This is a genomic window from Campylobacter sp. 2018MI34 (genome assembly GCF_016598975.1).
Taxonomy (GTDB): Bacteria; Campylobacterota; Campylobacteria; order Campylobacterales; family Campylobacteraceae; genus Campylobacter_D.
Genome location: NZ_JAENKS010000002.1, coordinates 1 through 57164 on the forward strand (window position 1 = coordinate 1; position 57164 = coordinate 57164).

The window sequence follows — 57164 nt, forward strand, 5'->3', positions numbered from 1 at the left end:
ATTTTAGCTTAAACTATAATGGAATGTTTGATAAAGATGGTAAAACTCATACAGGATATGCTCAATTTAATTATGTGTGGTAAAAGAATATAAATAATTCTAAATAGTTATTTAGAATAAATATAAAGAACTAGTTTAATCTCCTAAACCCTAAATGACTTTAAGTTGTTTGGGGTTTATTGATTTTATCTTTTTTAAGACGTATAATTATCTTTTTATCAAATTTATATCATAATATAAGGTTAAAATAAAATATTTTATAGGAAAACTATGTTTGATAAAATTTATTATTATTATTTTAATGCTAATTATGAAAAATGTTTAGAATTAAGTGAGAAATTTTTAAAAGAAAATTCAAAATTTGCTTTAGAATTTGCTATGCTCTCATCTTATAAACTTTCGCTTTTTAAAAAAGCTTTATACTATGCTCAAGAGCTTTTTTCTATCAATCCTACAAGTTTTAATGGTCTTATGCTTTCTAAAAGCTATATTGAAAATTTAAGATTTGATGAGGCGTTAAATCTATTGCAAAAACTTTTAGATCGTAAAGATGATTTGCAAAATGAAATTAATCTACAATTAGCTTTTCTTTATAAATTTATAAATAAATTTGACGAATCTGAAAGAATTTTTAAAGAACTTCTTTCAAAAGATTTGTATAATCTGGACCTATGGAAAGATTATGCAGAAATTTATTTTAAGAATGACTTTATCAAAGCATTAAATGCACATGAAGAATTATATAATTTTATGCAAAATTTAATAGATAAATTACAAAATGGAACCCTTATGGGACGCTATAGTCCTAATTTAAATAATCTTCAAGATAGACTCCATAGCAAAACCAAAGAAAATCTTACTATCTCTAAGATACAAGATTTTTTAACTCATCAAATTTTGCCACAAAAAGCATATTTGCTTTTTAAACTTTTTAGGGTGAGTGATTCTTTAAAACTTTTTCAATCCTTAGAAGAAGCAAATCAGCATCATGCACAATTTTGGCAAAATTATGCTAAAGTATTGGAATTTAGTGCTAATTATCAAGGAGCTTATAATGCGTATCAAAAGTGTTTAAGTTTAAATACTCACGCAACTTATCAATTTGATCTTGCATATCTTTTAATGCGTATGGGAGTGGATGATAATTTTGAAGAAGGTAAAAAATACTATGAGAGTAGATTATTTTATGCACATAATGAAACTTTTTCTACTTATCATTATAATGAAAGTATAAAAGCTTTTAATAAATTTGGTGTCAATGCTTTTAAAGATAAAGAAGTTTTAGTATTTTGCGAGCAAGGTTTTGGGGATACTATAATGTATGCAAGATGTTTAGAAAAGCTTTGTAAGATCGCATCAAAAGTTTTATTTGCTCCTCAAAGTGCAATGTATGAAATGTTTAAAAATCAAATAAAAATTTTAAATTCAAATGATGATATTTTTAATAATTTAAAAGTTTTAAAAAATTTACCTAAAAAATTTGATTATGCTATCCCTATTTGCTCTTTGCCTTTTTTAATTGATATTAAATTAAGCGAAATTAAACAATTAAAAACACCAATATTAGTACAAAAAAAGCCACAAAATAAAAAGAAAAAATTAGGTATTTTTTATTTTACTCCTAATGCAGAGGGTTCTGATTTGTTAAGAAATTTTAAATTTGAATTATTATTTGATGTTTTAGAAGATTTAGATTATGAAATTGTTTCTTTTCAAATGCAATCAAACGAAAATTTACCTAAAAATATAGAGGATAGAACTAAAAAAATAAAAAATTGGAATGATACTTTAAATAATCTATCTGATATTGATTGTATGATCAGTATTGATAGTGCGATTGCTCATTTAACTTTGGCTATGGATATTCCAACGATAGTTCTTTTGCATCCTAGATTTGATTGGCGTTGGGGGAAATTTGAAGATCCTAAAAGTTTCTTTTGGCCAAAAGCAAGATGTTTTATTTTAAAAGATGAAGAAAAAATAAAAAGAAATTTACAAAAATTAATTAAAGATATTTTACATTAAAGCTTGTTTTTTATAAGCTTTAATTTTATATTTCTTTATAACTTAATAGATGTTATAAAATGTGATTTTATAAATTAAAAATAAAAATTTAATTTTTATGAAATTAAAAGTTGTAATTAATAGTGAAGATAAATATTTTTATTTAAGATTGGTGGAAGCGAGGGGAATCGAACCCCTGTCCAAAAATAATTCCACAAAGACCTCTACATACTTAGTAAAGATGAAGAATTCACCAAATCAAGCTCATCTTCCAAAACTTTAAGATTTGGCTAAGACTTTTATTTCATCTTTGATGCGTCAAATCAAAGACTACACTATCTTGTAATGACCAAATTTTAAACTAGATAGTATCGTTTAAAATTCGGGCTCAACTGAACTTACGCAGCTTTAGCGTAAGCAGGAGCAAATTTTACGTTGTTTGCGTTTAATTTTATTTAGGCTTTTAACGCTTTGCCCAAAGCGGTATGCCATCTTTGCAAACTTACTCCTGTCGAAGCCAAGTCGCTCCCATTATTTAGAAATGATATTTGGAACATTAACAATTAAAGGATTAAAAATAGCTAAAACAGAATCATCATTTTCATAAGATCTGCAATATTTTTCAAATTGATCACTCATTAAAAGCATCCAATCTGTAAATTCTTCACTTGCAGGTCCTTCAAAACGACTTGCTTGAACCATCATTTCTTCGCAAAATACACAAAAATCTGTAACTTCTTGAAGTTCTAAACGCCTTGCTGCCCAAGCAGTATTATGTGCTAAAGTTTCAAGTTCTTTTATGGCTTCTTTATATTTTTGTTTATCTGTGCCTAATTTTATAATTAATGGTTCAAAGCGATCGCACATGGTTCTAAAAAATTGCAAAAATTTCTCTATATCATCAATTTCATAATCTAATTCTAATTTTGTTAAAATTCCCATTTTTAAACCATTATTCTAAAAATTCACTTTAAATTTTATCGAATTTTAGCTAAAAACTAAATTTTAAAGTTAATAGATATTTTTAAATTTTTGGCAAAAAGTTTTAATTTATTTTTGATAAATTTCTTATAAAATATAAATAATCTTTTTATAAAAATTAAAACTATACTTTGTTAAAATTCTTCATTTAATTTTTCAAAGCAGTTTAAAATGGATAGAATAGTAGAAATAGAAAAATTTTCTTTAGATGAAACTTATGAAACCTCTCTAAGACCCTCAAATTTTGATGGATATATCGGTCAAGAAAAGATTAAAAAAAATCTTCATATTTTTATTAGTGCTGCTAAGAAGCGTAAAGAATGTTTAGATCATATTCTTTTTAGTGGACCTGCAGGACTTGGAAAAACAACTTTGGCTAATATCATTTCTTATGAAATGAATACAAATATCAAAACAACAGCAGCACCTATGATAGAAAAAAGTGGAGATTTGGCTGCTATTTTGACAAATCTTAGTGAAGGTGATATTCTTTTTATCGATGAAATTCATCGTTTAAGCCCTGCCATAGAAGAAGTGCTTTATCCAGCTATGGAAGATTATAGGCTTGATATTATTATAGGAAGTGGCCCTGCCGCACAAACAATAAAAATTGATTTGCCTAAATTTACTTTAATCGGTGCTACAACAAGAGCAGGAATGCTTAGCAATCCTTTAAGAGATCGTTTTGGAATGCAATTTCGTTTAGAATTTTATAAAAATGAAGAATTAGCTCTTATTTTGCAAAAAGCCGCAAATAAACTTGGCAAAAATTGCGATAAAAAAGCTGCACTCGAGATTGCTAAAAGATCACGTTCTACGCCAAGAATTGCTTTAAGGCTTTTAAAAAGGGTCAGAGATTTTGCTGATGTAAATGATGAAGAAAATATTAGTGAAGAAAGGGCTAAAGAGGCTTTAAATTCTTTAGGTGTTAATGAGCTTGGTTTTGATGCTATGGATTTAAGATATTTAGAACTTTTAACTTCTGCAAAGCAAAAACCTATAGGACTTGCTAGTATTGCTGCTGCATTAAGTGAAGATGAAAATACTATTGAAGATGTGATTGAACCTTATTTACTTGCTAATGGTTATATAGAAAGAACAGCCAAAGGAAGAATTGCAAGTGCAAAGAGTTTTAAAATTCTAAAACTAAATTATCAAAAAAATTTATTTGAGGAATAAAATTATATGAAAAATGGCAAAATATTTTTAATATGTTTTATCTTGGTTGTTTTAGTGCTTTTGCTTTATCTTTTTAAAAATTTTTTACTTGTTATAATAATTGCTATTTTAATGGCCGTAGCTACTTCTAATTTGCATTTAAAATTTTTAAATTTAGCTAAGGGTCATAAATTTTTAGCTACTTGTATGACTACTGCTTGTATTGTTATCCTTTTCTTTGCTCCTTTTGTTTATGCTATGATAGAATTTGTTAGAGTTTTGAAAAATTTTGATATAAATACTATTACTTATACCTTAGATTATATCAAGAATTATGAGTTTTCTCTTCCTGAATCTTTTAGTTTTTTAGAGCCAAAAATAAAAGAGTTTTTAAGTAATATTGATCTTAATACTTTTTCAAAGCAATTTTTAGCTTATGCTTCAATTTTTACCAAAAGTGGTGCTAAGTTTTTAATTGATATGGTGTTAATTTGTGTATTTTATTTTTTTGCAAATCTTTATGGAACAGAGCTCGTAATTTATATAAAATCTATTGTACCTATTGAAAAAAAAGAACTAGAAGATGTTTTAAGTGAAGTAAGTAATGTTATGGCGGTAGTACTTTATTCTATGGTTATTGTTGCTATTTTTCAAGGAGCATTGTTTGCCATTATTACTACTATTTTTGGTTATAATGGATTTTTAATGGGTGCTATTTTTTCGATAAGTTCTTTGATCCCAGCTATTGGAGGTGCTTTAATCTATGTACCTATTAGTCTTTATGAATTTGCTATGAACAATCAAAAAGCTGCCTTTTGGATTTTTGGATATTCTGTTTTAGTAATATCTTTTTTGGCGGATACTTTAATTAAACCTTTAATTATAAAATGGATCAATAAAAAGCTTGTTAAAACTCCTACTAACATCAATGAATTTTTAATCTTTTTAGCAATGATAGCTGGAATTTCTAGTTTTGGATTTTGGGGTATTATTTTAGGCCCAGCTATTTTAACTTTTTTTATTTCAACTATAAGACTTTATGTAATCTTAAAAGATAAAAATTTAATTTGAAAAAATAAATTAAAAAGTTTAAATTATTAATTTTTTAAACTTTTTAATTATTTAATTGTTTGATTTCTTTTTTAAATATTTCTCCACGTTCTTTATAAGAGCTAAATTGATCTAAACTTGCACAAGCAGGGCTTAATAAAGCAATTTCATCTTTTTTTAGTTTTTTAGAAATTTCTTTTATAGCTTCTTTTAGAAAATGACATTGATAAGCTTTTATATTATAATCCTGAGCGTAAGAATTAAGTTTTTGTATATTTGCTCCTATGATATATAGTGATATATCTAGTTTTTTCATAAAATTAAATAAGTTCTTAAATTCCATTCCTTTGTCATCGCCACCTATAATAAGATAAATTTTTTTATCCTTATAACGTTTAAGAGCTTCTAAAGTAGCGCTTTCATTAGTTGCTTTTGTATCATTTATCCAAATTCTTCCTAGATGATCTTTTAATTCTTCTAATTTATTTTCTTCCATTTTAAAAGTAGATAAAAGTCTATAGTTAATGTCTTTAAGGATTATTTTTTCTATACTACAAGCTATAAGAGCATCGATTAAAAAAGGCTTTTTAAAATTAATTTTTTTTAAGTCAATATCCATTTTTTCTGCTAAATCTTCTTCGTTCTTGTAAGTGATTTTATCTGCTTTTGTAGGAATATCAGCATAAATTTGAGGAAGTACAACTTTATCACTTTTTTGCATTCTACTTAAAACGCTAAGCTTTGCTTCCTCATAGGCTTTAAAACTTCCGTGCCAAGAGATATGATCTGTGCTTATAGGTAAAAGAGCATAGATTTCAGGTTTTGCTATTTTTGTATAATGAAGAGTAAAAGATGAAGTTTCAAGTATCCATAATTTTGCATAAGGGTTTAAATCGGCTAGGGGTATTCCTATATTTGCACCCATAACAGCACCTACAGACTTTAAGAGATGTTGGGTTATTTGCGTTGTTGTTGTTTTTCCATTTGTTCCACTTATCCAGATACTTCTTGGCATAATATCGTAAAAAAAATCATATTCACTGATTAAATTTCTAGCTTGTTTAACAAGGATATGATCTTTGGGAAAACCAGGGCTTGCAATTTCAAGAGAGCTTAAAGATGGATTAAAATAATTTATAGGCAATAAATTATTATTAAATTCATCTTTTAAAGGTTTTTTAAAATTATCATCATAAATATCAAAACCACCTAGTTTTTGGGCTATAGCTTTAGTAGTTTTTCCGTAGCCAAATAAAGATTTTTTCATCTTAATTTTATTGAAGCAAGAGCGATTAAGTTAGTAAGTAAAGCTATCATCCAAAAACGCACAATAATTTTATTTTCTACCCAGCCAACTTTTTCAAAATGATGATGAATAGGAGCCATTTTAAATACTCTTTTATGAAATATTTTAAAACTTCCAACCTGTAAGATAACAGATATAGTTTCAAGAACAAAAACAAACCCTACAAGTAAAAGTAAAATTTCATTCTTGCTAATAATTGCTAAAAATCCTATAAAAGCTCCTATGCTTAAGCTACCGCTATCTCCCATAAAAATTTGTGCTGGATAGCAGTTATACCATAAAAATCCCATTAAAGCCCCAATTAAAGCTGCACAAACAATTGAAACTTCTCCAAGTCCTTGAATTTTAGGTAAAAGTAGATACTCGCTATAATTAAGATTTCCACTTAAATAAATAAAAATTGCTAAAGTTGCAAGAGAAAATATGGAAGGAACCGTTGCCAATCCATCAAGCCCATCTGTTAAATTTACTGCATTAGAACTTGAAATTAGAACTAAAATCCAAAAAACTATAGCAAAAAGAGATAAATCAAAAAGAGGATGTTTGTAAAAAGGGATATATAAATCTGTATTAAATCCATAAAAATAAAGCGGTACACAACAAAGTAAAGATACAATGATTTGAGCCATAAGTTTAGCTCTCGCGCTAAGACCACTATGATTATTTTGATAAAGAATTTTACCTAAATCATCAATAAAACCTATAAGAGAAAATAAAATAAGGCATAAAAGCGCTAAAATAGCAAAAAGATTATCAAATTTAATACATGCTAAACTAGCAATGACAGCACAAGATATAAAGATAATTCCGCCCATTGTTGGGGTTTTTGACTTTATTTGATGACTTTGTGGAGCGTGTTCATATATAGGCTGGTTAGCATTTTTTGTTTTTGCCCATCTTATAAATTTTGGAATAATAAATAAAGTAAGGCAAAGAGCAATGAAAAATGCAAATCCTGCACGCACACTAATATAAGTAAAAAAAGCATAATCACTAAAATAAGATAAATAATACAAATTTAAAGCCTTTTTTTGTTTTTAAAGTTTAATTTTAGTAAAATTAAGCAAAAAATAATCTTATAAAGAGTTTAGAAAAATGAAGCAAAAATGTATTTTAGTTATAACAGATGGTATAGGACACAATCAAGATCGCGAATTTAATGCTTTTTTTCATGCTAAAAAGCCAAATTATGAAAAACTTTTTAAAGAGGTACCTCATACTCTTATTAAAACAAGTGGTTTAGCAGTAGGTTTGCCAGAAGGCCAAATGGGTAATAGCGAAGTAGGGCATATGTGTATAGGAAGTGGGCGTATTATTTATCAAAATTTAGTAAGAATCAATAAAGCCATAGAAGATAATACTTTAAAAGATAACTCTAATCTTCAAAATCTTTTAAAAAAATGTAAAAAAATTCATATTATAGGTTTATATAGTGATGGAGGAGTACATTCAAGTCATACGCATTTTAAAGCTTTACTTAAAATTTGCAAAGAGGTAGGGAATGAAGTTTGTGCTCATATAATAAGCGATGGTAGAGATACAAATCCTAAAAGTGGTCTAAATTTTATTAAAGATATAACAAATTTTTGTCAAGAAAAAGATATACAATTTGCAAGCTTATGTGGAAGATTTTATGCTATGGATAGGGATAAAAGATGGGAAAGAACGCAAAAGTATTATGATTGTTTATTAGCTAAAGTATTAAAAAATAATGATTTTGTTGATTATATTAAAAATTCTTATGAAAAAAATATTACTGATGAGTTTTTAGAACCTACGATTGATCCTAAATTTAATGGAATTGATGAAGAAGATGGGCTTATTTTTATTAATTTTAGAAATGATAGAATGAAACAGATTATTGAAGTTTTAAATGATGAAAATTTTAAAGAATTTAAGCGTGAAAAAATTTTTAAAAATTTACTTACAATGACTATTTATGATGATAAGTATAATATTCCAGTATTATTTAAAAAAGAAAAGATTGATAATACTTTAGCCGAAATTATTTCTTTAGCTGGTTTGAGACAACTTCATACTGCAGAAACTGAAAAATACGCTCATGTAACTTTCTTTTTTAATGGAGGTAAAGAAGAGCTACTTGAAAATGAAACGAGGGTTTTAATTCCAAGTCCTAAAGTAAAAACTTATGATTTAATGCCTCAAATGAGTGCCTATGAGGTGCTTGAAGTGGTATTAAAAGGTATAAAAAATCAAGAGGATTTTATAGTTGTTAATTTTGCTAATGGTGATATGGTAGGACATACTGGAGATTTTGAAGCAGCTGTTAAGGCAGTAGAAGCTGTAGATGATTGTTTGGGAGAAATTATAAAAAAAGCTAGAGAGCATGATTATGCTTTTGTTATTACAAGCGATCATGGTAATTGTGAAGCTATGCAAAATAATAAAGGAGAATTACTTACTAATCATACAACTTTTGATGTTTTTGCTTTTATTGAGGCAAAAAATGTTACAAAACTTAAAGAAAATAAAGGACTTAGCAATATAGCTGCAAGTATTTTAAAGATTATGGGGCTTAGTATTCCAGAAGAAATGAATGAAGCTTTATTTTAATTTAGGTATAAATTAATTTAATTATAAAAAAGCATTGTATAATTTTAAAATTAAAAGGAGTAAAAATGAAATTTAGTGGAAAAAATGTTTTAATTACAGGATCAAGTAAAGGTATAGGATCTTATATTGCAAGAGTTTTGGCAGAATTTAATCTTAAGGTTTGGATTAATTATAGAGGAGATCATAAACTTGCAGATGCTTTAAAAGAGGAAATTGAATCAAAAGGTGGTAAAGCAGCTGTAATTAAATTTGATGCAAGCAAGGAAGATGAATTTGAAGCTGCTATTAAGACCATTGTAGAAAGCGATGGAGAGCTTAGTTATTTAGTAAATAATGCAGGAATTACAAATGATAAACTAGCTTTAAGAATGAAATTAGAAGACTTTACTGAAGTGATTAATGCAAATTTAAATTCAGCATTTTTAGGCTGTAAAGAAGCATTAAAAATAATGAGTAAAAAACGTTTTGGAGCCGTTGTAAATATAGCTTCTATAGTAGGTGAAATGGGCAATATTGGACAAGTAAATTATTCTGCTAGTAAAGGTGGAATGATTGCTATGACTAAATCTTTTGCAAAAGAAGGAGCAAGTCGTAATATTCGTTTTAATGTTGTAACGCCTGGATTTATCAAAAGTGATATGACAGAGGTTTTAAGCGAAGAGATTAAAAAATCTTATGAAGATAATATACCTTTAAAACGTTTTGCTGAGCCTTACGAGGTTGCTTATTGTGTGGCATTTTTACTTAGTGATTATGCTTCTTATGTAACAGGAGATTCTCTTAAAATTAACGGCGGGCTTTATATGTAATGATAAATCAAAAAACTTATGAAATCACTTCTTGTGATGATGTTGAGCTTAATATAAAAAGGGAATCAAAGCTTGAATTTAAGCTTTGGTTTGATGATATCAAAGAAGTAAAGGCCTTAGTTTTTATTAATCAAGGCCTTGGGACTGATTGTAATGATCCTTATTTAGATTTTATTGCTAGAGATTTGATTAAAAATTTAGATATTGCCATTGTGGGGGTTAATTATCATTGTATAGGAAATCGTCCTCAAACAGGTTCTAGTTTTTATTTAGATGATATTGATAAGCTTATTTTAAATGAAAGTTGTAAAGCTATTAATTTGCCACTTCCTTTAAGAGTTCAAGAAATTGATACTTATGAAAAAATGAGCGAAGTATTTCATTTTATCAATCAAAGTTTATCTAAAAGAAAAATTGAAGGAAAATTAAATCCTAGCTATTTTTTAAATCTTCATGTAAGCTTACAACCTAGTAAAAATGAATATCAGAATTTTGGTATTATGCAAGCACAAGATTTAATCAATGCTTTGCTTTTTATCAAAACAAATCCTCCATTTAAAATTTCTGGGGGGGGGGGATTTGCCTGTTATAATGACAGGAACTTCTCACGGAGGATATTTATCACACCTTGCAGCTAAAATTGCTCCTTGGCTTATAGATGGAGTCATTGATAATTCTAGCGGAGCTAAATTTCCTTGGAGGGTTGTTGGTTTTGGCAAAGAGATTGATTTTATGCAATATGCCGAATTTTCGACTTTTGATTTTTTTCATCATATTAATACTCATTGTTCTACAAAAACATTTTGGACTAGTAATAAAGAATCAAAAAACTTTTTTTCTCCAGCAAGAAGAAAAATAAGAAACATTTTAGAAAAAGATCATTTAGTAATACAGGGTGAATATCCTCATACAAAATATATTAGTTATTTTTCTGTAAAAGATGAATACCTTTCTTTGGAAGAAAAAAGAATTTTATATAAAGAATTTAAAGATTTAAATTTTGATACTCAACTTTATGAAATTGATCAAAAAGATATAGATCATAAATTCATAAAAAATTTAACTCACGGAATGGGAATACCTACAAAACTTTTAATAAAAAAAGAACTTCCGCCTCTATTGGAAAAAATTTTTTTAGAAAATAAGAAAGATTTTAAAGATAAAAGTATTTCTTATCCGAGTGAAGATTTAATTTATACTTTTAGTGAAAATGATAATAAAATAAGTTTAAGAATTATGAAAAAGTAATATTGTATTTTTAAGCTTTTTAGGATAAAATACGCTTTATTTTAAATTCAAGGAGATAAATAATGGCAACTTTTGATGATGTAAAATCAGTTGTAGTAGAACAATTAAGTATTGATGCAGATGCAGTAAAAATGGATTCTAAGATAATTGAAGATTTAGGTGCAGATTCCTTAGATGTTGTTGAACTTATTATGGCTTTAGAAGAAAAATTTGGTATAGAAATCCCTGATAGTGATGCTGAAAAGCTTATTAAAATCGAGGATGTTGTAAATTATATCGATAATCTTAAGAAATAATTTTAAATTCTTACAATAAGGAAGTTATTCTTGAAAAGGGTTGTGGTTACAGGTATTGGAATGATCAATGCTCTTGGTCTAAATAAAAATGACTCTTTTGGGGCAATTTGTGAAGGTAAAAGTGGTGTTGGAAATATTACTCTTTTTGATAGTAGTAATTTTCCTGTAAAAATAGCTGCTGAAGTAAAAAATTTTGATCCACTAGAAGTTGTTGATGCTAAAGAAGTAAAGAAAATTGATCGTTTTATACAACTTGGAATAAAAGCTGCAAAAGAGGCAATGCAAGATGCTAATTTTAATGAAAAATTCCAAGAGGAGGAATTTGGCGTTGTTTCAGCAGCTGGAATAGGTGGTTTGCCTAATATAGAGAAAAATTCAATTATTTGTTTTGAAAAGGGCGCGCGTAAAATTTCTCCATTTTTTATCCCATCAGCACTTGTTAATATGTTAGGTGGTTTAATTTCTATAGAGTATTCTTTAAAAGGACCAAATATTTCTTGCGTAACAGCTTGTGCAGCAGGAACTCACGCTATAGCTGAAGCTTATAAAAGTATAGTTTTAGGAACGGCTAATAAAATGCTTGTTGTAGGTGCAGAGGCAGCTATTTGCCCTGTAGGAATAGGTGGTTTTGCTTCAATGAAAGCTTTATCAACAAGAAATGATGATCCATTAAGAGCTTCAAGACCTTTTGATAAAGAAAGAGATGGTTTTGTTATGGGAGAAGGAGCTGGAGCTTTGGTTTTTGAAGACTATGAAGAGGCTAAAAAAAGAGGTGCTCATATATATGCTGAACTTATAGGATTTGGAGAAAGTGCTGATGCGCATCATATTACTTCACCTACATTAGATGGTCCATTAAGAGCTATGCAAAAAGCTTTAAAAATGGCTGGCGATATTAAAATTGATTATATTAATGCACATGGGACTTCAACTCCAGTTAATGATAAAAATGAAACAGCAGCTATTAAAGCGCTTTTTGGAAATGATATTCCTTTAATAAGCTCTACTAAAGGTCAAACAGGACATTGCTTAGGAGCTGCTGGAGCTATTGAAGCTGTTATTAGTATTATGGCATTAGAACAAAATATTATTCCACCAACTATTAATCAAATTGTTAAAGACGAAGAATGCGATCTTGATTATGTGCCTAATAAAGCTAGAAAGACAGATTTAAAGGTTGCTATGAGTAATTCATTTGGTTTTGGTGGCACGAATGGTTGTGTAATTTTTAAAAAAGTAGATAATTAATAATGGCTTCATATTTAGATTTTGAAAAAAATATTGAACAAATTGATCAAGACATTATTAATGCAAAAAATAAAGGTGATTTTGAAGCTGTTGCTATTTTGCAAAAAAATCTTGAAAAAGAGATACAAAAAACTTATAAAAATTTAAGCGATTTTGGACGTTTGCAACTTGCTAGACATCCAGATCGCCCTTATGCTTTAGATTATATTCATCTTATTTTAAATGATGCTCATGAGATTCATGGTGATAGGTCTTTTAAAGATGATCCTTCTATTGTTTGTTTTATGGGCTACTTGGGACAAAAAAGACTCATTGTTATTGGAGAACAAAAAGGAAGAGGGACTAAGGATAAAATTTTAAGAAATTTCGGTATGCCTCATCCTGAAGGATATCGTAAGGCTTTAAGGGTTGCAAAGCTTGCTGAAAAATTTGAAATTCCTATACTTTTTTTAATTGACACTCCAGGAGCATATCCAGGAATTGAAGCTGAAGAAAGAGGTCAAAGTGAAGCTATAGCACGTAATTTATATGAATTAAGCGATCTTAAGACTATTACTATTGCTATTGTTATTGGAGAAGGTGGCAGCGGGGGAGCTTTGGCTATAGGAGTTGCAGATAAACTTGCTATGATGAAAAATTCAGTTTTTTCTGTTATTTCTCCAGAAGGGTGTGCGGCAATACTTTGGAATGATCCTTTGAAAAATGAAGTAGCGGCTAAGGCTATGAAGATAACAGCAGATGATCTTAAATCTCAATCTTTAATAGATGATGTTATAGAAGAACCAATAAATGGAGCACATCGTAATAAAGAAGCAGCAGCTGTTGCTATAGCAAATTATGTTAAAAAGTCTTTAGAAGAACTTGAAAAAATTGATAAAAGAGAACTTGCTTCTAATCGTATGCAAAAAATTCTTAAACGTGGTTCTTATACTGAATGTTCTAAAATATAGAATTAAATTATTTTATATTGCCAATATATAAAATAATTTATACTTGTTTTTAATCTATTTTTAAAAATAAAAATTTCTATACAGCAAATTTTTATTAACGCCCATTTGTAGAATTTGAAGAAATAAGTTTTTTTTACTTTTCTCTTTGTAGTGTGGGAGTCAAGTTAGTTTGCTAAGCTAAGTAAACTATGGACTTCACACTTTATATTGTTAAATCTAATAGGTATTGCTATCATAACATCAAAAAGAAGTTATTTAGTTTGAAAAAATAAATTTCTTAAAAATAATTTTATTAAAATGAGTAGTTTTTCTCGCTGCTGAGAAATCAAAAATCTCTATTATTTTACCAATTATAAAAATAACTTCATAAATCTATTTTTATCTAATTTTATTTGAATTTTTATTTTATTTATTAAATAAATTAAATATTTATTTATTATTAAAATAATTTTAAGTTAGTTCTCCTATAATTCAAAATTGATATTTAATATCAATTTTATTTTAAAGGAAATATTTTGAACAGGAAATTAAAATATCAAAAATTTACAAAAAAGAAATTATTATATTTTTCTTTATTTTTAAATTCTTTTGTATTTGCACAAGAAGGATATAGACTTGATGAAGCTGTTATAAGTGCAAGTGGATTTGAACAGAGTATAGTAGATGCACCTGCATCTATATCTGTAATTACAAAAGAAGAATTAAATCAAAAACCTGTCAAAGATATAGGTGAAGCCATTGCTGATATTCCAGGTGTTGATGTAACTATGAATAAAACAGGAACTTATGATTTTAGTATACGTGGTTTTGGTTCCACATATACCCTTATACTAATTGATGGAAAAAGGCAAAGTGTTGCAAATGGTTTTTATGATAATGGTTTTGGAGGGAGTGAATCAGGATATTTACCCCCTTTATCAATGATTGAGCGCATAGAAGTTATAAGAGGTCCTGCATCAACGCTTTATGGAAGTGATGCTGTTGGAGGTGTTATAAATATTATCACTAAAAAAAATCCTGATAAAACAGAAGCATCTATTGAATTTAATACGCTTTTACAAAATCATCCTAAAAAATACGGCAACGCAGGAGGATTAAATCTTTATGTAGCAACGCCAATTATTGATAATAAATTTTCAGTTTCTGCTAGATTAAAGTATTATGATAAGAAGGATTCTGATTTAAAATGGCCTACTCCAGTATATCAAGGATCATCTGAAAAACCATCTAACTATCAAATTGCTAGTCATTCTCCAGGAGCTTTTTCTACCTTAGGTTTTGGAACTAGATTTAATTTAAATATTAATGATAATAATGATGTATATTTAGATTTAGAGCGTTATATTAATGAAATAGGTGTAAATTCAACAAGTGGTAGAGCAATAAAAAGTGAAAGAAGATTATTTAAAGATAATATAGTTTTAAATCATGATGGAACATATGATTCGTTTTCAACTAATTCTTATTTTCAATATGGAAGTACTAAAGATATAGATTTGCATAGTCAAATTTTTGTAGGAGAAAGTAAAGCGGTTGCACCATTTAATTTTGACAAATATGGGAATTTTGTTACAAGTTTTGGGGCAAGATTAGATTATGAAATGCTTAAAAATGATTCTTCATCTGCTGGAAGTGAAATTAAGGGAAAAAATTTAGATCAAACATTAGCTGCTTTATATGCAGAAAATGAATATTTTATTACTAATAATCTTATATTTACAACAGGATTAAGATATATTTATAGTGATTTATTTGATTCGCAATTTACCCCAAGAATTTATTTAGTTTATAACTTAAATGACAATACAACTTTAAAAGGTGGAGTGGCAAAAGGTTATAAAACTCCTGCAGCAAAACAACTTACAAATGGATATTATAATTATAGCAATGGAACTGCTTCTTTTGGAAATCCTAATTTAAAACCAGAAGAAAGCATAAACTATGAATTAGGTATAGATTTTAGAGTGTTTAATTTTGCGCATTATTCTATAACTGCTTTTATAACAGACTTTGAAAATCAAATTTCTAATGAATATTTAGATGGAATTTTAGATGGTATAGATTGTAGCAACGGCACATGTATAAGACCTATAAATTTAGGAAAAACTAGAACAAAAGGTATAGAATTTGCTTTTAATACCAAATCTTATAATGGCTTTAGTGTTAATTCTACTTATACTTTTATGGATAATCGTTATAAAGATGGTAAAAAAAATATTTATGGCGGTGATAGGATAGAGAATTTACCAAGACATATAGCTATGATAAAATTAAATTATAAAAAAGATAAATTTAATACTTATATAAAAACTAGAGCAAGACTTGATACTATTAGCAAACCAAAAGGAGGAAATACTACGCCTTTACCTTGGAAAAAATACAAACCTTTTTATATAGTTGATATTGGATTAAATTATAAAGTTAATAAAAATAGTACCCTTAATTTTTCTATACAAAATCTCTTTGATAAAAACTTTTTTGATCCAGGTATTACAAGTTATACAACAAGTGGATTGCCAGGAGGATATGCAAATCGATATCAAGATTACACCGAAGGTAGGAGTTTTTGGGTAAGCTATAAATATGATTTTTAAATTTATAAAAAATTAAATAATTTGAATTTATAATGATTTATTATAAATTCATAGCTTAATAAAAGTTTTTAAAGGAATATTATGAATTTAAAAACACTTAAAGAAGAAAAATTTATTTCTTCACCTTATATAAAACCTAAAAGATACACTTATGAACATAAAGGCAAAAAGTATTCTTGGGATTTTATTTGTGCTAAGGATAGCGTGTCTATTTTATTGTATCATATAGATTTGCAAAGTTTTATTTTTGTTAAACAATTTAGAATTCCGCTTTGGTATTATCAAATGAATTCAAAAGAATATAAAGAAAATAAAAATTTAGGATATACCATAGAACTTTGCTCTGGATTAGTTGATAAAGATTTAAGCTTAGAAGATATTGCTAAAGAAGAATGTATAGAAGAGCTTGGTTTTTGCCCTAAAAAATTAGAAAAGATTAATGAGTTTTATTCAGGCTTTGGATCTGGGGTTAGTAAGCAAAATCTTTATTTTGCAGAAGTGAGTCAAAAAGATAAATTAGGTCAAGGTGGAGGCATAGATGCAGAGGAGATTGAAGCTGTTTATGTAAAAGTTTTAGATTTTGATGATTTTTTGAAAGATACCATTCGTAATTCTTTGCTTGATTATTCTTATTTTTGGTTTATGAAGAAAAAAGCTAAAATATATAATTTAGCTTAAAAATTTAAGCTAAATTAATTTTTTTGATAAGATAAGCTTGTTTCTTTGAGCATTTCTTCGAAAATATCGAAAAGTTCTAAAGAAGCATTTTCTGCATTTTGACATTTTTCTGTAATTCTATTTTGTACTATCTGTGCTGATGAGTCTTCAGAGTGAGCTATATTGATTGCAGAATTCATATTTTCATGAACTTTTTGATGAGGTTCATTAATTTTTGAGAATATTTTACTATGACCAAATCTTTCTTTTCCTGTACTTGCCAACCATTTTCCTAAGCGACATGAGGTGTGATCTGCAAGTTGATTTCCTGTTTTTTCAAAAATTTCTTTATAACCATTAAGTTTAAAAGCAACATGATCTAGTTTGGCTAAAGAAATAAAAGCTTCAGAAGTTATGTCTTTTGCATTAGCATTTGTTAAATTAGATTCTTGAATTAATTCGCTAAATTTACTTGAAAAATTTTGTATATAAGAATTAGAATCAGTGGAAACTTTTTCTACTTGTTCACTTTGTGAATACATTTCATTTGCGTTTTGTTTTAATAAATTTATATTCATTTCAACTTCAGCAGTAGCTTTTTGTGTTTTTTCGGCAAGTTTTCTAACTTCATCTGCCACAACAGCAAAACCACGTCCATATTCTCCAGCACGTGCAGCTTCTATTGCTGCATTTAATGCCAAAAGGTTTGTTTGATCTGAAACATCTTTAATTAAATTGATAACATTAGTAATTTCATCAACACTTCTATGAAGAGTTCCAGCAGTATTGCGAGATTTATTTGCTGATTCTATAATTTCTTCTAAAGAAGAGGTTATAGAATGAGTAATATGATCAAGTTCATCCATTTTGCTAAGTGAGTTTTGAGAATATTGTGAAATAATTTCAGCTTTATTAACATTATCTAGCATATTATTTTGAACAATACTAATATTTTTAAGAACTCCTTCTAATAAAATTTTCAAAAGATCTGTTTTAAGTTTTGATTCTAAACTTTCTTGTTCAAGAGAGCTAACTTTTGTCTTAAGATTTAAATTCTCATTTTCTAGATGTTTTATTTTTTCTTTATAGATTTTAACTTCTTCTTCAAGAAATTTGAGATCATTTTGATTATTTTTTGAACTAAACATTATAACTCCTTTTGGTAATTTGAAAGATATTCGTTGAGCTGATCTTTAAGTATTAATTTTTCTTTTTTAAGTTTTGAAATTTCCATATCATTTAAAAAAATAGTTCCATTCTCAGCATTTTTAATTTTTTCATCTAATTGATTGTGTTGATCGAAAAGTTTATCAAAGTGAGCATCTTTACCTTTTAATGATGATATTAAGTCCCTGAATTCATGTAGCATGGTTTTCCTTTATTTTTCTAAAATAAGCTTAATTAATATTATATCTTATAAAAAGGAGACTTAGACTTAAAAAAATATAAAATTTATTTATAATAAAAATGAAGATATTAAGGAATTTGTTTCCTTAATATTATTTAGAGTTTTGTTTTTTAAGAGTTCTTAAAGTAGAAGCTGCAATTCTTATTCTTTTTGTTGTACCATCTTCTAGAGTTATACGAACTGTTCTAAGATTTGGTAAAAATCTTCTTTTTGTTTTATTATTAGCGTGACTAACATTATTACCGACCATAGGTCTTTTACCCGTAACTTGACAAATTCTTGACATTAGTTTTTCCTTAAGCTTGAGATTTATTTTAGCTGTATTTTTCTAGTAAAAATGAAATTGTATCTAAATAAACTTAAAAATTCAAATTATTTATATTTTTTTAATTTATAAAAGATAAAATTTTTCTAAATTAAATTATTTATATTAATGTAAAAATGAGGTTAGAAATGTATGTAGCCCCTAGTATATTATCTGCTAACTTTTTAAAACTTGAAGAAGAGATTAAGGCAATAGAAAAAGCAGGAGCTGATCTTTTGCATATTGATGTAATGGATGGACATTTTGTTCCAAATTTAACATTCGGCCCTTGTGTAATAGAAAGGATTTCAAGTATTACGAAAATTCCTTTAGATATCCATTTAATGGTAAATGATGTAAGTAAATTTGTAAATCTTTTTATCCCTTTAAAGCCTAAATTTCTTACTTTTCACCTTGAAGCAGAAAATCATCCTATAAGACTTTGTGAATATATAAGATCTCAAGGAATTCATCCTGGTATTGTTTTAAATCCACATACACCCGTAGATTCTATCAAACACATATTAGAATTTGTTGATATAGTACTTTTAATGAGTGTTAATCCAGGATTTGGAGGACAACAATTTTTGCCATTAATATATGAAAAAATTAAAGAATTAAGAGAAATGATTGATAAAAAAAATGCAAAAGTTTTTATAGAGGTAGATGGAGGTATAAATGGTTTAAATGCTAGTGATTTAGAAGCTTGTGGGGCTGATATATTGGTTGCAGGAAATCATATTTTTTCTTCTAATGATTATGCAAGTGCTATTAAATCATTAAAGCTTGAATTTTGAATTTACAACAAATCGATTTAATTATTAATAAACTTATTAAACAAAGTAAATCTTATGAGTGGGTTATTAATGAATTTTCTATGATTGATGAGTTAAAGCATTTAAATTTAGATTTAAAACTTTTAGAGTTTATGGGTATTTCATTTAACCTAAATAAAGATAATACGCTTACTTTAAATTCAAGAATTAGAAATTTTAAAGAAGAAATATTTTGCATTGTTGATATAGAAAGTACAGGCGGTATTAAAAATGGGGAGATTTTAGAAATTGGTGCTGTTAAGATTCAAAATTTTAAAGAAATTGATCGTTTTTGTTCTTTGATAAAAGTTGATGAAATTCCTGATAAAATCACTGAATTAACTGGTATTGATTTGGATATGGTAAGAAGTGCCCCTAATCTTGATATTGTTTTAAAACAATTTAGATCTTTTTTAAAAGATAGTATTTTTGTAGCACATAATGTTCGTTTCGATTATAGTTTTATTTCTAAAGCTTTAAATAATCATAATCTTGGAATTTTGCTTAATCGACGAATTTGCACTATAGAATTTGCACAATGTTGTATTGAAAGTCCAAAATATAAACTTGAAGCTCTTAAAGAGATTTTAGGTATACAAAATATTCATCATAGAGCCTTAAATGATGCTTTAGCTGCAGCTGAAATTTTTAAATATTGCCTTAGTAAACTTCCTTATCATATTAAAACTACAGAAGATCTTATAAATTTTATTAGAACTTCTCGTTTAAAAAACAAAAATTTACTAATAAAAAATAAAAACCTATAAGAATTAAAATAATTAAATTTTGGAATTTCAAAGTTTGAATTTGCGTTTGTTGCGAACAATTAAAAAATTTTACTAATAAAGATATTAAAAAGTTCTAAAATTTATTTTGAAGTTAAAATATAATAAAAAATCTAAATTTTATTATAAATTTAAAAATAAAGATTATTTTTATCTTGAGTTTAAATTTTAAACTATTTTGAAATAATTATAGTAGATTAAGAATTTACAAATTAGAATTTAACTTTTATATAAAAATTATTTAATCAATTTATTTTTTAGAATCAATATAATAAATTTTAATAGGAAAACTTACTGCTATATCTTTATCTTCTGCTTTTAATATAAGAGGATAATCAATTTGAATTAAATTTTTATATTGTTTTAAATTATCAATGAAGTTATATAAAACTCTGGGATTTTTAATATTTGCTTGTATTAATAAATGATTTTTTAGGTAAGGAGTTGATTGATTGATGTCTAAAGATTTTATTTCCACATTTTGAAAATAATTTTTTACAAAATTTGTAAAGTTTTGGATATCAAATTGATGTTTAAATTGTTCTAAGCTTGTATGATTTTCTTTGCGCAAAAGATTTAATTTATCTTCGCTTGCTTTAAGTTCTTTATTGGTTGAGAGAAGTTGTGAATTTTGAATACTTTCTTTTATAATAATTTCTTTATATTCTTTAAGTATGGGCAAAAGTAAAAATAAAATTAATCCAGTGCATATTGTTATAAAACTAAGAGAATAGACAAGAAGTTTTAAAATATTTATTTCTTCAAAACTTTTATCTTTCATTATTATTTCCTATTTTTGTATTAATACTAATAAAACGATACCAACCATTATTAAGTTTATAATAATTTGTATGACTTTCATCAAAAACACTTTTCAAAGGGGTTTCTAAAAGTAAAATAAACATTTCTTTTGTCGGAGTAACGCCTGAAAGCTTTAACGAGTATTTATTTTGCTCTAAACTATCTAAAGTAATTGCATTTGTTTGAATAACCATATCTAAAATGTTTTTAAGGCTTTCTTTAGTATATAGATTTTGTGCATAAAAATTATTTGCCATATAACTTTGATTGAGTAAAATTTTATATAAATCTTCATTTTTTGAAATTTGCTTTTCTTTTAATACCATTTCTTGTTTTTTGTCTTCTATGGAGCTATAAGTAAAACTTACTTTAAATAAATAAATAAAATAAATAAATAAAATAAATAAAATTCCAAATATAAATAAAGCAAACCATGTTTTATCAAAAAGCGTCCAAATAGGTTTCTTTCTTGGTTGTATAAAACTATATTTCATAAAAGTTTATTTCCTCTTGCATTAAAGTTATCATCCAATCTAGGGTATTAATTTTTTCAAATTTTGGCTCTAAAAAGATTTCATTTTCTATTACCTCAAAAGCAGTAAGAGAAAATTCTTCATCACTAAAAAATATAAGCTCATCAATAAAGCTATTGGAATATTTATCATCATTATAAAATTTTTGGATACTTGAAAAGATATAATTGCAAATTTCCATATCGTGACCAAAATTATTTAATTCTTTAAAATCAAGATGATCATTTTGTGGTATATCTTCTTTATTTTCATTTTCTAAAGAATCATATTTTTCTTGTATGTTGATTTCTTGATCGTCTTTAGAAAATAATTCTTCATTTAGAGAATTCGATTGATTTTGAAAGTTAGTTTGAATGAAGCTTTTTTCAAAAACTTTATATTCTCCAAACAAAATGTCTTTTCCTTTGCAAATCATTAAAGTTAAAAAGTTATCATAATTATGTATATATAAAGTTGTTTTCTCTAAATTTAAATTCCTATTTGTAATATGATAATACAACAAAGCAAAAGGAGAATACAAAAAATCAATCCCACTATATTCTTCAAAAAGTTCATTAAAATATTCTATATGTTCTGTAGCAATATAAATTTGTGCATTATTCATAGGCAGACATTTTATGCTCATTTTGCCTACATTAAATTTATCAAGATTACTATCTAAACTTGGAATTAATCCTTGTTCTTGATTGTTTAAAAATAAACCCACATAATATATAAAATATTTTTTACTTAGTGTTTTGATGTATTCTAGAAGTTTTTTTTCATCATCAAAAGTTTTTTCTTGAGTATTAATTAAATTTTTATTTCTATAAATTTTTGCTTTTAAAATTTGTTTATCTTCTTTTAAAAGAATAGCGATAAAAAGCTGAGGAAGATATTTTTTTAAAAAAAACATTAACTAACCTTGAAACTATCCATATTGTATATTTTTTCAAATTCTTTTTTTAAAAAATCTTTTGCTTGATTTTTTGATAAATTAGAAATATCTAAAGGATCAGAAAGTCTATAAATGATTTTGCTAAAAGGTTTTGGTAAAATCATTTGATCCCAACTTGAAAATTTCCAAAAACGATTTGTTTCATAATTTAAAATTCTAATTTTAACATTTTTTTTCTGTGCAATTAAAATAGCTCCATCTGAAATACTATGAAAAGGCCCTCTTGGTCCATCAGGAGTAATTACTATATCGTCTTTTTGATCTAAAACTTTAAAGGCCGATTTTAATGCTGTTCTAGCACCTTTAAAAGTGCTACCTCTTATAGAATGAAGACCATAAAATGAAATAATTTTTGCAATTTTTTCTCCATCTCTGTGCAAAGAAATCATCACATAAGCTTTTTTATCTTTAAATTTAAAATGTCTAAAAGCAAAAGGCATTAATGCTAAGCGTCCGTGCCAAAATAAAATAACATAAGGATTTTCATCTACTTTTTCCCCTTTATATTCTTTGGAGCAAGTTAGAAAAATTAACCATTGCAATAAAAATATTATTCTAGTTAAAAAAATATCTTTAAACAATTTCCCCATAAAGCACCATACGTTTAGCATCTGTAATTTTGACGCGTTTTAATTTTCCTAAAAATTCTTCACTTCCTTGAATTTGGACTAAAAAATTATTATCAGTTCTACCAGCAACAGCTCCGTTGGTTCTTAATTCTTCAAATAAAACTTCCATTTGCTTACCTTTTTGTTTAAGGACAATTTCATCTAAAATTTCATTGTGTCTATTTTGCAAAGTCGTAAGTCTTAAAGAGGCAATATCTTCAGGAATTTGATTTGGCATAGAAGCAGCTTTAGTAAGAGGTCTTTTAGAATATTTAAAAGAAAAAAGTTGCTCAAAACGAACTTGCTCTAAAACATCCATAGTTTCTTCAAAATCTTTATCACTTTCACCTGGAAATGCTACAATAATATCTGTTGATATACTAACATCAGGACAAAGTTCTCTAATTTTAAACGCTCTATTTAAATACCATTCTTTATTATATCCTCTTTTCATAGCTTTTAAAACATTATCAGAGCCACTTTGTAATGGCATATGAATAGACTTGCAAATTTTAGAATTTTTGGCAAAAACTTGTAAAAATTTATCATCCATATGCAAAGGGTGAGGGCTAGTAAAGCGAATGCGCTCTAAACCTTCAATAGAACTAAGTTCTTCTAAGAGATCTGAAAAATCCATTTTTTTATGATTATTGCGAAATTTTTTACCATAATTATTTACATTTTGTCCAAGTAAAAATACTTCTTTTGCTCCTTTTTGAACCGCTTTTAAAGTTTCTTTAAAAATAATATCAAATGGAATTGAAATTTCATCCCCGCGTGTGTAAGGAACTATACAATAAGTGCAATGTTTATCACAACCTATGGAAATGTTAATATAAGTTTTATAAGGACTATTTCGAAAATCAGCAAAAGTAAATTCACTCTCATCATAATCAATATCTATTCCTATAAATTTAGGAGTTTTAATAGCTTTTGTGATTTTTGAAATATTTCTTGCCCCTAAAACAAAATCAACATAAGGAGCTCTTTTAAAAATTTCATTTCCTAAATGAGAAGCAGTGCAACCACAAACGCCTATTTTGGCACCATTTTTTTTAACTTTTTCAAAGGCTCCAATTTCAGAAAACAACTTATGAACAGGTTTTTCTCTTACAGAGCAGGTATTAATGAGTATAAGGTCTGCTTCTTCAATATTCTCAGTTAAGGTATAGTTTTCTTTGTGAGAGAGTTCAGCAATTATATGTTCTGAATCTCTTACATTCATAGCACAACCTAAAGTTTGGATAAATAATTTTTTTTCACTCAAAGAATATGCACCTCATACATAAAATCTGATTCATCAAGTCCGTATTTAATGGTTCTATGATAAACACTAAAACCCTTTTTTTCAAAATATTCTACAAGAGAAATTAACTGTTTATGGGAATTATCTTTATCAAAGTAAAAAAATTTTTGCCCTTCTTTTATAACTGCTTCTTCAATTTTTTCTAAAGTGATATTTTTTGGTTTTTCGTTGATTGAATTTCTTGCTAATTTTATTTCCATAGTTTTTCCTTAACTTCTTTTAAATTTATTATTATATCAATTTTACTTTTAATTAAACTTATTAAAGATATAATTTTTATCTTCTTTAAGCAAATTAATGAAAATTTCCCAAAAAAGGCAATATAGAAATGGAAAAAATTACAGATATTATAGAATCTATTGCTAATGAAAAAAATTTAGATTTAGAAAGTGTTAAAGATAAAGTAATTATTGCATTAATTAACACAGCTAAAAAAATTTATGGTCAAGAATATGATTTTTTTGTTGATAAAAAAAGTTTAAAACTTTATCAAAAAATTACCATTATAGCAGATAATGATGAGAGATTAAGCGAAAATAATGAAAGTTTTATTGCTCTAAGTAAAGCTAGAAAAGAAGCTGGAGAAGTTGAGGTTGGAGATGAGCTTACTTATGAGTGCTCTTTAGAAAATTTAGGAAGAACAGCAGTTAATATTTTACATAAAGAACTTGAATATCATATCCAAAAACTTTTAGAACAAACTATTTTTGAAAAATATAAAAATAAAGCAGGTCAAATAGTTTTTGGTAGTGTTGTGCGTATAGATAGTGAAGAAAATACTTATATAGAAATTGATGAATTAAGAGCTTTTTTACCAAGAAAAAATCGCATCAAAGGAGAAAAATTTAAAATAGGGGACGTTGTTAAAGCAGTTATTCGCCGTGTCTATATTGATAAAGGTATTAAAATAGAACTTTCTAGAACAAGTCCTAAATTTTTAGAACGTTTGCTTGAAGCTGAAGTTCCAGAGATTAAAGATGGTTATGTTAGTATACAAAATTGCGCAAGAATTCCAGGAGAGAGAGCAAAAGTTGTTTTAACAACAAATATGAGCAATATTGATCCAGTGGGAGCTACTGTTGGTGTTAAGGGTGTGAGAATCAATGCGGTAAGCAAAGAGCTTCATAATGAAAATATCGATTGTGTAGAATTTTCAAATGAAATTGAAATTTTAATAGCAAGGGCTTTAGCACCTGCTATTATTAGCTCTGTTAAAATTAAGGATAAAAAAGCTATTGTAAGTTTAAATAATGATCAAAAAAGTAAAGCTATAGGGAGAAATGGAATTAATATTCGTCTTGTTTCTATGTTAAGTTCTTGTGAGATAGAACTTAATGTTCTTGATTCTAAAAATAATGAAAACCCAACAGAAGCATTTAAAAATTTGGAAAATTTATTTAAAAATGTATAATCAAGCTATTATTTAGCTTGATTTGCTTGATCAATAGCTGCAAAGAGTTTATTTAAAATAGTTTCTTCATTCTTTTTGTATTGATCTTCTCTCATTTTTTGCCATGCATAAACACCGAAGTTATTTTTAACACTAGAAAGATCAATATCTTGATTTTGTAATACTTCTTTTTCTTCTTTAGCATCATCTTTTTCTTTATTTTTTATTTCGTTTATGCTTGCCTGAAATTCGTCACTTGAGAAATTTTTTTCTTTAACCTTGCTAAAAAATATGGAATTATTTTGGTTTGGATTTATAATCATGACTTATCCTTTAATTGATTTATAGAATTCAAGCAAATATTATTCCATATTATTTTTTTCTTTTAATTTGGTTAAAAGAAAATTTATCTTTAGCAAAAAAAAGACTTAAAATTAGTGCTGGCAAAACAAATAAAGCACAAAATAATGCATTAAATTCTATCCCAAGATAGCTTAAAACAAGTCCTCCAATAAAAGATGCTAAAGCAATACCAACATTAAAAGCAGCTTCATTAACACTTACTGAGCTATCAATAGTTTTAAAGGTATGCCTTTTGGCCTTAATAATGCTTAAAATCTTTAAGGCACTAATACTTGAGAATGCAAAAAAACCAATCAAAGCTATATTTAAAACAATTAAAATTTTAGAATTCATTGTAAAAAATACACTTAAAAATATAATAATTTGAATGCTTAATATAATTCTTAAAGAGCGAATTGATCCGATTTGACTAACTATTTTTCCTCCCCATAAATTTCCTAAAATTGCACAAATTCCATATAAAAGTAAAATATAAGCACTATCTTGAATTTCAAAACCACTTTTTTCTAATAAAAGTTTTTGTAAGTAAGTATAAAGAATAAATTGAGCCCCACAAGTGCAAATAGTAATAATATAGGTTTTTATCAAATTTGCGTGAGAAAAAGCGGGGATAAGATTTTTAAAACTCATTTGGTTTGGATTAAGATTTTTAGGCATCATTTGTAAAATTCCTATAAATGCTAAAATACTAATTATAAAAATTAACAAAAAGATAAATTTAAATCCAAAATAATGACTAATAAAAGTTCCAAGTGGAACTCCGCTTACTAAAGCTATAGTTAATCCGCTAACCATAATAGCAATAGCTTGGCTTTTTTTATTTTCTGGAGCTATTGCACTTATAGCTAATGTAGCAATAACAAAAAATACCCCATGTTGAGTTCCTGCTATAAATCTCGCAAAGGCACTCAAATAAAAATTTGTACTAAAGAAAATAATTAAATTAGCAAAAGCAAAAATAGCTATATTAATTAAAAGTTGCATATGTCTTTTATAAAAACTCAAAATTATACTAATTAAAGGAGCACCAATTACTACCCCTAGTGCATAAAGCGTTGTAAGATAGCCCGCACTTTTTGCATCAATATTAAAATAATTTTGAACATCAACTAAAACTCCAGCCATAACAAATTCAGTAACACCCATACAAAAAGCACTTAAAGCAAGGGCAAAAATAGCTTTCTTATAATTTTGCATTTTTGTCTTTTTGTATATGATTTAAGTATAGAGCAAATTTAATTGCTTCTTCATAACTTTTAGTTTTTGCTTTATTTTTATAAGCTATATCAAAAGCAGTGCCGTGATCAACACTAGTGCGTATGATAGGCAAATTTAAACTTATATTAATACTTTGTTCAAAGTATAAAGCTTTAAGTGGAGCAAGAGCTAAATCGTGATACATAGCTATAAGTCTATTGCAAGATTTTAAAGAATTTTTAGTAAAAGCTGTATCAGCTACTAAAACTTCTGGAAGATAAAAAGAATGGGTATTAAATTGAAGCAATTCTTCTTTTAAAACTTTATTTTTTAAAGCATTTTGCAATAGAGTTTTTTCTGTAATATTAAATTTTTTTAAAAAAGCATTTTTTTGTTTAGTACTAGTCTTTAAAAAGCTTAAATAAGCATTGCTAAATTCAATAGCTTTTTTGATAAACTCTTCTTCTTTTCCACCTATAACACCATAATCACCAGCGTGTGGATTAAATCCTAAAACCCCAATTTTTTTAAAATGTGTTTGTTCATAAAAATTAATAAAAAATTTAACCAAAGGAATAAATTGAATTTTTTTACTTACTTCTTTTAAAGGAATATGATCGCTAAAAAGCCCTACAAAAAGTTTAGAGCATCCAAGCATCATAATAGCTTCTTTTTTATAAAAAGATCTTAAAGCTTCTGTATGTCCTCTAAAAGGTATATGTGCAAGTTGCCAAGCTTTTTTATGAATAGGAAGGGTAATTAAGGCTTTTGCATATTTTGCTTTTACAAAATTATTAGCTGCTTGAAAACTTAAAAAAGAGTAAAGTCCGCTTTTAGTATCAATTTTTCCAATATTAATATCGAAATTTGAATCAACTTTTGTGTAAAGTTTGCTTTTGAAGCAAAAAATTTTATAATGTTTATTTTCTTCTTGAAGAAAAAAATCTTCCTTATCATTTTTTTCAAAAATAACTAAATTATAATTATCAAGGGTTAAATTTAAAATTTTTAAAGCTTGGGAAAGTAAATTAGGGTGGATAAAATAATAAGGTGTGCAAATTTTTGAAATGATAGGATGAGCTTTAATTAGAATTTCGCAAGAAATTCCATTAATATCACCTATGCTTATAGCTAATTTATCCATTCATTAAAGCCTTCATTTCTAAAATAGCTTCTTTAAGACCTACAAAAACAGATCTTGCAATAATACTTTGACCTATATTTAATTCGTCTATAGCTTTAATTTTTACTATTTCTTGAACATTTTTATAATTAAGTCCGTGCCCTGCAGCAACTTTTAAGCTTAGTTCTTTTGCCTTTAAAGCACAAAGAGAAATAGCATTTAATTCTTCTTTTAATTTTTGCTCTAAAATTTTAGGGTTTAAATCAAGTTCTTTAATTTTATATGGAGTTTTTAAAATATTGCTAAAAATTGCATTGTATAAATTAGCATATAATCCTGTGTGAAGTTCTATAAAATCAACTTTTAATGAAAAAGCTTTTTGGATATTTTTTAAATTAGGATCTATAAATAAAGAAATTTCAATATCTGCTTGTTTTAATTTTTTTATACTAGAAATTAAATTTTTATGATCCAAACAAAGCCCACCTTCTGTGGTGAGTTCTTCTCTTTTTTCTGGAACTAAGGTAACGCGTTTTGGTTTTAAAGTACAAGCAAGATCAAGAATTTCATTATTTAAAGCACATTCTAAATTAATAGGATTTTTACAATGTTTGATTAAATCTTTTAAATCTTTTTCATTAGTGTGGCGTCTATCTTCTCTTACGTGAATAGTAATTTGATCGCAAAAATGACAAGCAAATAAAGCTGCTTCTAAAAGATTTGGATCATTTACTTTTCTAGCTTCTCTTAAAACAGCTATATGATCAATATTTACCCCTAAAAGCATAGTATTCCTCCATTTTTTAATTATATTGTTATTCAAGTTTTTTGAAATTCAAAAAAGTGAAATTTATCATTAAAATTGAAAAAAAGGTATTTAGCTTGTTGTAAAAAATTTTCATAACTTTTAATACTTTTATTTCGAGTGTATTTTAATAATTTTTCAAAACCAAAGTGCAATAAAGCTTCTTTTTGTTTTTCAAAGGAAAGAATTTTAAAATTATAAAAATTACAAAGTTGTTGTAAATGAGTAAAATTAACATCATAAGTAAGATCGCTTTTGCCAAAAAAATCTTGCAAATTACTTGTAAAAGGATTAAAAATTTTATGATTTTGATAGATTCTTAGACTTAAAGAATTTGGATTTAATGTTCCATAATCAAAGCTAGCAAGAATAAACTTTTTACAAGCTTTATTTAAATCTTCAAAAAAGTCTTCTAAAGCAAAACTTAATTCCCCCTTTGAAAGTTTCAATTCTTGACATTTTGATTTGGTATAGCTATCTATATTTGAAAAATAAATTTTATAATCCTTAATAAAGGCCATTTTATCTTCATTGATTAATTCACAAGAGAAACTATCAAAAAGTTCATTGCAAAAAATAAAAGCATTTTCAAAATTGCATTCTTTTAAGGAATTTTTATGATGAAAGTCTATATTTTGTAAAGTTTGTTTTTGTAAAGTTTGTAATCTTAAATGTGGTTCTACAATATAAAATTCTATTTCTTTAAAAAGCTCTGGTCTAAATTCAAGTAAGGCGCTTAAAAAATCTTTACTTAAATACCCTTCATTTGCTCCTATCTCTACAACCTGCAAAGGAGGAGTTAAAATTTTTTTATCAATTAAATCTAGAAAATGCTGAGCAATTAAAGTCCCAAAAAGATTTCCTACACTAACAGCAGTAAAGAAATCTCCCTCTTTGCCTATTTTAGTAGCTTTTTTGTAGTAGTTTTGATGTAGCCAATTTTCAAAAAATTCACTAAATTTTTTCATTGTTTAATAAAGCGTTATATTTTTCAATAAAATCAATAGGATCAACTTGTTTTTGATTAACAATAATACCAAAATGTAAATGAGGTCCACTTACTCTTCCGCTATCTCCACTTAATCCTATAATTTGTCCTTTTTTAATCTTATCTCCAGTTTTCACTAAAATTTTTGAAAGATGATAATATTGAGAATATATTCCATATCCGTGATCAATAATTATAGAATTTCCAGCATAGTAGCGGTTTTTAGCAAGTTTGACTATACCTGAATTTGCAGCTTTTATTTGTGTTCCAATTTTTGCTCTAAAATCAGTACCGCTATGATAAGAGGCTAATTTATCGTTAAAAATTCTTGCTTTACCAAAAGAGCTTGTAATAAAAGAATCAAGAGGTTTTTGAAAATTTGCACTTATAAAGGTATTTGGAGTGTAATTAGCATAAATTAAAGAAGCTTCTTTAAATTCATTAGCAATTTGTTTTTGTTTTTCTTTAGAAGGAAAAACTTTATTTGGTGCAACTTGTAGAAATTCTTTTTTATAACTACCCTCTAAAGAATTTATAGTGTATATTTGTTCTTTATTAGTATAAATTGCTTTAATAATATTTTTTTTAGTTGGATTTTTATAAGGGAGTGAAAATATTATCACAACTTTATTTTTATCATTTGGATGGATGAAAAAATTAATTTTTTTATCATTTAGTGTAATTTGTTGTAAATCTTTTTTATCAAATTCTAAAAATAAAGCTTGTCCTTTAATGAGATTAATATTTTCTTCTGCAAAAAGAAATTGTAAAAAAAATAAAAAAATAAATATTTTTTTCATAAACTCACTTCTTTGATATCTGCAATTTTTAAAAATTCATTATAAATTTGATATATAAGCGCTTGGCGATTATTTTTTATCTTTTCATCATCAACATTAATCATTACTTTATCAAAAAAGTTATCAATAAAAGGTTTTAAAGCAAACAAACTAGTCAATTTTTCTTCTATATCATTAAAGTTCAAGGTATTTAAAAATGCTTCATAAAGCTTCATTTCTTCTTCTTGCGTAAAAAGTGTTTTTTCTAACGGATACTTTGGCTTTGAAGCTATATTAGCAAGACGTTTAAAAGTGCTAAAGTTTTCATTAAAATTTTCTTTTTGACTAAGTTTTATTAAAGCTTTAATAGCATTATTAATATAAATAATATTAGTATTTTTAGAACTTAATACTGCTTTAATAAAAGAGGCATTAACCTCATAAAAAGTATAGAGTCTTTCAAAAATAAAATCTTTTAAAATTTGTATATTAAATTCTTTGTAATTTTTGCTAATTTTTGAAAATAGCATATCAAGATTTAAATCTTTTTTTGTATTTAAAATAATTTTTAAAACTCCACTCGCTGCACGTCTTAATGCATAAGGATCTTTACTTCCGCTTGGAAGTTTTCCTATGGAGAAAAGTCCTAAAAGTGTATCGAGTTTATTAGCTAAAGATACTATACTAGAAAATTCATTGCTTGGAAGTTTAGAATTTTCTCCATCAGGTAAATATTGTTCTTTGATAGCTAAGCAAATTGCTTCATTAAATCCCATAGCTTTAGCATAATAAGACCCCATAATGCCCTGTAAATTTGTAAATTCATAAACCATTTGCGAATTAAGATCAGCTTTTGAATATTGTATAGCTGTTTTGATATCTTTAATATTTAAATTATTATAAATTTGACATAGAATTTCTGCTATATACTCTTCTCTTAAGCATTTATCTTTCATTGAACCCAAATTTTCAAGATAAGTAATATGTGAGAGTTTATCTGGATTTAAACCAGTTTTTAAATCATTTTTCCAAAAGAACATAGCATCGCTTAATCTTGCACGCAGAACTCTTTCATTGCCTTCTATAATTTGCGTGTAGTCTTTACAAACTGAATTGCTTACGACTATAAAATGATTGCTTAGTTTTTCATCTTTAAAAACAGCAAAATAACGTTGATTTTCTCTCATTGAAGTGATAATAACTTCTTTAGGAATTTCAAGATAATTTTTATCAAAGTTTCCTAATAAAGCACTAGGATATTCAGTAATAGCAATAATTTCATCAAGTAACTCATCATCTTGTGCAATATTGATAAAATGTTTTTGTTCTAAAGCTTTAAATTCATTAAGAATTTTTTCTTTTCTTTTTTTGGGATCTAAAATAATATAATTTTCTTCTAAAATTTGAAAATAAGCTTGTATATTGTTAAAGCTTAACAAATCATAACTAATACTTCTATGGATAAAAGTTTTATTTGAGCTTTTAACTCCATAAAGTTCAAATTCAAGCACTTCATCATCTAAAAGACAAGCTATAGATCTTATGGCTCTAATAAATTCAAAAGTATGAGCTCCCCACCTCATACTTTTGCCAAAATTAAGGCTTTTTAAAAAATTTTCTATCATTAAAGGTAAAATTTCTTGACTTGTTTTCCCTTGGATGTATTTTTTATAATATAAAACCTCTTTTCCTTTAAGCTCTTTAAATTCAAGTTCTTCTTCATTTATACCTGCTTTTTGTAAAAAGCTAAGTCCAGCATTGCTTAACTTGCCATCTTTATAAGCTATATTTTTAGGAGCTCCTATAAATTCTACAAAAGAATTTTCTTGTTTTTCTTTGAAATTTTGATGAAAAAACACTAATCTTCTTGGGGTATAATAAAATTTAAATTCACTTTCTAATTTATAATTTTTTAAAACTTCATTCCATTTTTTTTCTATGTTTGGAAGTTCTTTTAGTAAGGGTAAAGCGGGTAATTCTTCAACTCCGATTTCTATCAATAAATTTTTACTCATTGCCAACTCTTTATAAATTTAATTTTAATTTTATCTTTTTTTATTTGAAAAACTTATAAATAATTTTCTAATAAAGCTTTTAATTCTAAAGCATTACTAAATTCATCTTTTAAAATTTCTTTTGCATACCATTTTGCATTAAAATAAATAACATTGGCATTTTTGGCACATTCTTTATCCTTTAAGCTATCACCTATAAAAATGCTAGTTGAAAAAGGTGCTTCTGCTTTTATAAGATTTAACATCATGGGATCTGGTTTTGGACTGATTCCTGCACTTACTCCTAAAATTTTACTAAAGAAATTAATAATATTATGTTTTTTTAAAATATCAGTTAAAGAGCCTTGAGGAGCATTTGTTGCAATGGCTAAATAACAAGATTTATTTTTTAAAAATTCTAAAATTTCATAAACTCCTTCGTATAAATTCGCACTTTGATCATAGTGTTTTAGAAAATATTTTTCAAAACCTTCTTTAAAATTAGGATGATTTACATCATCAATATTATAAAGTTCTTTACTCCAATTAATTCCTGGTGTATTAATAATTTGATAAATAGTTTCTTTAGGAAGAGGACTTAAATTTAGATCTTTTCTAATTTCATTTACCGCAGCACTTATAGCATTTGCACTATCAATTAAAGTTCCATCCATATCAAAAATAACATTAATCACATATACTCCTTTAAATAATTTTTATATTTATCTTTCTTGTAATTTTGGTTTTTTTTAAGTTTTTCTATAAAATGAACTTGTTTTAAAAGATCGTTTTGTTCCATAGAAAAATTTAAACAGGTATTAGCAAAATTTTCTAAGTTCTTAATATAGTTTGAACTAATAAAAACAAAAGGATCTTTTTTAAGAATTTGGGCATTTTTTAAAACTTTTTCTCTAAATTTTTCTAAATCAAAATTTTCTTTTTTTAAAGAAAGACTTGCTTCATTAAAAAATTTTTCTAAATTTCTTATATATTTAATTCTTATTTTTTTTTCTTCATTTTTGGTCAAAATTATCCTTTAAATATTTTTTTGAATACGACATTCTACAGCTTGTTGAACTAAATTTCTAGCTAAAACTTTTTCTGATTTAACAATGTGTATGTTTTTATCGATATTTGAGAAAAGAAATTTTTCTAAATTTCCATTGATATGAATAATAATATCAATAGGTTTTGAAAAACCTGATAAAATTTGGCAAAGCATAGCTAATTTATTTTCATTACTAAAAGTAATGATTACAACAGCACATTCTTCTATATTGGCAATTTTTAAAGTCTCTTTTTGAGCTACATTTGCAAAATAAACATTTTCTCCACGGCTTAGACCAAGTTCTACTAAATTAAGATCATTTTCTAAAACTATATAAGGAATACCGGTTCGTTTTATTTTTTGCACAACTTCTTGTCCTAAATTTCCATATCCAAAAATTACTAAATGGTTTTTAAGAATCGTTTGATCTTGAATATTGTGATTTAAATTAGGAGTTAAAGTTATATCTTCTACTATATTTGTAATTTTTCTTATATTATTTAAAATAAAAGGTGTTAGTATCATAGTTATAATAGAAGTTACAATGAGAATTTGGCCAATTTTAAGATCAAGCATTTCTTTAGCTTGTAAAAGTGAAAAAATTGCTAAAGCAAATTCTCCTATTTGACAAATACTAAAAGCAGTTTTTAGGGCTACACTTTTTTTGGTGTATAAAAATAAAAAACCAAAAACAATTATAAATTTAAAGACTAGAACTAAAAAGGTAAGACATAATATAATAAACCAGTTTTCAAAGACAACATTAAATTGAATTTGCATTCCCATTGTTATAAAGAATAACCCTAAGAGCAAATCTCTAAAAGGGATCAAATCTGCTTCAATTTTATGTTTGTATTTAGTTTCTGCTATAAGAACTCCTGCTATAAAAGCACCAAGTGAATAAGAAAAACCAAAATTATTCGCTAAAAAACTTGCTCCAATTACCATAAAAAGTATAGTTACTATAAAAGTTTCTTGAGAAGAAGTATATATAACAAAACGAAAAATTCTATCAACTAAATATTTACTTATTAAGTAAAGTAGGGCAAGTAAAATGATAGCACTAATAAAAATAGTTAATACTAGTTGAGATACATTGGTATTTTGTGAAGAAAAAATTTCAACAATTAAAAGTAGAGGAATTACAGCTATATCTTGAAAAAGCAAAATTCCAAGTGCTTTTTTTCCATAAGCTTCATTAATGTCTGCATTATCATTTAAAATTTTTAAAACAATAGCCGTAGATGAAAGGGCAAGGGTAAAGCCTACAATCATTGCTGTTTCATTTTTAAGTCCTAAAAGTAATATAACTATAAAACTACAAATAAGCCCACAAGTAAGCATTTGCAAACTACCATTTAAAAATACTTCTTGTTTCATTGCTAGAAGATGTTTAAAAGAAAATTCAAGACCTATAGTGAACATTAAAAAAACAATACCAAATTCAGCAATATCAGTTAATTCGTGATTTCCATTAAAATGATAAATTTGGCTAATAATTATTCCAGTAACAATATAAGCTATTATTGTAGGAATTTCAAATTTTTTGAAAATTACATTTAAAACAATGACACTAGAAGCAGCAATTAAAAAAATTTGTAAAAAATTTTCCATTATTTTTTCTCATAGAAAATCAAATCAAAGCTACTTTGGTGTTTTATAACAGCTTTTGATTTACCTCCATTTTCTTTTTTGCTTAATTCTAAACGCAGTTCGTTGATTAAACTTTCAAATTCTTGAATTTGATTTTTAAGTTTTAAAATAACATCAACTCCTGCTAAATTAATGCCCATATCTCTTGTGAGTCTTAATATGAGTTTAATACGATCAATATCTCTTTGAGAATAAAGTCTAATTTTTCCATCTGTTCTGCTAGGCTCAACCAAACCTTCTCTTTCGTATTGTCTTAAAGTTTGAGGGTGTATGCTAAGAACTTTGGCAACAACGCTTATTAAATAGACTGGTTCATCATAGTTGTGTTCCATGTTAATCCTTTAATTTTTCTTTTAAAAGTGTAAGTAAATTTTGATCTAAATCATCAGTGTTAGGCAAAATAATATTTAAAATTAAATACATATCTCCATAAATTTTTGTTTTTCTATTTTGCACTCCATAACCCTTAAGACGAATTTTTTGACCATTTTTAGAATTAGGAGGAATACTAAAATTCACCTCTTTTTTCGGGGTTTGTATGCTAACTTTCCCTCCAAATAAAGCTGTTTTAAGACTAATATCAAATTTTCTTGTAAGATCATCGTCATCTCTTTCATAAATAGGGCTTTTTTGAATTTTTACTTTAATAATTAGATCTCCAACTTTTAAACCTTTTTTTCTACCTTTTCCTTTAGCTCTTAATTTTTCTCCATCTTTTATTCCATGGGGAATTTTGATTTTAATATTTTCTCCATTGTAGTTAAAACTATATTCACCCCCTAAAATACCAATTTCAAATGGAATTTCAATATTGGTATTAGCATCTAAATCCTCTTCAAAATCTCCAAATCCACTAAAATTACTTCCAAATCCTTGTGAGTTAAATCCTTTAAACCCACCCCCTTGACTTCTTGCAAAAAGGTCATTAATTATATCATTAATATCAAATCCACTACTATTACGTGAAAAATCTTGAAAACTTTGTCCGCCAAATATACTATCTCCATATTGATCATATTGTGCTCTTTTTTTGTCATCGCTTAGAATTTCATATGCGGCGTTAATTTCTTTGAATTTTTCTTCAGCGCCTTTTTCTTTATTTATGTCAGGATGGTATTTTCTTGCTAAGCGACGATAAGCTTTTTTTATTTCATCACTACTTGCATTTTTTGATACGCCTAAAGTTTCATATAAACTATTCATAATTTTCCTTAATATTTAAAACTATAAAATAAACTTTTTTATTATTTTTATTAAGATTATATCATAAACTTTAGTCTTAGTCAATCAAGTTTTATAAATTTTTATACTCAAGTTTTCATTTACAATTTTGTAAATTTTTAGATTTATACTTATACAAATTATATTAAAAAATAATTTTACTATTGAAAGGAAATAATTATGAAAAAAATATTTTTATGCGTTACTTTGGCTAGTTACTTATTTAGTGCAAATATTATTTTTAATGAGGCAAACTCAAATCCAGATCGTGTAAATCCTGCTAATGGCTCTAATATAGTTTTATCTTATCATGATGCTATTAAAGATGTAAAAAAATCTGTTGTAAATATTTCAACTTCTAAAACAATAGAATATTCAGATAGAGCCAATCCTTTAGAAGAGTTTTTTAATGATCCTTATTTTAAACAATTTTTTGATTTTGATTTTCCAAAGCGTAGAGGAAAAAGCGATAAAGAAGTCGTTAATTCTTTAGGATCTGGGGTAATAATTTCTAAAGATGGATATATAGTTACAAATAATCATGTTGTAGAAGATGCAGATAATATTATGGTAAATTTACCAGGAAGTGATGCAGAATATAAAGCTAAACTTATAGGAAAAGACCCGAAAACAGATTTAGCTGTAATAAAAATAGAGGCAAATAATCTTCAAGCTGTAACTTTTTCAAATTCTGATGATTTAATGGAAGGTGATATAGTTTTTGCTCTTGGAAATCCTTTTGGTGTAGGTTTTAGTGTAACAAGTGGTATCATTTCTGCTCTTAATAAAGATAATATTGGTCTTAATCAATATGAAAATTTTATCCAAACAGATGCTTCTATAAATCCAGGAAATTCAGGGGGAGCTTTAGTGGATACAAGAGGTTTTCTTGTGGGAATTAATTCAGCAATTCTCTCAAGAGGAGGTGGTAACAATGGTATAGGATTTGCTATCCCTTCTAATATGGTTAAAGATATTTCAAAAAAACTAATACAAAATGGTAAGGTTGAAAGAGGAATTTTAGGTGTTACTATTTCAGCTTTACAAGGAGATACTAAAAAAGCTTACAAAAATCAAGAAGGAGCTTTAATTACAGATATTCAAAAAGGATCCTCAGCAGATGATGCTAAACTCAAAAGAGGTGATCTAGTTATAAAAGTAAATGATAAAATTATTAAAAGTCCAACAGATCTTAAAAATTATATTGGAACTTTAGAGCCTAATCAAAATATAAGTATAACCTATGAAAGAGATGGAGTTGTTAAACAGGTAAGTTTTATTTTAAAAGGTGATAAAGAGATTAAAACAAATCAGACTAATATTATTGATGGCTTAAATTTAAAAGAACTTAATGCCAATTTAAAAGCAAAACTTCAAATTCCAAGTGATATTAATGGTGTTTTAGTAGATGAGGTTAAAAATAAAAGCAAAGCAAAAGATGCAGGATTTAGAACAGGAGATATTATAGTTGGAGTTGAACAAATTGAAATAAAAAATTTAAAAGATTTAAGCGAAGCTTTTAAAAAAATAGGAAAGAAAGAATGGATTAAAGTTTGGGTTTATCGTAGTGGTTTTGTTACATTGCTTGTTATAAAATAATAAATTTAATTTATAGTATAATTTATTATTTAAATTTTTAAGGAATATTTATGACCCATATTCTTATGATAGAAGATGATTTAGAATTAGCTGAAATTATAGCTGAGTATTTGGAAAAATCTGAAATGAAAGTTGATATTGCTCATGAGCCTTATATAGGGCTCTCAAAGCTTGCTTTAAAAGAGTATGAGCTTGTCATTTTAGATCTTACTTTACCAGGACTTGATGGGCTTGAAGTTTGTGAAGAAATTCGTAAAAAATATGATATCCCTATTATTATCTCAAGTGCTAGGCATGATATTAGTGATAAAGTTAATGCTTTAGAGCTTGGAGCAGATGATTATTTGCCAAAGCCTTATAATCCTAAGGAGCTTCAAGCAAGAATTAGAAGTCATTTAAGACGTATTTCAAATGCTAAAAATACCTTTTCTCGTGCCAGCAAAGATCTTGTTTATGATCAATATAAGCATGCTATTACAATGAAAGGACAAGAATTAAATCTTACAAATGCTGAATTTGACATTTTAAGTTACTTGATCAAAAAAGAAGGTGGTGTGGTAAGCCGTGAAGAACTTGTTTATAATTGTAGCTCTATTAGTGAGGATTCAAGTAATAAAAGCATAGACGTTATTATAAGTCGCATTCGTCAAAAAATGGGAGATGATCCAAAAACACCTAAATATATTCATTCTATAAGAGGTATAGGATATAAATTAACTCAATGAATAAATCATCAATTTTTTATATTATTACTTTTATTTTTATTTTTGCTGGAGTTAGTGTTATTTTAGCCTTTTTATGGCTGATAGAATACGATCAGCAAAATTATACCAATGAACTTAATGCTAAATATTCTTTAATTGCTAATGCAAGATTATTGTATTTTAGTGGAATTATTAGTGAAAAAGAATTTGAAGAACAAACTAAAAATTATAAAATGAATGAAATTACAGAGCCAAAAAATATCAGAAAAATATTATTTTATGGTGAAGTATTAGCAAGAGTGCAAACAAATAATGGTCTTATTGAAATAATATCCTATAACAAAGAAGTTTATCTTAATATCATTTTTAATGGTAAAATTTTTCTCTATAATGATCAAGATTATCAAAGTTATAGATATTTTACGATAAAAGTTATTGCAGTAGTTGTAATATGTATCTTGATTTTACTTTATATTTTTATTTTTAAAAAATTAAAACCTTTAAAAGCTTTAAAAAAACAAATTGATAAATTTGCTCTTAATAAGCTTGATACAATTGAAGATGTAAGCAATGGGCAAGATGAAATTTCTCAAGTTGCTAATGCTTTTTATTTGGCTATAGTGCAAATTAGAAAACTTAATCAATCGCGTCAGTTTTTTTTAAGAAATATTATGCATGAGCTTAAAACTCCAATTACTAAAGGTTTAATTACACTAGAAATGCTTGAAGATAATAAATATAAAAGTCGCTTAGAGGGAATATTTAATCGTCTTGAAATTCTAATTAATGAATTTGCTGCGATTGAGCAAATTACTTCAGGTGCTGCTTTTATCAATAAAAAAAAATATAATATTTTAGATATTTTAGATGAAGCCAAAGAAATAGCAATGAACGATGATAAAAATATTAAAATTTCTATAAAAGAAAGTTTTTTTGTTAGTGTTGATTTTAAACTTTTTACAACAGCAATTAAAAATATGATTGATAATGGAGTGAAGTATTCTAAGGAGCATTTTTTGCAAATTGAAATTTCAAAAGATTTTATTTGTTTTAAAAATTATGGAGATAAACTAAATAACTCTTTAGAGTATTATACTCAGGCTTTTACTCAAGGTTCTAAGCAAAAGGATAGTTTTGGTTTAGGACTTTATATTGTAAATACTATTTTAGAATCTCATTGTATAAAACTTGAATACAATTATCAAGATGGAGCAAATTTATTTTATTTTAAAAATTTGGAAAATATTATTATAAAAGATTAGTTTAATTCTTTTGAATAAGCTTTTGTAAAATATTTCCAATAAAAAGCAGCAAATATAAAAATAATACCAAGCAAAGAAGTAATCATTTGCAGATTTAAACCCCAATCAAATAAAATACCTATAAAAATAGAAACAATAGCACTAAAAGTAAGATAAACCATATCTGTGTAAGCTATAACTCTTCCATAATATTCTTTATCGCAGTTTTTTTGCACCATAGTATAAGTATAAGCCCAAAGAGATGAGGTAAAAAATCCTGCTGCTATTAGACCTAAAAAGGAAAGATAAAAATTAAATTGAGTTAAAGCCCAAAATATGATACCTACTCCTTGTCCAATATAAAAATAAACAAGAGTTTTGCTATTGATAAAACGACTTAAAATAATTGGTCCAATAGCTAAAGAACAAGCTCTAATTGCGTTAATAAAGCCTATTACTAAAGCAGCAGATAATACTTCTTTATATTGATGTTTGGCTAAGAGCGTCACTAAAGCATCATATGCAGTAATGCCAACAAAGGCGTGAAGCATTATAAGATGTAAAATAATTTTTTTTCTAAAGATATATAAGAATCCATCTTTTATCATAAAGATGAAATTATTTTGTTTTTTACGTTCAAAATCTGGAATGATTAATTTAGTAAGAAAAAAGATGCCAATACCAATAAGAAAAACATCAAATAAAAAAGCATTTTGAATTCCAAGAAAATTAATAAAAATTCCAGCCATAGCCATACCAGCAGTATAAGAAACAGCCCATATAATGCTATGCATTTCATTAACGAGTTTTAATTCCTTAGCATTAAGTATTTTAGCAAGCAAACTCATTTCTGTTTGAAAATAAATTGAAGCAACGCAAAGTCTTAAAAAGATTAAAACAAATAAAAGCCAAAGCATACTAAGATCTTTAACAAAAATAAGCATAAAAATAGATATCAGTTCAAGACTTGCCATCGTTAATAATAATTTTTTAGGTTTATTTCTTTCAACGATGACCCCATTAATAGGCGCGAGTAAAACTCCTGGTAAAAAAGCAAGCATAGCACTTATTGAAATAGCCCAAGTTGGAGCATTTAAATTTACTAAAAGAGTATAAACTCCAGTTTGAGAAAACCAAGCTCCAAAATAAACGACAAACTGCACACTTGCCAAAATTCGTATGTTTTTATTATTTTTTAATAAATCTATATAATTCATAACTTATAATTATAACACAATTTTATATTTTTAAATGTTATAATATTTATTAGAGATTATAAATTAAGGAATAAGTTTTGAAAAAAAGACTTGAAAAAAAAGAAGCCCTAGATTTACTTGAAAATGCAAGCTTAATAGAACTAGGAGAGATGGCCTATAAAAAAAAATTAGAATTACACCCTGAAAAAATTACAACTTTTGTAGTAGATCGTAATATTAATTACACTAATGTTTGTTGTATTGATTGTTCATTTTGTGCTTTTTATCGTCATCATAAAGAAGATGATGCTTATATTTTAAGTTATGAAGAAATTGGTAAAAAAATTGAAGAGCTTAAAGCTATAGGTGGAACTCAAATTCTTTTTCAAGGTGGAGTTCATCCAAAACTTAAGATAGAATGGTATGAGGATTTGGTAGATTGGATTAAAAAAACTTACCCTGATATCACAATCCATGGTTTTTCTGCTGTAGAAATTGCTTATATTGCAAAAGCTTCTAAAATTCCTATTATTCAAGTTTTAAAAAGACTTCAAGACAAGGGTCTTTTTTCCATCCCTGGAGCTGGAGCTGAAATTTTAAGTGATAGAGTAAGAGATATTATAGCTCCAAATAAATGTGATGTAAAAACTTGGCTTGAAGTTCATAAAAACGCACATAAAATTGGCATGAAAAGCACTGCTACAATGATGTTTGGAACCGTAGAAACAAACGAAGAGATTATTGAACATTTAGAATATTTAAGAGAGCTTCAAGATGAAACAAATGGTTTTAGAGCTTTTATTTTGTGGAGTTTTCAAAGTGAAAATACTCTTTTAATTAAAAAACATCCTGAAATTTTAAAACAAAGTTCTAATCGTTATTTAAGATTACTTGCTTTATCAAGACTTTATTTGGATAATTTTAAAAATATTCAAAGTTCTTGGGTAACTCAAGGTTCTTTAATAGGACAACTTGCTTTAAAATTTGGAGCCAATGATTTAGGCTCTACTATGATGGAAGAAAACGTTGTTTCAGCAGCTGGAGCAAGTTATAAAATGAATCAAGATGAAATGATAAGACTTATCCAAAGCTTAGGTGAAAAAGCTGCTAAAAGAAATACGGCTTATGAAATTTTAGAAAGGTTTTAATGAAATTAGAATATTTAAATTTTAAAAATACAAAAATTCCTTTGATTTTTGAAGAAAATAATGATCTTCCGATTATAGTATTAAAATTAATTTTTAAAAATTGTGGTAGAAGTTTTGATTTGATACCAGGAACTGCAAGAATGTTGGTAAGAATTTTAAATGAGGGAGTAGATGATAATTTTTTTAAAGAATTAGAATTAAAAGCTATAAATCTCTCAGCTAGTAGCGGATTTGAAACTTTAGAAATTAATCTTTCTTTATTAAAAGAGTATAAAGAATTTGCCTTTAAGTCTTTGGCTAATTTATTAGAAAAACCTCGTTTTAATGAAAAAATATTACAGAAAAATAAATTTCTTGCTTTAAGCGAATTAGCAAGTAAAAATAGTGATTTTGATTATTTAGCAAAGAATTTATTAAATTCTAATACATTTGATTATAAAGAATTTCAAAGCCCTAATGATGGAAATGAAGAAAGTATTAGGCAAATTACACTTAAAGATTTAAAAGACTTTTTTAAAAGACATTTAAATCTTAGCAATCTTATTATAACTTTAGGTGGAGATTTCGTAAAAAAAGATATACAAAAATTATTAGAACTTATTTTAAATCCTTTAGTTAAAGGAGAAAAAATTCCAGATAAAAAATTTAATCTTACCTCAAAGATAAAAGATGTTAGTTTAGTGCGTAAAGAAAGCGAACAAGCTTATATTTATTTTGCTTCTCCATTTTATGGAAATATTAAAGATAATGATATTTATATGGCTAAAATTTCTCATTTTATATTAGGGCAAGCAGGTTTTGGTTCTAGAATAATGGAAGAAATTCGCGTTAAAAGAGGACTTGCTTATTCAGCATATGCTATGCTTGATTTAAATTTATCATATAATCGTATTTTTGGATATTTGCAAACAAAAAATGAAAATGCACAAGAAGCTAAAAAGATTATAAAACAAGTTTTTAATGAATTTGTTGAAAAAGGAGTTAATGAGGAAGAATTAAATCAAGCTAAAAATTTTTTACTTGGCAATACTCCTCTAAGATATGAGAGTTTAAGCAAAAGATTAAATATAGCATTTTATGAATTTTATAGAGATTTAGAATTAGGATATTATAAAAATGAACTTCAAAATATAGAGAAAGTTAATTTAAATGAAATTAATGCTTATATTAAAAAGCATAATGAAATTTTACAACTTAGTTTTGCAAGTTTAAAAAATGAAGATTAATCTTAAGGATTTTGAACTTTTTAAAAAATTAAGGATTAAAAATATTATTGATTTGGCTTTAATATTGCCTAAAAAAATTGAAAATTTAAATTCTACCCCTTTTCCAAAACAAGGTGAAATCTGTACTCAAAAAGTTAGAATTAAGAGTGTAAGTTTAAGAAGAAATCAAATTTATGGAATTTGTGAGTGTGAGGGATGGAAAATAGATGCTCATTTTGTTTTTTTTAATCCCAGCACTTGGCATATAAAGCTTTTAAAAACAGGTGCTTTTTTAATTTTTAGTGCAAAATTAAATTTTTTTAATCAAAACTGGCAATTTAATAATCCTAAAATTATAAATAAAATAGGGGGATTTATACCAAAGTATCAAATTCCTGGTATTAGAGATGAAAAAATTCAAAATTTAATACAAAATTATCTTAGTTTTGAAAGCTTAAAAGAAAGCAAGCTTGAAGAAAAATATATTCATCTGCTTCTTAATTTACATTCCTATGATGAGAAATGCTATATTTTATATCAAAATTTTTCAAAATTTGAAAAAGATTTAAAATATATAGAGATTTTTAATTTTTTAAAACGATTGAGAAATAAAAGAAAAACTTATAAAAGTTATGAATTTGAAATTTTTAAAATTGATTCGTGGATAAAAAATTTACCCTTTAAATTAACTAAAGATCAACTTATAGCTTTAGAAGATATTAAAAAAGATTTAGAATCTAAAGAGGCTAAAAGACGTGTAGTTATGGGAGATGTTGGTTGTGGCAAAACTTTAGTTTTATTAGGTGCTGCTTTAATGGTTTATCCAAGACAAGCTATTTTGATGGCACCAACTAGTATTTTAGCAAGGCAACTTTATGATGAAGCATTAAAACTTTTACCCCAGTTTATAAATGTTTTATTTGTTAGAGGAGGCAAAAAAGATAAAAATTTAGAAGAAAATATTAAAAAAGCTCATTTAATTATAGGAACACACGCTCTTACATATTTAAAAGAATTTAAGGCAGTTTTAATTATGATTGACGAACAACATCGTTTTGGATCTAATCAAAGACAAAAAATTTATGAATTATCAAATGGAGAATTTAGCCCACATTTTATACAATTTTCGGCTACACCAATCCCTAGAACTCTTAGTATGATACAATCAGAACTTTTAAATTTTTCTTTTATAAAACAAATGCCCTTTAAAAAAGAAATTAAAACTTTATGTATTAAAAGTGAAGGTTTTGCTTTGCTTGAAAAAAAAATTAAAGAAGAGATTGAATTAAATCATCAAATTATTATTATATATCCTTTAGTGAATCCAAGTGATAAAATTCCATATCTTTCTTTAGAACAAGCTAGCGATTATTGGAAAACTCATTATGAGAAAGTTTTTATTACCCACGGAAAGGACAAGAACAAAGATGAAATATTGCAATCTTTTAAAGATGAAGGCAATATTTTACTTAGCACTACAGTTGTTGAGGTGGGAATTTCTTTACCAAGACTTAGCACTATTGTTATAGTTGGAGCTGAAAGATTAGGACTTGCAACTTTGCATCAATTACGTGGTAGAGTTGGTAGAAATGGTGTTAAAAGTTATTGTTATTTATACACTAAGCTTAAAGAAATTCCTCAAAGATTACTAGAATTTTCTAAAACGCTAGATGGATTTGAGATTGCAGAACTTGATCTTAAAAATCGTTTAAGCGGTGATTTGCTTGATGGTTTTACTCAACATGGAAATGATTTTAAATTTTTTAATTTCAATGATGAGAGTATTTTAAAAAAAGCAAAAAAAGACTTAGAAAAGATAAAAGTATAATTTTTTATATTAAGAGGTTTAAAAACAACCTCTTGTATTAAAAGATTTATTAGGAATGATAAAGCATATTTTGAAAATGACTTGATATCATATTAGCTCTTTGTAATATAATATTTGCCGTTTCATCTGTATAAACATTTTTTAAACTTTCACTAAAAAGCTCTAGCCAAACTTCAAAAAATTCTCTTGGAAAAGGTGGTAATTCAATATGTGCTTTAAGCGGTTGTCCTTTATAATCTCCTTCTCCCAAAAGCATACCCATCCAAAAATTTCCTATTTTCTTTTTATGTTCTTGCCAACTTTGATTATCTACTCCTATGGCATTATTAAAAATAGGTCCCAATTTTTCATTTTTTCTAACTTTATCATAAAAAATATCCATAAGTTTTAAAATAGATTCTTGATTAATTGTTTCATAGATCATCTTTGTTCCTTTATTAATTTTTTATAGTTAATATATCAGATTAAAATGATTTAAACATTAACTTATGTTAAAATGAGGAAAAATGGAAGATTATTTAAATTTTTTATATAAAATAGGAAATATTAAAAAATATAAAAAAAATAATATTTTATTTTATGAAGAAGAACAAGCTAAAAATTTTTTTATACTTTTAAAAGGAAAAGTGCGTATCTATAAAAGCATAAATGATAAACAAATGACTTTGCATCGTTTTTTGCCTATAAGTTTTATAGCTGAAATGCCTGCTTTTAAAAGATTAAAATATCCAGCTAATGCTGAATTTGAAGAAGAGGGTGAGATTTTAGAAATTAATTTTGAAAAATTTTATAATTTATGTTTAGAGAATACAAAATTTAATTTTTTACTCATTGCTTCATTATTTGAGAAAATTAAAATTCTAGAAAAAAAGCTTTTACAAAATTCTTTAGAATTAAAAGAGAAAATAGCTTATTATATTTTGGAAAATGAGCAGAAATTAGATATAATCACTCAAAAACAAATCGCACTTGATTTAAATGTTAGAGTAGAGTCTTTATCTAGAGTTTTAAAAGAATTTAAAAACAATAATATATTAACAACTAATAAAGGTAAAATTATTATTTTAGATAAAGAAAAACTTATAAAAAATTTTAGCGTATTATTTTAAGGAAGCTTCGAATGGATTTTAATTTTTTATTGCATTATACTCCAGCTTTTGCAAAAGCAGCTTTTCTTACTATAAAATTAAGTTTTTTTGGAATTGTTTTTTCTTTAATCATCGGAGTATTTTGCGTTATAGTATCTTATTTTAAAATACGTATTTTTGAATATATCTGTAATATTTATATAGAATTTGCAAGAAATACTCCTTTGCTGATACAGCTTTTTTTTCTATATTATGCTTTACCAAAGTTAAATATACATTTAGAGCAAATGCCTATTTTAAATTTAATATGTTTTAGTGTTGATGAAAGCTTGCGTCCAGCCTTTGCTTGTGCTATAGCTGGACTTAGTTTTTTAGGCGGGGCTTATATGGCTGAGAGTTTAAGATCTGGTTTTGATGCTATAAAAAAACAACAATTTGAAGCAGGGCTTTCTTTAGGACTTACTTCTTTTCAGAATTTAAGATTTGTTATTTTTCCACAAGCTTTAGCCATTTCTATGCCAAGTATTAGTGCAAATATTATTTTTTTAATTAAAGAGACATCTGTTGTGAGTATTATAGCTTTACCAGATTTGGTAAATTTAATGAAAGGATTAAATTCTCTCACCTATAAAACAGATGAACTTTTATTTATGTTATTTTTGGGATATTTGTGTATTATTTTACCTTTATCTTTAATTTTATCTTATATTGAAAAAAGGCTAAGACATGCTTGATCTTTTAAATCAAGATACTTTTTTAAGATTAGCACAAGGACTTTTTGTTACATTTGAAATTTCTTTTATAAGTATTATTGTAACTTCATTTGGTGGTCTTATATTGGGAATTTTAATGGTTCTTAAAAATCCTTATATTTATGCATTTTGTCGTTTTGGTTTAGAATTTATACGTGTAATGCCATTGCTTGTTTGGCTTTTTATCGTTTATTTTGGGCTTTCAAGATGGCTTGGTATTGATTTAGATAGTAAAACTTCAGCTATTATTGTTTTTAGTATTTGGGGAAGTTTTGAGATGATGGATTTAGTGCGTTCATCTTTGCAAAGTATTCCTAAACATCAGTATGAAAGCGCTGCTTCTTTAGGGTTAAATTCTTTACAAAGTTTTATTTATATTATCATACCTCAAGCTTTTAGAAGATTAACTCCTGTTAGTATGAATTTATTAACACGTATGGTAAAAAGCACTACTTTTGCTTATTTAATTGGAAGCGTTGAACTTGTTAAAGTTGGACAACAAATTATAGAATTTCACAATAAAAATGATTTTGCCCCTTTTATTATTTATGGTTTAATTTTTATTATATATTTTATAATTTGCTATCCTCTTTCTTTATATTCTCGAATTTTAGAAAAAAAATGGAGCTAATGTGAGTATCTTAAAAATAGAAAATTTACAAAAATATTATGGCAATCATCATGCTTTAAAAAATATCAATTTGGAATTGCAACAAAAAGAAACTCTTGTAATTTTAGGACCTAGCGGATGTGGGAAATCAACTCTTTTACGTTGTATTAATGGGCTTGAAGAAATCGCTGATGGAAGTATTTATATCAATGGAGAAAAAATAACAAAAGATTTTAAAGATTGGACTAGAATTCGTCAAAAGATTGGAATGGTTTTTCAATCTTATGAGCTTTTTGAGCACTTAAGTGTAAGAGAAAATATACTTTTAGGACCTATAAAAGTTCAAAAAAGAGATAAAGAAGAAGTTTTAGAAGAGGCAAAAAAATGGCTTGATAAAGTTGGCTTATCTCATAAAATTGATTCTTATCCTAGAGAATTAAGTGGTGGCCAAAAACAGCGTATAGCTATAGTTAGAAGTTTGTGTATGAATCCTGAATTAATGCTTTTTGATGAGGTTACAGCAGCCTTAGATCCTGAGATAGTACGTGAGGTTTTAGAGGTAATGCTTAATCTTGCAAAAGAGGGTATGACTATGATTATAGTAACTCATGAAATGGCTTTTGCTAAAGGGGTAGCTGATAGAATCATTTTTATGGATAATGGCACTATAGTTGAAGAAAATTCTCCTGAAATATTTTTTAAAAATCCTAACACAGAAAGAGCTAAAAAATTTCTTAATTTATTTAGCTATAATAAATAATTTAACAAAATACTGATATCAAATCATCATTTGCAAGAGTGATTTTATATCTCTCTTGTGCTAAAATTTTAATTTATTTTTATATTAATCAAAAAGAGAATAAAGTTAAAATTTTAAGAATTTGTTTTTCTAAATTTTATTAAAATCTAAATATTACTAATTTAAAAATGTATAAAACTTATAAGTATAAAAATATCATTTTAATTAAGTTATAAAAAGAATATTATTAAGTTTAAAATATTTTATAAAAATTTAAAAAAAGTTATATTAATTATTTTATATTTATTTCATTTTAAAAGTAAGATAAATCTATTTATTATTAAAATAGATTTAATACTTGCAAACTATTTTGGATAATTAAATTGGATTTTTTAAATTTCTTTTAAAAAAGGCTATAAAAATTAAGATAAAAGTAAAAAATATAAAAATTTTGGTATAAATATAGGATCTCCGTTTACATGAGAATGAAGACCTGATAAATAAAAATTAACTCCAAAATAAGTCATTAAAATAGAATAAAATTCTAAAACACTTGCAGCTATAAAAATAAAAGGAGAATTAAATTTTGACAAAAGTCTTAAATGAAGAATTATAGTATAAATTATAATGGAAATTAAAGCCCACGTTTCTTTTGGGTCCTAGCCCCGATACCTTTTCTAACTTTCATTTACCCAAACTCTACCTAAAAATTTCCTACGGTAAGTAAAGCAAGTACTATAATCATAGCCATTTCATTAATACAATGAATATTAAAATAATTTGATCAATTTGATTTTTTAGGATTTCTTAGGATAAGTAAAATTAAACTAAAAATTCCCAAAAGAAAACAAAAAGCTAAAAATCCATAGCTTGTGGTTATGATAGAAACGTGAATATTAAGTCAATAAGATTTAAAATAGGAATTAAATTTGTAATTTGTGGATCCATAAAGCCAAGATGAGCTGCAAATAAAGAAATTCTAGCCATAATATTTGCAATACAAAGAGTTAAAAAAGATTTTTTATAGAAAAGGATTCCGTAAATTGCACAAATTAAGACTATATAAATCATACTTTCATAAGATGTTCTAAGGAGCGTGTTCTCCTACATACCATCTTAAGATTAATGCAAAATATGAATTAAAATAGCTATTAATGTTAAAAATACAATATTTTATTAAGTGTGTTAAAAATATTTTTATTTTTTAAAATTTCATAAAAGATTGATAAATAATCTAACTCTAAAACAAAGATAAATATAGCTTAAATTTTTAAAAAAATCAAAATGATTCATAAAAATCTCTGTTTTTATTTTTAAATTAGATGGTAGAAGATTTACTCCATAATATTCTTGAAATTTTTATATTAATTAAATCTACCCACTAACATTCTTCACAAGAAATTTCTTCAGAGATTGTATGTTTTCTTAGTTTTTGTGGATTACCTAATGCTTTATAAAATTCTTCTTTACTTTTAAAATCAAATTTAAATGAGTGATACGTTTCGCAATACGAACTTCCCAGTTGAAAAAGTATATTTTTTCCATAGTTAGCTACATAAGAATTGATTCCCCATGCTTTTGAGTCATTTTCTACAAATTTTTCTAAAGTAGTAGAAAACTTGTTGAAAATTAGGCATTTTTTGGCTATTTCAGGAGTTAAAAACTCACTCTATAATCTTGAGAATTGATTTCCTCCAGCTACTATTTTTCCAGTCATATTACTTAATTCCATTCTCAACGTGATAAGTTCCACGTACTAACCATTTATCAATAAAGCCATATTTTAGTCCTCGGCGTACTAATTATTACATAAACATCATCAGGATAGATTCCTAATGGCAAGATCTTAGAGGGAAAATTATATATAGGCTTTTTAAGATTATTGTTCACTTCTTCAAATTTATTAGGAGTATTTAAAAATGATTCCATTCCTAAATGATAAGTTATAGAAGTGTTAGCAAGATGATTTTGCTCAGCGAATGTTGGGCTATTGAAAATTCTGCATACTCTTTTCCTCTATCGTTTATAGCATATTTTCCAACTATACGACTTTCTTTTTTGTATTTAAACATAGAATGATTCTCTTTTAAATATTTAAAAAGGTATCTTCTTGATGGATATAACCTTCAAATTCTTGGCGCTGTATTATTATCTTGCGTTGCTTATCCTTGAATAAAACATTTGTATTTTGTTTTGCATTTAAAGGATTGCTTCCCAAAAATAAAGTTAATTAGCAACACCTAATATGAATTTATTCATAAGAATACCTTGTAATTTAGAAATTTAAGAAAAATAGCTAATAATAAACATTATTAACTATTTATTAACTTATATTTTAAATTTATTATAAATAAATCTAAAATATATTTAAATTAATATCAATATTAATTTAAATATATATAGTAGTTATAAATAAAATTTATACTTAATAACAAGGTAAAAATACTAAATATTTTGAGTCTTAAAAATTATTAGGATATCATTAAAATATATTTAATATAATATTAATTTTTAAGAATTATAGTATAAAAATCTATATAAAGCTTAAAAATTATAAATTTAAATTTTATTCTATATTTTTTGTTTAAAAATATAAATATTATTTAATTTTATCTTGACAAAACTTTTTTTTTAAGATAAAATAACAACCTAATTTTTGCTGGTTTAGCTCAGTTGGTAGAGCAGCTGCCTTGTAAGCAGCAGGTCGGGGGTTCAAGTCCCTTAACCAGCTCCATTTAACAGTGTTTGACCAGAAAAAGCGTTTTGGTGAGTTACTCAAGTGGCCAACGAGGGCAGACTGTAAATCTGCTGGCTTTCGCCTTCCGTGGTTCGAATCCACGACTCACCACCATTATTGCTTGCGGGAGTAGCTCAGTTGGCTAGAGCATCAGCCTTCCAAGCTGAGGGTCGCGGGTTCGAGTCCCGTTTCCCGCTCCAAGATTATAAACTGGGAGCTGTATTTATTTTGAAACTTACAGTATATCTCCTAGATTTTTGTTGTCTATAAACATAATTTTTCTGAGCGCTCGTATGGCTCAGAGGTAGAGCACTCCCTTGGTAAGGGAGAGGTCGCGGGTTCAATTCCCGCTATGAGCTCCATTGATTTGAAAAAATTATACAATATAGACTTGCTTTGCTTAATTATACTTTAATTATGGAGGAAAAAAATGGCTAAAGAAAAATTTTCACGAAATAAGCCACATGTGAATATAGGAACAATTGGTCACGTTGATCATGGTAAAACAACTTTAACAGCTGCTATTTCTGCTGTTTTATCAAGAAAAGGTTTGGCAGAGCTTAAAGATTATGATAATATCGATAATGCTCCAGAAGAAAAAGAACGTGGTATTACAATTGCTACTTCTCACATTGAATACGAAACAGATAATCGTCACTATGCGCATGTTGATTGTCCTGGCCACGCTGACTATGTTAAAAATATGATTACGGGTGCAGCACAAATGGATGGGGCTATTCTTGTTGTTTCTGCTGCTGATGGTCCAATGCCACAAACTAGAGAGCATATATTACTTTCACGTCAAGTTGGAGTTCCTTATATTGTTGTTTTTATGAATAAAGCAGATATGGTAGATGATGCTGAGCTTTTAGAGTTAGTTGAAATGGAAATTAGAGAATTATTAAGTTCTTATGATTTTCCTGGAGATGATACTCCTATTATTTCTGGTTCAGCACTTAAAGCTTTGGAAGAAGCTAAAGCTGGCCAAGATGGTGAATGGTCGGCAAAAATACTTGATCTTATGGCTGCAGTTGATAGTTATATACCAACACCAACTCGTGATACAGAAAAAGATTTCCTAATGCCAATTGAAGACGTTTTCTCAATTTCTGGTCGTGGAACAGTTGTTACAGGTAGAATTGAAAAAGGTATTGTTAAAGTTGGAGATACTGTTGAAATTGTTGGTATTAGAGATACTCAAACTACAACAGTTACTGGTGTAGAAATGTTTAGAAAAGAGATGGATCAAGGTGAAGCAGGTGATAACGTTGGAGTTCTTCTAAGAGGAACAAAAAAAGAAGATGTTATCCGCGGAATGGTACTTGCTAAACCTAAATCAATAACACCTCATACAGATTTTGAAGCTGAAGTTTATATTTTAAATAAAGATGAAGGCGGTAGACATACTCCATTCTTTAATAATTATAGACCACAATTTTACGTAAGAACAACAGATGTAACTGGATCTATTAAGTTAGCTGAAGGTGTTGAAATGGTTATGCCAGGTGAAAATGTAAGAATTTCTGTAAGCTTAATCGCACCAGTTGCATTAGAAGAAGGAACTCGTTTTGCTATCCGTGAAGGTGGAAAAACAGTTGGTTCTGGTGTTGTTACAAAAATACTTAAATAATATATAAATTTTTAAAGTCAAGGTTTTTAAAATCTTGACTTTTATAAGGAATTAAAATGAGAGTTAAAATAGGTTTAAAATGTGAAGAATGTGGTGATATAAATTATAGCACTTATAAAAATAGTAAAAATACCACTGAAAAATTAGAATTAAAAAAGTATTGCCCAAGACTAAAAAAACATACTTTACATAAAGAAGTTAAATTAAAAAGTTAATCTTTTTAATTTTTATAGGGCAATAGCTCCAATGGTAGAGCGCCGGATTCCAAATCCGATGGTTGGGGGTTCGAATCCCTCTTGCCCTGCCATATTGAAGGTTGATATAAATGGAAAAATTAATCACTTATTTTAAATTATCGAAGACAGAATTAAGGAAAGTAATTTTTCCTTTAAAAGAACAAGTAAGAAATGCTTATATCACTGTATTTGTGGTTGTAACAGTAGTTTCTTTATTTTTGGCATTAGTAGATTGGATAATGTCATCAGTTATTTCTTTAATTATTAAATAAAGGAAACTAATGAATAATCATAAATGGTATGCTATTCAAACTTATGCTGGTAGTGAAATGGCAGTTAAAAGAGCTATTGAAAATTTAGTAAAAGATAATGGAATTGAAGAGCAACTTAAAGAAATTGTTGTTCCAACTGAAGATGTTATAGAATTTAAAAATGGAAAAGAAAAAATTAGCGAAAGAAGTCTTTATTCAGGATATGTTTTTGCTTGTTTGGATTTAAATACAGAGCTTTGGCATCGTATTCAATCACTTCCAAAAGTAGGTCGTTTTATTGGAGAATCTAAAAAACCAACTCCTTTAAATGAAAAAGACATTGATTTAATTTTGGAAAAAGTACATCATAAAGCAGCTCCTAAACCTAAAATTGCTTTTGATGAAGGCGAAAATGTTAGAATTATTGAAGGACCTTTTGCTAATTTTACTGGAATAGTAGAAGAATATGATATGGTTAGAGGGTTATTGAAACTTAATGTTTCTATTTTTGGACGTTCAACACCAGTGGAAATTTTATATTCTCAAGTTGAAAAGATAATATAATACTTTAGGTATTTAATTTTAAGGAGATATTGGTTATGGCAAAAAAAGTTGTAGGCGAAATAAAATTACAAATTGCTGCTACAAAAGCAAATCCTTCACCTCCAGTTGGTCCAGCTTTAGGCCAACAGGGTGTAAATATTATGGAATTTTGTAAAGCTTTTAATGAAAGAACAAAAGATATGGCAGGTTTTAATATCCCTGTTGTTATTACTGTTTATGCTGATAAGAGTTTTACTTTTATAACTAAGCAACCTCCTGCTACTGATCTTATTAAAAAGGCTGCGGGAATTTCAAAAGGTGCGGATAATCCGCTTAAAAATAAAGTAGGTAAGCTTACTCGTGCTCAAGTTTTAGAAATTGTTGATAAAAAACTTGCTGATTTAAACACTAAAGATAAAGATCAAGCTGCAAAAATTATTGCAGGTTCAGCACGTTCTATGGGTGTTGAAATAGTTGATTAATATTTAAAATTTACCGCCAAAAGGCGGAAGCACTTTAAAAATGCGGAGAAAATAAATGGCTAAAATTACTAAAAGACTAAAAGAATTATCACAAAAAGTTGATTTAAAAAAGAACTATGTTTTAAATGAAGCAATTGACAATATTAAAACTTTAGCTTCAGCTAAATTTGATGAAACAGTTGAAATTGCTCTTAAACTTAATGTAGATCCAAGACATGCAGATCAAATGGTTCGTGGTTCAGTTGTTCTTCCGGCTGGAACAGGTAAAAAAGTTCGTGTAGCAGTTATTGCAAAAGATGCAAAAGCAGATGAAGCTAAAAATGCTGGAGCTGATATTGTTGGCAGTGATGAATTGATTGAAGAGATTCAAAAAGGTAATATGAATTTCGATGTTTTAATCGCAACACCAAATTTAATGGGTTTAGTAGGTAAAGTTGGTCGTATTTTGGGTCCTAAAGGATTGATGCCAAATCCTAAAACTGGAACAGTAACAATGGATGTAGCACAAGCGGTTAATAATGCAAAAAGTGGTCAAGTAAATTTCCGTGTAGATAAACAAGGAAATATTCACGCAGGATTAGGAAAAGTAAGCTTTTCTAAAGATAAATTATTTGATAATATTACTACTTTTGTCAAAGCAATTAATAAGCATAAACCAGCAGCTGCAAAAGGAAGATATATTAAAAGCGCTGCATTGAGTTTAACTATGAGTCCTTCGTTGAAGCTTGAAGTTCAAGAATTGCTAGATATGAAATAAGTTGCCTTAAATAAAAGGTAACTTAAAAATAAATATTTGAAGAAATTTTTTTTCTTGAAATATTTATTTTAGATTGAAGATAGTCGAGGTATTTATACTTAATTAGATTTTTATCTACTCTACTTGAAATCTCAATCGGAAAGGAGAAGATGTGACTAGAAGCGAAAAAGTTGAAATTATTGCTAAGCTTGAAGAAGGTTTTAAAGCTAGTGAAGCTATTATAGTTTGTGACTATAAAGGTTTAAAAACTAAGAAACTTGAAGAGCTTAGAAATAATGCAAGAGAAAATAATGTTAAAGTTCAAATAATCAAAAATACTTTAGCTAATATTGCTCTTTCAAATTCCGGTAAAACAGGCTTAACACTCAAAGATACAAATATTTATCTTTGGGGAGAAGATCAGTTAAGTGTTTCAAAAGTAGCTGCAAAATTTGAAGAAAATAACGAATGCTTTAAAATTAAAAGCGCTTTTGTGGATGGTGAAGTTGTTGAAGTATCTAAAGTTAAAGCTTTAGCTAAAATGCCTTCACGTAATGAGTTGCTTGCTATGCTTTTGCAGGTTTGGAATGCGCCTATTACCAACTTTACGATAGGTTTAAATGCTTTAAAAAATAAAAAAGAATCAGAATAAAGGATAAAAAATGGCAATAACAAAAGAAGATGTATTAGAATATATTTCAAATTTGAGTGTTCTTGAATTATCAGAATTAGTAAAAGAATTTGAAGAAAAATTTGGTGTTTCTGCTGCTCCTGTAATGGTTGCAGCTGCTGGAGGTGCTGCTGGAGGTGCTGCTGGAGGTGCTGAAGAAAAAACTGAATTTGATATTATTTTAACTGATAGTGGTGCTAAGAAAATTGAAGTAATTAAGATTGTTCGTGCTTTAACAGGTCTTGGACTTAAAGAAGCAAAAGATGCTGTTGAGCAAACTCCTTCTACTTTAAAAGAAGGTGTAGCTAAAGCAGATGCTGAAGCGGCTAAAAAGCAACTTGAAGAAGCTGGCGCTAAAGTAGAACTTAAATAGTTTTATGTTTAAGAAGACTTTTGTTAAGTCTTCTTTATTTTTATTTTTTACCTAATATTTAGGTCTTCTTTTTTAAATTTACCATATGAGGTATGCAATATGTCAAATAATAAACTAGGAAATCGTTTAAGAGTAGATTTCTCAAATATTTCAAAACAAATAGAAATTCCTAATCTTCTACAATTACAGAAAAAAAGCTTTGATTATTTTCTAAATCTTAATAATAACGAAAGTGGTATAGAAAAAGTTTTTAAATCTATTTTTCCAATACATGATCCTCAAAATAGATTGAGTTTAGAATATGTTAGCAGTGAAATAGGCAAGCCTAAATATACCATTAGAGAATGTATGGAAAGAGGTTTAACTTATTCAGTAAATTTAAAAATGAAAATCCGTCTTACCTTGCATGAAAAAGATGAAAAAACAGGTGAGAAAATTGGTGTAAAAGATATTAAAGAACAAG

61 protein-coding genes, 5 tRNA genes, 1 other RNA gene and 3 pseudogenes (1 of these 70 running past the window's edge) are annotated in these 57164 nt (G+C 26.7%); 39 read left to right on the forward strand and 31 right to left on the reverse strand.

All coding sequences use genetic code 11. The features are described from left to right. Both JG676_RS09165 and JG676_RS00950 read left to right on the forward strand, forming a co-directional pair. A pseudogene (locus JG676_RS09165) lies at positions 1 to 83 on the forward strand (autotransporter outer membrane beta-barrel domain-containing protein); the annotation flags it as partial. Between the two features lie 187 nt (positions 84 to 270). Further along, a complete protein-coding gene (locus JG676_RS00950; protein WP_200217053.1) occupies positions 271 to 2025 on the forward strand; it encodes a lipopolysaccharide assembly protein LapB in 1755 nt (584 codons plus the stop codon). A 149-nt stretch (positions 2026 to 2174) separates the two neighbouring features. On the opposite strand, the gene ssrA is transcribed toward JG676_RS00950, so the two are convergent. Next, positions 2175 to 2534: a transfer-messenger RNA gene (gene ssrA / locus JG676_RS00955) on the reverse strand. Position 2535: 1 nt separating this feature from the next. Continuing rightward, the gene (locus JG676_RS00960) at positions 2536 to 2946 is read right to left on the reverse strand and encodes a histidine phosphotransferase (RefSeq protein ID WP_200169332.1); all 411 of its coding nucleotides are present in this window, start codon (positions 2944 to 2946) and stop codon (positions 2536 to 2538) included. 210 nt (positions 2947 to 3156) lie between these two features. Here JG676_RS00960 and ruvB point away from each other — a divergent pair, with 210 nt between their 5' ends. Then, a complete protein-coding gene (gene ruvB / locus JG676_RS00965; protein WP_200217054.1) occupies positions 3157 to 4164 on the forward strand; it encodes a Holliday junction branch migration DNA helicase RuvB in 1008 nt (335 codons plus the stop codon). A gap of 6 nt (positions 4165 to 4170) precedes the next feature. Then, positions 4171 to 5214, forward strand: a complete 1044-nt coding sequence (locus tag JG676_RS00970) for an AI-2E family transporter (RefSeq protein ID WP_200169334.1) — start codon at positions 4171 to 4173, stop codon at positions 5212 to 5214. Between the two features lie 43 nt (positions 5215 to 5257). On the opposite strand, the gene murD is transcribed toward JG676_RS00970, so the two are convergent. Beyond that, positions 5258 to 6460, reverse strand: coding sequence for a UDP-N-acetylmuramoyl-L-alanine--D-glutamate ligase (murD, locus tag JG676_RS00975; protein ID WP_200217055.1), 1203 nt, complete (start codon positions 6458 to 6460; stop codon positions 5258 to 5260). Beyond that, positions 6457 to 7515 carry a phospho-N-acetylmuramoyl-pentapeptide-transferase gene (gene mraY, locus JG676_RS00980; RefSeq protein WP_200217056.1) on the reverse strand — a complete coding sequence of 353 codons (1059 nt, stop codon included), beginning with the start codon at positions 7513 to 7515 and terminating at the stop codon, positions 6457 to 6459. Before mraY ends, murD begins: the two co-directional genes overlap by 4 nt. Before the next feature lie 79 nt (positions 7516 to 7594). Between mraY and gpmI the strand changes: the two genes are divergently transcribed. The 8 genes and pseudogenes from gpmI (at position 7595) to JG676_RS01020 (ending at position 16896) form a co-directional block, all read left to right on the forward strand. After that, complete coding sequence (gpmI, locus tag JG676_RS00985; protein WP_200217057.1) at positions 7595 to 9073, forward strand: 2,3-bisphosphoglycerate-independent phosphoglycerate mutase; 1479 nt, start codon at positions 7595 to 7597, stop codon at positions 9071 to 9073. A gap of 65 nt (positions 9074 to 9138) precedes the next feature. Beyond that, entirely contained in the window at positions 9139 to 9882 is a 744-nt protein-coding gene (fabG, locus tag JG676_RS00990; protein ID WP_200169338.1) for a 3-oxoacyl-ACP reductase FabG, read from the forward strand. Then, a pseudogene (locus tag JG676_RS00995) lies at positions 9882 to 11130 on the forward strand (DUF2920 family protein). Before fabG ends, JG676_RS00995 begins: the two are co-directional and overlap by 1 nt. Before the next feature lie 62 nt (positions 11131 to 11192). Next, complete coding sequence (gene acpP / locus JG676_RS01000; RefSeq protein WP_131163651.1) at positions 11193 to 11426, forward strand: acyl carrier protein; 234 nt, start codon at positions 11193 to 11195, stop codon at positions 11424 to 11426. A 30-nt stretch (positions 11427 to 11456) separates the two neighbouring features. Next, positions 11457 to 12674: a beta-ketoacyl-ACP synthase II gene (locus JG676_RS01005; RefSeq protein WP_200217058.1), complete on the forward strand. Its 1218-nt coding sequence runs from the start codon at positions 11457 to 11459 to the stop codon at positions 12672 to 12674. A gap of 2 nt (positions 12675 to 12676) precedes the next feature. Further along, complete coding sequence (locus JG676_RS01010) at positions 12677 to 13624, forward strand: acetyl-CoA carboxylase carboxyltransferase subunit alpha (RefSeq protein ID WP_200169340.1); 948 nt, start codon at positions 12677 to 12679, stop codon at positions 13622 to 13624. 515 nt (positions 13625 to 14139) lie between these two features. Then, positions 14140 to 16218, forward strand: a complete 2079-nt coding sequence (locus tag JG676_RS01015; protein WP_200217059.1) for a TonB-dependent receptor domain-containing protein — start codon at positions 14140 to 14142, stop codon at positions 16216 to 16218. An 81-nt stretch (positions 16219 to 16299) separates the two neighbouring features. Continuing rightward, the gene (locus JG676_RS01020) at positions 16300 to 16896 is read left to right on the forward strand and encodes an NUDIX hydrolase (RefSeq protein WP_200169342.1); all 597 of its coding nucleotides are present in this window, start codon (positions 16300 to 16302) and stop codon (positions 16894 to 16896) included. 14 nt (positions 16897 to 16910) lie between these two features. On the opposite strand, the gene JG676_RS09170 is transcribed toward JG676_RS01020, so the two are convergent. From JG676_RS09170 to rpmB, 4 genes and pseudogenes are all read right to left on the reverse strand, one after another. After that, positions 16911 to 17363 carry a CZB domain-containing protein gene (locus tag JG676_RS09170; protein WP_373563784.1) on the reverse strand — a complete coding sequence of 151 codons (453 nt, stop codon included), beginning with the start codon at positions 17361 to 17363 and terminating at the stop codon, positions 16911 to 16913. Then, positions 17346 to 17612 (reverse strand): annotated as a pseudogene (locus JG676_RS09175) (methyl-accepting chemotaxis protein); the annotation flags it as partial. The pseudogene JG676_RS09175 and the gene JG676_RS09170, both read right to left, overlap by 18 nt. 410 nt (positions 17613 to 18022) lie before the next feature. After that, on the reverse strand, positions 18023 to 18244 hold the full coding sequence (locus JG676_RS01030) for a YdcH family protein (RefSeq protein WP_200169344.1): 222 nt from the start codon (positions 18242 to 18244) through the stop codon (positions 18023 to 18025). Between the two features lie 130 nt (positions 18245 to 18374). Further along, a complete protein-coding gene (rpmB, locus tag JG676_RS01035) occupies positions 18375 to 18569 on the reverse strand; it encodes a 50S ribosomal protein L28 (RefSeq protein WP_200169345.1) in 195 nt (64 codons plus the stop codon). A gap of 167 nt (positions 18570 to 18736) precedes the next feature. On the opposite strand from rpmB, the gene rpe reads away from it, so the two are divergent. Continuing rightward, a complete protein-coding gene (rpe, locus tag JG676_RS01040; protein ID WP_200217060.1) occupies positions 18737 to 19384 on the forward strand; it encodes a ribulose-phosphate 3-epimerase in 648 nt (215 codons plus the stop codon). After that, entirely contained in the window at positions 19381 to 20169 is a 789-nt protein-coding gene (locus JG676_RS01045; protein WP_200169347.1) for a 3'-5' exonuclease, read from the forward strand. The genes rpe and JG676_RS01045 overlap by 4 nt, the downstream gene beginning before the upstream one ends. 268 nt (positions 20170 to 20437) lie before the next feature. On the opposite strand, the gene JG676_RS01050 is transcribed toward JG676_RS01045, so the two are convergent. From JG676_RS01050 to JG676_RS01075, 6 genes are read right to left on the reverse strand one after another with little or no spacing between them, the layout of a single operon-like run. Next, the gene (locus JG676_RS01050; RefSeq protein WP_200217061.1) at positions 20438 to 20968 is read right to left on the reverse strand and encodes a hypothetical protein; all 531 of its coding nucleotides are present in this window, start codon (positions 20966 to 20968) and stop codon (positions 20438 to 20440) included. Further along, on the reverse strand, positions 20958 to 21482 hold the full coding sequence (locus JG676_RS01055; protein ID WP_200217062.1) for a hypothetical protein: 525 nt from the start codon (positions 21480 to 21482) through the stop codon (positions 20958 to 20960). Before JG676_RS01055 ends, JG676_RS01050 begins: the two co-directional genes overlap by 11 nt. After that, on the reverse strand, positions 21472 to 22416 hold the full coding sequence (locus JG676_RS01060; RefSeq protein WP_200217063.1) for a clan AA aspartic protease: 945 nt from the start codon (positions 22414 to 22416) through the stop codon (positions 21472 to 21474). The genes JG676_RS01055 and JG676_RS01060 overlap by 11 nt, the downstream gene beginning before the upstream one ends. Continuing rightward, a complete protein-coding gene (locus JG676_RS01065) occupies positions 22416 to 23048 on the reverse strand; it encodes a lysophospholipid acyltransferase family protein (RefSeq protein ID WP_200169351.1) in 633 nt (210 codons plus the stop codon). The genes JG676_RS01060 and JG676_RS01065 overlap by 1 nt, the downstream gene beginning before the upstream one ends. Further along, positions 23032 to 24333 carry a tRNA (N6-isopentenyl adenosine(37)-C2)-methylthiotransferase MiaB gene (gene miaB, locus JG676_RS01070; RefSeq protein ID WP_200169352.1) on the reverse strand — a complete coding sequence of 434 codons (1302 nt, stop codon included), beginning with the start codon at positions 24331 to 24333 and terminating at the stop codon, positions 23032 to 23034. The genes JG676_RS01065 and miaB overlap by 17 nt, the downstream gene beginning before the upstream one ends. Then, the gene (locus tag JG676_RS01075; protein WP_200169353.1) at positions 24330 to 24572 is read right to left on the reverse strand and encodes an HP0268 family nuclease; all 243 of its coding nucleotides are present in this window, start codon (positions 24570 to 24572) and stop codon (positions 24330 to 24332) included. The genes miaB and JG676_RS01075 overlap by 4 nt, the downstream gene beginning before the upstream one ends. 128 nt (positions 24573 to 24700) lie before the next feature. Between JG676_RS01075 and nusA the strand changes: the two genes are divergently transcribed. Next, complete coding sequence (gene nusA, locus JG676_RS01080) at positions 24701 to 25783, forward strand: transcription termination factor NusA (RefSeq protein ID WP_200217064.1); 1083 nt, start codon at positions 24701 to 24703, stop codon at positions 25781 to 25783. An 8-nt stretch (positions 25784 to 25791) separates the two neighbouring features. Here the strand turns inward: nusA and JG676_RS01085 are convergent, their stop codons facing one another. From JG676_RS01085 to JG676_RS01140, 12 genes are read right to left on the reverse strand one after another with little or no spacing between them, the layout of a single operon-like run. Further along, the gene (locus JG676_RS01085) at positions 25792 to 26085 is read right to left on the reverse strand and encodes a hypothetical protein (RefSeq protein ID WP_200217065.1); all 294 of its coding nucleotides are present in this window, start codon (positions 26083 to 26085) and stop codon (positions 25792 to 25794) included. A gap of 49 nt (positions 26086 to 26134) precedes the next feature. Further along, positions 26135 to 27322 (reverse strand): MFS transporter, encoded by a 1188-nt coding sequence (locus JG676_RS01090; RefSeq protein ID WP_200217066.1) that lies wholly within the window; start codon positions 27320 to 27322, stop codon positions 26135 to 26137. Next, positions 27309 to 28466, reverse strand: a complete 1158-nt coding sequence (gene pdxA, locus JG676_RS01095) for a 4-hydroxythreonine-4-phosphate dehydrogenase (protein WP_200217067.1) — start codon at positions 28464 to 28466, stop codon at positions 27309 to 27311. Before pdxA ends, JG676_RS01090 begins: the two co-directional genes overlap by 14 nt. Continuing rightward, the gene (locus JG676_RS01100) at positions 28459 to 29232 is read right to left on the reverse strand and encodes a pyridoxine 5'-phosphate synthase (protein WP_200217068.1); all 774 of its coding nucleotides are present in this window, start codon (positions 29230 to 29232) and stop codon (positions 28459 to 28461) included. The genes pdxA and JG676_RS01100 overlap by 8 nt, the downstream gene beginning before the upstream one ends. A 32-nt stretch (positions 29233 to 29264) precedes the next feature. Next, entirely contained in the window at positions 29265 to 30218 is a 954-nt protein-coding gene (locus tag JG676_RS01105; RefSeq protein ID WP_200217069.1) for an SAM-dependent methyltransferase, read from the reverse strand. Next, positions 30205 to 31038, reverse strand: a complete 834-nt coding sequence (locus JG676_RS01110; protein WP_200217070.1) for a M23 family metallopeptidase — start codon at positions 31036 to 31038, stop codon at positions 30205 to 30207. The genes JG676_RS01105 and JG676_RS01110 overlap by 14 nt, the downstream gene beginning before the upstream one ends. Further along, positions 31035 to 33032: a glycine--tRNA ligase subunit beta gene (gene glyS / locus JG676_RS01115; protein ID WP_200217071.1), complete on the reverse strand. Its 1998-nt coding sequence runs from the start codon at positions 33030 to 33032 to the stop codon at positions 31035 to 31037. Before glyS ends, JG676_RS01110 begins: the two co-directional genes overlap by 4 nt. A 53-nt stretch (positions 33033 to 33085) precedes the next feature. Next, entirely contained in the window at positions 33086 to 33706 is a 621-nt protein-coding gene (locus JG676_RS01120; protein ID WP_200217072.1) for an HAD family hydrolase, read from the reverse strand. Beyond that, positions 33703 to 34038: a hypothetical protein gene (locus tag JG676_RS01125; RefSeq protein ID WP_200169363.1), complete on the reverse strand. Its 336-nt coding sequence runs from the start codon at positions 34036 to 34038 to the stop codon at positions 33703 to 33705. The genes JG676_RS01120 and JG676_RS01125 overlap by 4 nt, the downstream gene beginning before the upstream one ends. A 9-nt stretch (positions 34039 to 34047) precedes the next feature. Continuing rightward, a complete protein-coding gene (locus JG676_RS01130; protein WP_200217073.1) occupies positions 34048 to 35673 on the reverse strand; it encodes a cation:proton antiporter in 1626 nt (541 codons plus the stop codon). Further along, complete coding sequence (locus JG676_RS01135; protein WP_200169365.1) at positions 35673 to 36044, reverse strand: heat shock protein transcriptional repressor HspR; 372 nt, start codon at positions 36042 to 36044, stop codon at positions 35673 to 35675. The genes JG676_RS01130 and JG676_RS01135 overlap by 1 nt, the downstream gene beginning before the upstream one ends. Position 36045: 1 nt before the next feature. Continuing rightward, entirely contained in the window at positions 36046 to 36915 is an 870-nt protein-coding gene (locus JG676_RS01140) for a DnaJ C-terminal domain-containing protein (RefSeq protein WP_200169366.1), read from the reverse strand. A 198-nt stretch (positions 36916 to 37113) separates the two neighbouring features. On the opposite strand from JG676_RS01140, the gene JG676_RS01145 reads away from it, so the two are divergent. Genes JG676_RS01145 through JG676_RS01155 form a run of 3 tightly spaced genes read left to right on the forward strand, consistent with a single transcriptional unit; the run spans position 37114 to position 40498 of the window. Beyond that, entirely contained in the window at positions 37114 to 38532 is a 1419-nt protein-coding gene (locus JG676_RS01145) for a DegQ family serine endoprotease (RefSeq protein ID WP_200169367.1), read from the forward strand. 50 nt (positions 38533 to 38582) lie between these two features. Then, positions 38583 to 39257, forward strand: a complete 675-nt coding sequence (locus tag JG676_RS01150) for a response regulator transcription factor (RefSeq protein WP_200169368.1) — start codon at positions 38583 to 38585, stop codon at positions 39255 to 39257. Further along, positions 39254 to 40498 (forward strand): ArsS family sensor histidine kinase, encoded by a 1245-nt coding sequence (locus JG676_RS01155; RefSeq protein ID WP_200217074.1) that lies wholly within the window; start codon positions 39254 to 39256, stop codon positions 40496 to 40498. The genes JG676_RS01150 and JG676_RS01155 overlap by 4 nt, the downstream gene beginning before the upstream one ends. Here the strand turns inward: JG676_RS01155 and JG676_RS01160 are convergent. Then, positions 40495 to 41694 carry an MFS transporter gene (locus tag JG676_RS01160; protein WP_200169370.1) on the reverse strand — a complete coding sequence of 400 codons (1200 nt, stop codon included), beginning with the start codon at positions 41692 to 41694 and terminating at the stop codon, positions 40495 to 40497. The two genes, JG676_RS01155 and JG676_RS01160, sit on opposite strands and share 4 nt — an antisense overlap. Before the next feature lie 77 nt (positions 41695 to 41771). Here JG676_RS01160 and JG676_RS01165 point away from each other — a divergent pair, with 77 nt between their 5' ends. From JG676_RS01165 to recG, 3 genes are read left to right on the forward strand one after another with little or no spacing between them, the layout of a single operon-like run. Next, entirely contained in the window at positions 41772 to 42821 is a 1050-nt protein-coding gene (locus tag JG676_RS01165; protein WP_200169371.1) for a dehypoxanthine futalosine cyclase, read from the forward strand. Further along, positions 42821 to 44047 carry a pitrilysin family protein gene (locus JG676_RS01170; protein WP_200217075.1) on the forward strand — a complete coding sequence of 409 codons (1227 nt, stop codon included), beginning with the start codon at positions 42821 to 42823 and terminating at the stop codon, positions 44045 to 44047. Before JG676_RS01165 ends, JG676_RS01170 begins: the two co-directional genes overlap by 1 nt. After that, positions 44037 to 45854 carry an ATP-dependent DNA helicase RecG gene (gene recG / locus JG676_RS01175; protein WP_200217076.1) on the forward strand — a complete coding sequence of 606 codons (1818 nt, stop codon included), beginning with the start codon at positions 44037 to 44039 and terminating at the stop codon, positions 45852 to 45854. Before JG676_RS01170 ends, recG begins: the two co-directional genes overlap by 11 nt. A gap of 49 nt (positions 45855 to 45903) precedes the next feature. Here the strand turns inward: recG and JG676_RS01180 are convergent, their stop codons facing one another. Next, positions 45904 to 46278 (reverse strand): group III truncated hemoglobin, encoded by a 375-nt coding sequence (locus JG676_RS01180; RefSeq protein WP_200169374.1) that lies wholly within the window; start codon positions 46276 to 46278, stop codon positions 45904 to 45906. 82 nt (positions 46279 to 46360) lie between these two features. Here JG676_RS01180 and JG676_RS01185 point away from each other — a divergent pair, with 82 nt between their 5' ends. The 4 genes from JG676_RS01185 to JG676_RS01200 are packed head-to-tail and all read left to right on the forward strand — an operon-like array spanning position 46361 to position 49064. Next, positions 46361 to 46963, forward strand: a complete 603-nt coding sequence (locus JG676_RS01185; protein ID WP_200169375.1) for a Crp/Fnr family transcriptional regulator — start codon at positions 46361 to 46363, stop codon at positions 46961 to 46963. 11 nt (positions 46964 to 46974) lie between these two features. Then, positions 46975 to 47676 carry an amino acid ABC transporter permease gene (locus JG676_RS01190; protein WP_200169376.1) on the forward strand — a complete coding sequence of 234 codons (702 nt, stop codon included), beginning with the start codon at positions 46975 to 46977 and terminating at the stop codon, positions 47674 to 47676. Then, positions 47669 to 48325, forward strand: coding sequence for an amino acid ABC transporter permease (locus JG676_RS01195; protein ID WP_200169377.1), 657 nt, complete (start codon positions 47669 to 47671; stop codon positions 48323 to 48325). The genes JG676_RS01190 and JG676_RS01195 overlap by 8 nt, the downstream gene beginning before the upstream one ends. A 1-nt stretch (position 48326) precedes the next feature. Next, positions 48327 to 49064: an amino acid ABC transporter ATP-binding protein gene (locus tag JG676_RS01200; RefSeq protein WP_200169378.1), complete on the forward strand. Its 738-nt coding sequence runs from the start codon at positions 48327 to 48329 to the stop codon at positions 49062 to 49064. 401 nt (positions 49065 to 49465) lie between these two features. Here JG676_RS01200 and JG676_RS08890 read toward each other — a convergent pair whose 3' ends face one another. The 3 genes from JG676_RS08890 to JG676_RS09070 form a co-directional block, all read right to left on the reverse strand. Beyond that, positions 49466 to 49678, reverse strand: a complete 213-nt coding sequence (locus tag JG676_RS08890) for a hypothetical protein (RefSeq protein ID WP_373563785.1) — start codon at positions 49676 to 49678, stop codon at positions 49466 to 49468. 241 nt (positions 49679 to 49919) lie between these two features. After that, entirely contained in the window at positions 49920 to 50114 is a 195-nt protein-coding gene (locus tag JG676_RS08895) for a hypothetical protein (protein ID WP_246801777.1), read from the reverse strand. 872 nt (positions 50115 to 50986) lie between these two features. Continuing rightward, on the reverse strand, positions 50987 to 51115 hold the full coding sequence (locus tag JG676_RS09070; protein WP_281431897.1) for a hypothetical protein: 129 nt from the start codon (positions 51113 to 51115) through the stop codon (positions 50987 to 50989). A gap of 586 nt (positions 51116 to 51701) precedes the next feature. On the opposite strand from JG676_RS09070, the gene JG676_RS01215 reads away from it, so the two are divergent. The 14 genes from JG676_RS01215 to rpoB all read left to right on the forward strand — a co-directional run. Next, positions 51702 to 51777 (forward strand) — tRNA-Thr (locus JG676_RS01215). 31 nt (positions 51778 to 51808) lie between these two features. Further along, a tRNA-Tyr gene (locus JG676_RS01220) sits at positions 51809 to 51894 on the forward strand. Positions 51895 to 51903: 9 nt separating this feature from the next. Next, positions 51904 to 51980, forward strand: a tRNA-Gly gene (locus JG676_RS01225). Between the two features lie 87 nt (positions 51981 to 52067). Next, positions 52068 to 52142, forward strand: a tRNA-Thr gene (locus JG676_RS01230). Positions 52143 to 52210: 68 nt separating this feature from the next. Then, positions 52211 to 53410 (forward strand): elongation factor Tu, encoded by a 1200-nt coding sequence (gene tuf, locus JG676_RS01235; RefSeq protein WP_131163605.1) that lies wholly within the window; start codon positions 52211 to 52213, stop codon positions 53408 to 53410. 56 nt (positions 53411 to 53466) lie between these two features. After that, complete coding sequence (rpmG, locus tag JG676_RS01240; protein WP_027306288.1) at positions 53467 to 53625, forward strand: 50S ribosomal protein L33; 159 nt, start codon at positions 53467 to 53469, stop codon at positions 53623 to 53625. Between the two features lie 16 nt (positions 53626 to 53641). Beyond that, a tRNA-Trp gene (locus JG676_RS01245) sits at positions 53642 to 53717 on the forward strand. An 18-nt stretch (positions 53718 to 53735) separates the two neighbouring features. Beyond that, positions 53736 to 53918, forward strand: coding sequence for a preprotein translocase subunit SecE (secE, locus tag JG676_RS01250; protein ID WP_131163603.1), 183 nt, complete (start codon positions 53736 to 53738; stop codon positions 53916 to 53918). 9 nt (positions 53919 to 53927) lie between these two features. Beyond that, a complete protein-coding gene (nusG, locus tag JG676_RS01255; protein ID WP_200169379.1) occupies positions 53928 to 54461 on the forward strand; it encodes a transcription termination/antitermination protein NusG in 534 nt (177 codons plus the stop codon). 35 nt (positions 54462 to 54496) lie between these two features. Beyond that, positions 54497 to 54922, forward strand: a complete 426-nt coding sequence (gene rplK, locus JG676_RS01260; RefSeq protein WP_200217077.1) for a 50S ribosomal protein L11 — start codon at positions 54497 to 54499, stop codon at positions 54920 to 54922. 55 nt (positions 54923 to 54977) lie between these two features. Further along, positions 54978 to 55679, forward strand: coding sequence for a 50S ribosomal protein L1 (rplA, locus tag JG676_RS01265; RefSeq protein WP_200169381.1), 702 nt, complete (start codon positions 54978 to 54980; stop codon positions 55677 to 55679). 151 nt (positions 55680 to 55830) lie between these two features. Next, positions 55831 to 56310, forward strand: a complete 480-nt coding sequence (gene rplJ / locus JG676_RS01270; RefSeq protein WP_200169382.1) for a 50S ribosomal protein L10 — start codon at positions 55831 to 55833, stop codon at positions 56308 to 56310. Positions 56311 to 56320: 10 nt separating this feature from the next. Further along, on the forward strand, positions 56321 to 56701 hold the full coding sequence (rplL, locus tag JG676_RS01275; protein WP_200169383.1) for a 50S ribosomal protein L7/L12: 381 nt from the start codon (positions 56321 to 56323) through the stop codon (positions 56699 to 56701). Positions 56702 to 56800: 99 nt separating this feature from the next. Further along, positions 56801 to 57164, forward strand: the 5' portion of a protein-coding gene (gene rpoB / locus JG676_RS01280; protein WP_200217078.1) for a DNA-directed RNA polymerase subunit beta. Its footprint extends 3764 nt past the window's final position; 364 of the gene's 4128 nt are visible here — the first part of the coding sequence; its start codon is at positions 56801 to 56803; its stop codon lies off the right edge, out of view.

What these genes read in the sequence shown, in the direction of transcription:
- JG676_RS00950 (WP_200217053.1), top strand. Translation starts at nt 271, where the DNA reads ATGTTTGATAAAATTTATTATTATTATTTTAATGCTAATTATGAAAAA.
- JG676_RS00960 (WP_200169332.1), bottom strand. Translation starts at nt 2,946, where the DNA reads ATGGGAATTTTAACAAAATTAGAATTAGATTATGAAATTGATGATATA.
- ruvB (WP_200217054.1), top strand. Translation starts at nt 3,157, where the DNA reads ATGGATAGAATAGTAGAAATAGAAAAATTTTCTTTAGATGAAACTTAT.
- JG676_RS00970 (WP_200169334.1), top strand. Translation starts at nt 4,171, where the DNA reads ATGAAAAATGGCAAAATATTTTTAATATGTTTTATCTTGGTTGTTTTA.
- murD (WP_200217055.1), bottom strand. Translation starts at nt 6,460, where the DNA reads ATGAAAAAATCTTTATTTGGCTACGGAAAAACTACTAAAGCTATAGCC.
- gpmI (WP_200217057.1), top strand. Translation starts at nt 7,595, where the DNA reads ATGAAGCAAAAATGTATTTTAGTTATAACAGATGGTATAGGACACAAT.
- fabG (WP_200169338.1), top strand. Translation starts at nt 9,139, where the DNA reads ATGAAATTTAGTGGAAAAAATGTTTTAATTACAGGATCAAGTAAAGGT.
- acpP (WP_131163651.1), top strand. Translation starts at nt 11,193, where the DNA reads ATGGCAACTTTTGATGATGTAAAATCAGTTGTAGTAGAACAATTAAGT.
- JG676_RS01010 (WP_200169340.1), top strand. Translation starts at nt 12,677, where the DNA reads ATGGCTTCATATTTAGATTTTGAAAAAAATATTGAACAAATTGATCAA.
- JG676_RS01020 (WP_200169342.1), top strand. Translation starts at nt 16,300, where the DNA reads ATGAATTTAAAAACACTTAAAGAAGAAAAATTTATTTCTTCACCTTAT.
- JG676_RS01030 (WP_200169344.1), bottom strand. Translation starts at nt 18,244, where the DNA reads ATGCTACATGAATTCAGGGACTTAATATCATCATTAAAAGGTAAAGAT.
- rpmB (WP_200169345.1), bottom strand. Translation starts at nt 18,569, where the DNA reads ATGTCAAGAATTTGTCAAGTTACGGGTAAAAGACCTATGGTCGGTAAT.
- rpe (WP_200217060.1), top strand. Translation starts at nt 18,737, where the DNA reads ATGTATGTAGCCCCTAGTATATTATCTGCTAACTTTTTAAAACTTGAA.
- JG676_RS01050 (WP_200217061.1), bottom strand. Translation starts at nt 20,968, where the DNA reads ATGAAAGATAAAAGTTTTGAAGAAATAAATATTTTAAAACTTCTTGTC.
- JG676_RS01055 (WP_200217062.1), bottom strand. Translation starts at nt 21,482, where the DNA reads ATGAAATATAGTTTTATACAACCAAGAAAGAAACCTATTTGGACGCTT.
- JG676_RS01060 (WP_200217063.1), bottom strand. Translation starts at nt 22,416, where the DNA reads ATGTTTTTTTTAAAAAAATATCTTCCTCAGCTTTTTATCGCTATTCTT.
- JG676_RS01065 (WP_200169351.1), bottom strand. Translation starts at nt 23,048, where the DNA reads ATGGGGAAATTGTTTAAAGATATTTTTTTAACTAGAATAATATTTTTA.
- JG676_RS01075 (WP_200169353.1), bottom strand. Translation starts at nt 24,572, where the DNA reads ATGGAAATAAAATTAGCAAGAAATTCAATCAACGAAAAACCAAAAAAT.
- nusA (WP_200217064.1), top strand. Translation starts at nt 24,701, where the DNA reads ATGGAAAAAATTACAGATATTATAGAATCTATTGCTAATGAAAAAAAT.
- JG676_RS01085 (WP_200217065.1), bottom strand. Translation starts at nt 26,085, where the DNA reads ATGATTATAAATCCAAACCAAAATAATTCCATATTTTTTAGCAAGGTT.
- JG676_RS01090 (WP_200217066.1), bottom strand. Translation starts at nt 27,322, where the DNA reads ATGCAAAATTATAAGAAAGCTATTTTTGCCCTTGCTTTAAGTGCTTTT.
- pdxA (WP_200217067.1), bottom strand. Translation starts at nt 28,466, where the DNA reads ATGGATAAATTAGCTATAAGCATAGGTGATATTAATGGAATTTCTTGC.
- JG676_RS01100 (WP_200217068.1), bottom strand. Translation starts at nt 29,232, where the DNA reads ATGCTTTTAGGGGTAAATATTGATCATATAGCTGTTTTAAGAGAAGCT.
- JG676_RS01105 (WP_200217069.1), bottom strand. Translation starts at nt 30,218, where the DNA reads ATGAAAAAATTTAGTGAATTTTTTGAAAATTGGCTACATCAAAACTAC.
- JG676_RS01110 (WP_200217070.1), bottom strand. Translation starts at nt 31,038, where the DNA reads ATGAAAAAAATATTTATTTTTTTATTTTTTTTACAATTTCTTTTTGCA.
- glyS (WP_200217071.1), bottom strand. Translation starts at nt 33,032, where the DNA reads ATGAGTAAAAATTTATTGATAGAAATCGGAGTTGAAGAATTACCCGCT.
- JG676_RS01130 (WP_200217073.1), bottom strand. Translation starts at nt 35,673, where the DNA reads ATGGAAAATTTTTTACAAATTTTTTTAATTGCTGCTTCTAGTGTCATT.
- JG676_RS01135 (WP_200169365.1), bottom strand. Translation starts at nt 36,044, where the DNA reads ATGGAACACAACTATGATGAACCAGTCTATTTAATAAGCGTTGTTGCC.
- JG676_RS01140 (WP_200169366.1), bottom strand. Translation starts at nt 36,915, where the DNA reads ATGAATAGTTTATATGAAACTTTAGGCGTATCAAAAAATGCAAGTAGT.
- JG676_RS01145 (WP_200169367.1), top strand. Translation starts at nt 37,114, where the DNA reads ATGAAAAAAATATTTTTATGCGTTACTTTGGCTAGTTACTTATTTAGT.
- JG676_RS01150 (WP_200169368.1), top strand. Translation starts at nt 38,583, where the DNA reads ATGACCCATATTCTTATGATAGAAGATGATTTAGAATTAGCTGAAATT.
- JG676_RS01155 (WP_200217074.1), top strand. Translation starts at nt 39,254, where the DNA reads ATGAATAAATCATCAATTTTTTATATTATTACTTTTATTTTTATTTTT.
- JG676_RS01160 (WP_200169370.1), bottom strand. Translation starts at nt 41,694, where the DNA reads ATGAATTATATAGATTTATTAAAAAATAATAAAAACATACGAATTTTG.
- JG676_RS01170 (WP_200217075.1), top strand. Translation starts at nt 42,821, where the DNA reads ATGAAATTAGAATATTTAAATTTTAAAAATACAAAAATTCCTTTGATT.
- recG (WP_200217076.1), top strand. Translation starts at nt 44,037, where the DNA reads ATGAAGATTAATCTTAAGGATTTTGAACTTTTTAAAAAATTAAGGATT.
- JG676_RS01180 (WP_200169374.1), bottom strand. Translation starts at nt 46,278, where the DNA reads ATGATCTATGAAACAATTAATCAAGAATCTATTTTAAAACTTATGGAT.
- JG676_RS01185 (WP_200169375.1), top strand. Translation starts at nt 46,361, where the DNA reads ATGGAAGATTATTTAAATTTTTTATATAAAATAGGAAATATTAAAAAA.
- JG676_RS01190 (WP_200169376.1), top strand. Translation starts at nt 46,975, where the DNA reads ATGGATTTTAATTTTTTATTGCATTATACTCCAGCTTTTGCAAAAGCA.
- JG676_RS01195 (WP_200169377.1), top strand. Translation starts at nt 47,669, where the DNA reads ATGCTTGATCTTTTAAATCAAGATACTTTTTTAAGATTAGCACAAGGA.
- JG676_RS08895 (WP_246801777.1), bottom strand. Translation starts at nt 50,114, where the DNA reads ATGATTTATATAGTCTTAATTTGTGCAATTTACGGAATCCTTTTCTAT.
- JG676_RS09070 (WP_281431897.1), bottom strand. Translation starts at nt 51,115, where the DNA reads ATGTTTAAATACAAAAAAGAAAGTCGTATAGTTGGAAAATATGCTATA.
- tuf (WP_131163605.1), top strand. Translation starts at nt 52,211, where the DNA reads ATGGCTAAAGAAAAATTTTCACGAAATAAGCCACATGTGAATATAGGA.
- rpmG (WP_027306288.1), top strand. Translation starts at nt 53,467, where the DNA reads ATGAGAGTTAAAATAGGTTTAAAATGTGAAGAATGTGGTGATATAAAT.
- secE (WP_131163603.1), top strand. Translation starts at nt 53,736, where the DNA reads ATGGAAAAATTAATCACTTATTTTAAATTATCGAAGACAGAATTAAGG.
- nusG (WP_200169379.1), top strand. Translation starts at nt 53,928, where the DNA reads ATGAATAATCATAAATGGTATGCTATTCAAACTTATGCTGGTAGTGAA.
- rplK (WP_200217077.1), top strand. Translation starts at nt 54,497, where the DNA reads ATGGCAAAAAAAGTTGTAGGCGAAATAAAATTACAAATTGCTGCTACA.
- rplA (WP_200169381.1), top strand. Translation starts at nt 54,978, where the DNA reads ATGGCTAAAATTACTAAAAGACTAAAAGAATTATCACAAAAAGTTGAT.
- rplL (WP_200169383.1), top strand. Translation starts at nt 56,321, where the DNA reads ATGGCAATAACAAAAGAAGATGTATTAGAATATATTTCAAATTTGAGT.